Annotated in this window: 51 protein-coding genes, 1 pseudogene and 1 riboswitch (2 of these 53 running past the window's edge); of the genes and pseudogenes, 24 read left to right on the top strand and 28 right to left on the bottom strand. The window is 66.6% G+C overall.

The window, feature by feature from the left end; genetic code table 11:
* From CXZ05_RS04185 to CXZ05_RS04200, 4 genes are all read right to left on the bottom strand, one after another.
* On the bottom strand, positions 1 to 689 hold the 5' portion of the coding sequence (locus CXZ05_RS04185) for an NAD(P)-dependent oxidoreductase (protein ID WP_102971364.1). It extends 238 nt beyond the left edge of the window; the window shows 689 of its 927 coding nt (coding positions 1-689); its start codon is at positions 687 to 689; its stop codon lies beyond the left edge, outside the window.
* A gap of 13 nt (positions 690 to 702) precedes the next feature.
* Positions 703 to 2622: a TRAP transporter large permease subunit gene (locus CXZ05_RS04190; protein ID WP_102971365.1), complete on the bottom strand. Its 1920-nt coding sequence runs from the start codon at positions 2620 to 2622 to the stop codon at positions 703 to 705.
* Positions 2623 to 2704: 82 nt separating this feature from the next.
* Positions 2705 to 3727: a DctP family TRAP transporter solute-binding subunit gene (locus CXZ05_RS04195; protein WP_102971366.1), complete on the bottom strand. Its 1023-nt coding sequence runs from the start codon at positions 3725 to 3727 to the stop codon at positions 2705 to 2707.
* 92 nt (positions 3728 to 3819) lie between these two features.
* Positions 3820 to 5172, bottom strand: coding sequence for an NAD(P)H-dependent oxidoreductase (locus CXZ05_RS04200; RefSeq protein ID WP_102971367.1), 1353 nt, complete (start codon positions 5170 to 5172; stop codon positions 3820 to 3822).
* A gap of 182 nt (positions 5173 to 5354) precedes the next feature.
* Between CXZ05_RS04200 and CXZ05_RS04205 the strand changes: the two genes are divergently transcribed.
* Positions 5355 to 6404, top strand: a complete 1050-nt coding sequence (locus CXZ05_RS04205) for a LacI family DNA-binding transcriptional regulator (protein ID WP_102971368.1) — start codon at positions 5355 to 5357, stop codon at positions 6402 to 6404.
* A 15-nt stretch (positions 6405 to 6419) separates the two neighbouring features.
* Positions 6420 to 6731: a putative quinol monooxygenase gene (locus CXZ05_RS04210; protein ID WP_102971369.1), complete on the top strand. Its 312-nt coding sequence runs from the start codon at positions 6420 to 6422 to the stop codon at positions 6729 to 6731.
* A 50-nt stretch (positions 6732 to 6781) separates the two neighbouring features.
* On the opposite strand, the gene CXZ05_RS04215 is transcribed toward CXZ05_RS04210, so the two are convergent.
* Entirely contained in the window at positions 6782 to 7786 is a 1005-nt protein-coding gene (locus CXZ05_RS04215; RefSeq protein WP_102971571.1) for a LacI family DNA-binding transcriptional regulator, read from the bottom strand.
* 143 nt (positions 7787 to 7929) lie between these two features.
* On the opposite strand from CXZ05_RS04215, the gene CXZ05_RS04220 reads away from it, so the two are divergent.
* The 3 genes from CXZ05_RS04220 (at position 7930) to CXZ05_RS04230 (ending at position 10631) form a co-directional block, all read left to right on the top strand.
* The gene (locus CXZ05_RS04220; protein ID WP_102971370.1) at positions 7930 to 9108 is read left to right on the top strand and encodes a Gfo/Idh/MocA family protein; all 1179 of its coding nucleotides are present in this window, start codon (positions 7930 to 7932) and stop codon (positions 9106 to 9108) included.
* Positions 9105 to 10121 carry a sugar phosphate isomerase/epimerase gene (locus tag CXZ05_RS04225; protein ID WP_102971371.1) on the top strand — a complete coding sequence of 339 codons (1017 nt, stop codon included), beginning with the start codon at positions 9105 to 9107 and terminating at the stop codon, positions 10119 to 10121. Before CXZ05_RS04220 ends, CXZ05_RS04225 begins: the two co-directional genes overlap by 4 nt.
* A gap of 162 nt (positions 10122 to 10283) precedes the next feature.
* Positions 10284 to 10631 carry an MFS transporter gene (locus CXZ05_RS04230; RefSeq protein WP_258006436.1) on the top strand — a complete coding sequence of 116 codons (348 nt, stop codon included), beginning with the start codon at positions 10284 to 10286 and terminating at the stop codon, positions 10629 to 10631.
* 294 nt (positions 10632 to 10925) lie between these two features.
* Here the strand turns inward: CXZ05_RS04230 and CXZ05_RS04235 are convergent, their stop codons facing one another.
* The 6 genes from CXZ05_RS04235 to CXZ05_RS04260 form a co-directional block, all read right to left on the bottom strand.
* Entirely contained in the window at positions 10926 to 11921 is a 996-nt protein-coding gene (locus tag CXZ05_RS04235) for a substrate-binding domain-containing protein (RefSeq protein WP_102971372.1), read from the bottom strand.
* Positions 11922 to 12107: 186 nt separating this feature from the next.
* The gene (locus CXZ05_RS04240) at positions 12108 to 12638 is read right to left on the bottom strand and encodes a YbhB/YbcL family Raf kinase inhibitor-like protein (protein ID WP_102971373.1); all 531 of its coding nucleotides are present in this window, start codon (positions 12636 to 12638) and stop codon (positions 12108 to 12110) included.
* Positions 12639 to 12647: 9 nt separating this feature from the next.
* On the bottom strand, positions 12648 to 13613 hold the full coding sequence (locus CXZ05_RS04245; RefSeq protein ID WP_102971572.1) for a carbohydrate kinase: 966 nt from the start codon (positions 13611 to 13613) through the stop codon (positions 12648 to 12650).
* Between the two features lie 64 nt (positions 13614 to 13677).
* Complete coding sequence (locus tag CXZ05_RS04250; RefSeq protein WP_102971374.1) at positions 13678 to 14871, bottom strand: acyl-CoA desaturase; 1194 nt, start codon at positions 14869 to 14871, stop codon at positions 13678 to 13680.
* A gap of 14 nt (positions 14872 to 14885) precedes the next feature.
* Positions 14886 to 16004 (bottom strand): ferredoxin reductase, encoded by a 1119-nt coding sequence (locus CXZ05_RS04255; RefSeq protein ID WP_102971375.1) that lies wholly within the window; start codon positions 16002 to 16004, stop codon positions 14886 to 14888.
* Positions 16005 to 16307: 303 nt separating this feature from the next.
* Complete coding sequence (locus CXZ05_RS04260; protein ID WP_102971376.1) at positions 16308 to 17129, bottom strand: alpha/beta hydrolase; 822 nt, start codon at positions 17127 to 17129, stop codon at positions 16308 to 16310.
* 204 nt (positions 17130 to 17333) lie between these two features.
* Between CXZ05_RS04260 and CXZ05_RS04265 the strand changes: the two genes are divergently transcribed.
* The 3 genes from CXZ05_RS04265 to CXZ05_RS04275 all read left to right on the top strand — a co-directional run bounded on the left by CXZ05_RS04265 (position 17334) and on the right by CXZ05_RS04275 (position 21036).
* Complete coding sequence (locus CXZ05_RS04265; protein WP_102971377.1) at positions 17334 to 18440, top strand: GTP pyrophosphokinase family protein; 1107 nt, start codon at positions 17334 to 17336, stop codon at positions 18438 to 18440.
* Between the two features lie 6 nt (positions 18441 to 18446).
* Positions 18447 to 19949 carry a SulP family inorganic anion transporter gene (locus CXZ05_RS04270; RefSeq protein ID WP_102971378.1) on the top strand — a complete coding sequence of 501 codons (1503 nt, stop codon included), beginning with the start codon at positions 18447 to 18449 and terminating at the stop codon, positions 19947 to 19949.
* A 144-nt stretch (positions 19950 to 20093) separates the two neighbouring features.
* Positions 20094 to 20295, top strand: a riboswitch (cyclic di-AMP (ydaO/yuaA leader).
* 3 nt (positions 20296 to 20298) lie between these two features.
* Positions 20299 to 21036, top strand: a complete 738-nt coding sequence (locus tag CXZ05_RS04275) for an NlpC/P60 family protein (RefSeq protein WP_102971379.1) — start codon at positions 20299 to 20301, stop codon at positions 21034 to 21036.
* Positions 21037 to 21260: 224 nt separating this feature from the next.
* Here the strand turns inward: CXZ05_RS04275 and CXZ05_RS04280 are convergent, their stop codons facing one another.
* Positions 21261 to 22400 carry a diguanylate cyclase gene (locus tag CXZ05_RS04280; protein ID WP_102971380.1) on the bottom strand — a complete coding sequence of 380 codons (1140 nt, stop codon included), beginning with the start codon at positions 22398 to 22400 and terminating at the stop codon, positions 21261 to 21263.
* 154 nt (positions 22401 to 22554) lie between these two features.
* Here CXZ05_RS04280 and CXZ05_RS04285 point away from each other — a divergent pair, with 154 nt between their 5' ends.
* Complete coding sequence (locus CXZ05_RS04285; RefSeq protein ID WP_102971381.1) at positions 22555 to 23592, top strand: bile acid:sodium symporter family protein; 1038 nt, start codon at positions 22555 to 22557, stop codon at positions 23590 to 23592.
* Here CXZ05_RS04285 and CXZ05_RS04290 read toward each other — a convergent pair.
* The 6 genes from CXZ05_RS04290 to CXZ05_RS04315 all read right to left on the bottom strand — a co-directional run bounded on the left by CXZ05_RS04290 (position 23589) and on the right by CXZ05_RS04315 (position 30536).
* On the bottom strand, positions 23589 to 24989 hold the full coding sequence (locus CXZ05_RS04290) for an LLM class flavin-dependent oxidoreductase (protein ID WP_102971382.1): 1401 nt from the start codon (positions 24987 to 24989) through the stop codon (positions 23589 to 23591). The genes CXZ05_RS04285 and CXZ05_RS04290 overlap by 4 nt on opposite strands.
* A gap of 36 nt (positions 24990 to 25025) precedes the next feature.
* Entirely contained in the window at positions 25026 to 25943 is a 918-nt protein-coding gene (locus tag CXZ05_RS04295; RefSeq protein WP_102971383.1) for an ABC transporter permease, read from the bottom strand.
* Positions 25943 to 26851, bottom strand: a complete 909-nt coding sequence (locus CXZ05_RS04300; protein ID WP_102971573.1) for an ABC transporter ATP-binding protein — start codon at positions 26849 to 26851, stop codon at positions 25943 to 25945. The genes CXZ05_RS04295 and CXZ05_RS04300 overlap by 1 nt, the downstream gene beginning before the upstream one ends.
* A 360-nt stretch (positions 26852 to 27211) precedes the next feature.
* The gene (locus CXZ05_RS04305) at positions 27212 to 27841 is read right to left on the bottom strand and encodes a LacI family DNA-binding transcriptional regulator (protein WP_258006456.1); all 630 of its coding nucleotides are present in this window, start codon (positions 27839 to 27841) and stop codon (positions 27212 to 27214) included.
* A gap of 60 nt (positions 27842 to 27901) precedes the next feature.
* A complete protein-coding gene (locus tag CXZ05_RS04310) occupies positions 27902 to 28726 on the bottom strand; it encodes a hypothetical protein (protein WP_102971385.1) in 825 nt (274 codons plus the stop codon).
* 1 nt (position 28727) lies between these two features.
* Entirely contained in the window at positions 28728 to 30536 is a 1809-nt protein-coding gene (locus tag CXZ05_RS04315) for a multicopper oxidase family protein (RefSeq protein WP_102971386.1), read from the bottom strand.
* 286 nt (positions 30537 to 30822) lie between these two features.
* Between CXZ05_RS04315 and CXZ05_RS04320 the strand changes: the two genes are divergently transcribed.
* Positions 30823 to 31035 (top strand): hypothetical protein, encoded by a 213-nt coding sequence (locus CXZ05_RS04320; protein ID WP_102971387.1) that lies wholly within the window; start codon positions 30823 to 30825, stop codon positions 31033 to 31035.
* A gap of 15 nt (positions 31036 to 31050) precedes the next feature.
* Here the strand turns inward: CXZ05_RS04320 and CXZ05_RS04325 are convergent, their stop codons facing one another.
* Entirely contained in the window at positions 31051 to 31797 is a 747-nt protein-coding gene (locus CXZ05_RS04325) for a substrate-binding domain-containing protein (RefSeq protein ID WP_180987269.1), read from the bottom strand.
* Positions 31798 to 31876: 79 nt separating this feature from the next.
* Here CXZ05_RS04325 and CXZ05_RS04330 point away from each other — a divergent pair, with 79 nt between their 5' ends.
* Complete coding sequence (locus CXZ05_RS04330; RefSeq protein WP_102971388.1) at positions 31877 to 32275, top strand: DUF5997 family protein; 399 nt, start codon at positions 31877 to 31879, stop codon at positions 32273 to 32275.
* Positions 32276 to 32622: 347 nt separating this feature from the next.
* The gene (locus tag CXZ05_RS04335; protein ID WP_102971389.1) at positions 32623 to 34911 is read left to right on the top strand and encodes a fibronectin type III domain-containing protein; all 2289 of its coding nucleotides are present in this window, start codon (positions 32623 to 32625) and stop codon (positions 34909 to 34911) included.
* Between the two features lie 81 nt (positions 34912 to 34992).
* Here CXZ05_RS04335 and CXZ05_RS04340 read toward each other — a convergent pair whose 3' ends face one another.
* Positions 34993 to 36036: a hemolysin family protein gene (locus CXZ05_RS04340; protein ID WP_102971390.1), complete on the bottom strand. Its 1044-nt coding sequence runs from the start codon at positions 36034 to 36036 to the stop codon at positions 34993 to 34995.
* A complete protein-coding gene (locus CXZ05_RS04345) occupies positions 36029 to 37390 on the bottom strand; it encodes a hemolysin family protein (protein ID WP_102971391.1) in 1362 nt (453 codons plus the stop codon). Before CXZ05_RS04345 ends, CXZ05_RS04340 begins: the two co-directional genes overlap by 8 nt.
* A 241-nt stretch (positions 37391 to 37631) precedes the next feature.
* Here CXZ05_RS04345 and CXZ05_RS04350 point away from each other — a divergent pair, with 241 nt between their 5' ends.
* Both CXZ05_RS04350 and CXZ05_RS04355 read left to right on the top strand, forming a co-directional pair.
* A complete protein-coding gene (locus tag CXZ05_RS04350; RefSeq protein WP_102971392.1) occupies positions 37632 to 38303 on the top strand; it encodes a DNA alkylation repair protein in 672 nt (223 codons plus the stop codon).
* Between the two features lie 292 nt (positions 38304 to 38595).
* Positions 38596 to 39984 carry an APC family permease gene (locus CXZ05_RS04355; RefSeq protein WP_102971393.1) on the top strand — a complete coding sequence of 463 codons (1389 nt, stop codon included), beginning with the start codon at positions 38596 to 38598 and terminating at the stop codon, positions 39982 to 39984.
* An 8-nt stretch (positions 39985 to 39992) separates the two neighbouring features.
* Here CXZ05_RS04355 and CXZ05_RS04360 read toward each other — a convergent pair whose 3' ends face one another.
* The 6 genes from CXZ05_RS04360 to glnT all read right to left on the bottom strand — a co-directional run bounded on the left by CXZ05_RS04360 (position 39993) and on the right by glnT (position 46350).
* Positions 39993 to 40613, bottom strand: coding sequence for an XRE family transcriptional regulator (locus CXZ05_RS04360; RefSeq protein ID WP_102971394.1), 621 nt, complete (start codon positions 40611 to 40613; stop codon positions 39993 to 39995).
* Positions 40613 to 41899 carry an allantoate amidohydrolase gene (locus CXZ05_RS04365; RefSeq protein ID WP_102971395.1) on the bottom strand — a complete coding sequence of 429 codons (1287 nt, stop codon included), beginning with the start codon at positions 41897 to 41899 and terminating at the stop codon, positions 40613 to 40615. The genes CXZ05_RS04360 and CXZ05_RS04365 overlap by 1 nt, the downstream gene beginning before the upstream one ends.
* Positions 41899 to 43263: an FMN-binding glutamate synthase family protein gene (locus CXZ05_RS04370; protein ID WP_102971396.1), complete on the bottom strand. Its 1365-nt coding sequence runs from the start codon at positions 43261 to 43263 to the stop codon at positions 41899 to 41901. Before CXZ05_RS04370 ends, CXZ05_RS04365 begins: the two co-directional genes overlap by 1 nt.
* Positions 43264 to 43275: 12 nt before the next feature.
* Positions 43276 to 44019, bottom strand: a complete 744-nt coding sequence (locus tag CXZ05_RS04375) for a protein glxC (protein WP_102971397.1) — start codon at positions 44017 to 44019, stop codon at positions 43276 to 43278.
* A complete protein-coding gene (locus tag CXZ05_RS04380; protein ID WP_102971398.1) occupies positions 44007 to 44915 on the bottom strand; it encodes a glutamine amidotransferase in 909 nt (302 codons plus the stop codon). The genes CXZ05_RS04375 and CXZ05_RS04380 overlap by 13 nt, the downstream gene beginning before the upstream one ends.
* Positions 44916 to 44976: 61 nt before the next feature.
* Complete coding sequence (gene glnT / locus CXZ05_RS04385; protein WP_102971399.1) at positions 44977 to 46350, bottom strand: type III glutamate--ammonia ligase; 1374 nt, start codon at positions 46348 to 46350, stop codon at positions 44977 to 44979.
* A gap of 216 nt (positions 46351 to 46566) precedes the next feature.
* Here glnT and CXZ05_RS04390 point away from each other — a divergent pair, with 216 nt between their 5' ends.
* Genes CXZ05_RS04390 through CXZ05_RS04410 form a run of 5 tightly spaced genes read left to right on the top strand, consistent with a single transcriptional unit; the run spans position 46567 to position 50721 of the window.
* The gene (locus CXZ05_RS04390) at positions 46567 to 46947 is read left to right on the top strand and encodes a cupin domain-containing protein (RefSeq protein ID WP_102971400.1); all 381 of its coding nucleotides are present in this window, start codon (positions 46567 to 46569) and stop codon (positions 46945 to 46947) included.
* 18 nt (positions 46948 to 46965) lie between these two features.
* Positions 46966 to 47427, top strand: a complete 462-nt coding sequence (locus CXZ05_RS04395; RefSeq protein ID WP_102971401.1) for a dimethylamine monooxygenase subunit DmmA family protein — start codon at positions 46966 to 46968, stop codon at positions 47425 to 47427.
* The gene (locus CXZ05_RS04400; RefSeq protein WP_102971402.1) at positions 47424 to 48380 is read left to right on the top strand and encodes a PDR/VanB family oxidoreductase; all 957 of its coding nucleotides are present in this window, start codon (positions 47424 to 47426) and stop codon (positions 48378 to 48380) included. Before CXZ05_RS04395 ends, CXZ05_RS04400 begins: the two co-directional genes overlap by 4 nt.
* Positions 48377 to 49387, top strand: coding sequence for a DUF3445 domain-containing protein (locus CXZ05_RS04405; protein ID WP_258006437.1), 1011 nt, complete (start codon positions 48377 to 48379; stop codon positions 49385 to 49387). Before CXZ05_RS04400 ends, CXZ05_RS04405 begins: the two co-directional genes overlap by 4 nt.
* 44 nt (positions 49388 to 49431) lie before the next feature.
* Complete coding sequence (locus tag CXZ05_RS04410; RefSeq protein WP_102971403.1) at positions 49432 to 50721, top strand: ammonium transporter; 1290 nt, start codon at positions 49432 to 49434, stop codon at positions 50719 to 50721.
* A 68-nt stretch (positions 50722 to 50789) separates the two neighbouring features.
* Here the strand turns inward: CXZ05_RS04410 and CXZ05_RS04415 are convergent, their stop codons facing one another.
* On the bottom strand, positions 50790 to 51563 hold the full coding sequence (locus CXZ05_RS04415) for a lytic transglycosylase domain-containing protein (protein ID WP_102971404.1): 774 nt from the start codon (positions 51561 to 51563) through the stop codon (positions 50790 to 50792).
* A 164-nt stretch (positions 51564 to 51727) separates the two neighbouring features.
* Between CXZ05_RS04415 and CXZ05_RS04420 the strand changes: the two genes are divergently transcribed.
* The 5 genes and pseudogenes from CXZ05_RS04420 to CXZ05_RS04440 form a co-directional block, all read left to right on the top strand.
* Entirely contained in the window at positions 51728 to 52963 is a 1236-nt protein-coding gene (locus tag CXZ05_RS04420; RefSeq protein ID WP_102971405.1) for a CaiB/BaiF CoA-transferase family protein, read from the top strand.
* Positions 52964 to 52965: 2 nt separating this feature from the next.
* A complete protein-coding gene (locus CXZ05_RS04425; protein ID WP_102971406.1) occupies positions 52966 to 53841 on the top strand; it encodes a hydroxymethylglutaryl-CoA lyase in 876 nt (291 codons plus the stop codon).
* Positions 53842 to 53915: 74 nt separating this feature from the next.
* Positions 53916 to 55280, top strand: coding sequence for a 2-hydroxycarboxylate transporter family protein (locus CXZ05_RS04430; protein WP_102971407.1), 1365 nt, complete (start codon positions 53916 to 53918; stop codon positions 55278 to 55280).
* 12 nt (positions 55281 to 55292) lie between these two features.
* Complete coding sequence (locus tag CXZ05_RS04435; protein WP_102971408.1) at positions 55293 to 55829, top strand: gamma carbonic anhydrase family protein; 537 nt, start codon at positions 55293 to 55295, stop codon at positions 55827 to 55829.
* A 171-nt stretch (positions 55830 to 56000) separates the two neighbouring features.
* A pseudogene (locus tag CXZ05_RS04440) lies at positions 56001 to 56691 on the top strand (thiamine pyrophosphate-binding protein) (its annotated part continues 578 nt past the right edge of the window); the annotation flags it as partial.

Here is a 56691-nt window from a genome sequence, read left to right on the forward strand (position 1 = left end):
CTGAGCACCTCCGAATTCGCCAGCCCGCCGGCCAGAATGGACTGCACCTTCTCGGGGTCAAGCCCGGTGGCCGTCGCCACGGCCATGGCCTCGGCGAGGGCCGTGACCGTGGCGGAGACGACGATCTGGTTGCAGGCCTTGACCGTGGATCCTGCGCCGGCTTCGCCAAACCAGACGACAGTGGAACTGTAGAGCCCGAAGAGAGGGAGGAGGCGCCGCACGGTGTCACGCGGCCCTCCGGCCATGGTGCTCAGCCGGCCTTCCTCGGCTCCGATGGTTCCGCCGCTGAGCGGTGCGTCCACCACCGTCACCCCGTGCAGGTTCTTGCAGTCCTCGGCGAACCGGGCCACGGCAACCGGCGACACCGTTCCGTGAATCACCAGGACCGGTTCCTCGATGCCGGCCGCCTTCCACCCTGCCAGCAGTCCGTCCTCGCCGGGCAGCAGGCTGGCGACCTGCGGCAGGTCCGGCAGGACGGTGAGGACGACGCCGGCGGCAGCCTCCGCCGGTGTGCCGGCCACGCGTCCCCCGCCGATGGCCCTGGCCTTTTCCGCGGTGCGGTTCCAGAGCGTGAGCGGGACGCCGGCGGCCAGAATATTGCGGGCGATCGGGGCGCCCATCGGGCCGGTGCCCAGCAGGGCGATGGACTTCAGCTCATTCTGTATGTCTGTCACTGCTGTTTCTGTCACTATGCTCACGTTGTTAGAAGGGAATCAGGCCGGCCATGGCGGGCAGGAAGGTGCTGAACCATGGAACGGCGGCAAGCACCAGCAGCCCGATGAACACTGCGATGAGGTATGGCCAGAAATGCTTGAGGCTCTTTTCCACGGTCTCGAGGCCGGTTGCGCAGGCCACATAGAAGCCGACACCGGCCGGCGGCGCGAACGAACCGATGCCCATCGAGATGATCAGCACCATGGCGTACTGCACCGGGTTGACGCCGAATTCGGTGGCGATGGGCAGGAGCAGCGGTGCGAAAATCAGCACCGCTGGCAGGCCCTCAAGCAGCTGGCCCATGATGATCAGCAGCACCACAGTGAACAGCATGAAGAGAATGGGTGAGTCGCCCAGGCCGGACATGAGGTCGTGGATCTGCTGGGACACACCGGCGAGGGCAAGCGTCTGGGCCAGCGGCGACGCGGCAGCGATGATGAACAGAACCATGCCCGCTGTCGTCGTCGTTTCCCGCAGCGTATCGCCCAGCAGCCGCTTGCTGCCGCGCCGGTAGGCGGCGGCAAGGACAAAGGCATAAGCGACGGCGACCGAGGACACCTCGGTGGGAGTGGCGAAGCCGCTCAGGATGCCCACCACCATGCCCACCGGCAGCAGCAGCGTGGGGATGGCGAAGAACGTGGCGGAACCGCGCGCACGCCAGGTGGCCTTGGGGCTGGAGACGCCCCCCTGCTTCTTTGCGCGGAGGAAAACGAGCGCCATGACCACGAGGGCCAGGAAAGCAGCCGGAACGAAGCCTGCGAGGAACAGCGTGGTGGTGGAGATCGTGGTGATGGAGCCCATGATGAGCAGGACGATGCTCGGCGGGATGGTTTCGCCCATGATGGCCGAGGCGGACAGCACCGCGACCACCTCGCCGCGCGGGTACTTTCGTTCCTCGAGCATGCCGCGCATGGTGGTTCCCACGGCCGCGACGTCCGCAACCTTGGAGCCGGAGATGCCGGAGAAGATGTACATGGTCACGACGACCACCTGGAGAAGACCGCCCCGCAGGTGCCCGATGAGTGCGTCCACCAGCTTGGCGAGCGGCAGGGTCAGGCCGGCGGAGTTCATGACGGTGCCGGCAAGGATGAAGAACGGGATGGCCAGCAGCACGAAGCCCTTGGCGCCCGAGGCCATGCCGATCGGGATCGCACTGACCTCGGAGATCCCGCCGAGGTAGAGGTAGATGCCGGAGGCCAGGGCCAGGACGAACGCGATGGGCAGGCCCAGGAACAGCAGGGCGAACAGGGCAACCAGGACCACGCCGAGGAGGACGTTGGGCGAGGCGTAGTAGAACAGCGGCTGGGACAGGACAACGGCGGCGGCCAGGACGGCGGTGATCCCCGCGCCGACCAGGACGGCGCGGCGTGGCTGCCGCGTGAGTTTCAGGACGGCAAACCAGGCAATGAGCACCATGCCGATCGAGAAGGGCAGCGAAACCCAGAACACCGGCAGCTGGAGGATCGGCGTCTTTTCCTCGAGCTGCTGGACGAGGGTGGGGACGAAGAGCGCAAAGGCTCCGGCGCTCATGACGAAGACAAGGCAATCGACCAAGGCCGCCAGATAAGGCTTCCAGCTAGCCGGAAGCCGCATGATCAGGGCCTGGACGGCCATGTGCGCACCCTTGGGATAGGCGATGGCACCGCCGATGAAGGCGATGGTCAGCAGCGCGATTTCAGAGACTTCCTGCGTCCACAGCACGGAATCCCCGGTGACAACCCGGACCATGATGTTCAGCAGGATAACCACGAGCTCGGCAAGGATGGCCGCGCCGACGGTCCATTCCAGGGCCTTGTCCAGCCAGATGGCTCCGCTCCAGCGCGGTGCGACGTGCCCGTGGTGAAGGATCTCTTCCGCGTCGGAGGGAAGGACCTCTTCGAGTTCCTTCGGGGCGAGTGTATGTTCCATGTTTTTCCAGACTGTCATCGTTGAGAGCGGGATGCTTGGTGAGGGCCGGAGCGCCGGACTGCGCTCCGGCCCTCAAAGGGTTTTACTTGGCTGCGGCAATTGCCTGGTCGAAGAATTCCTTGCCGATCAGCTTCGAGAACTCCGGGTAGAGACTCTTGGAAACTGCCTTGAACTGCTCGAGACCCGCGGCGCTGGGCTCGTTGGCCTTCATGCCCTTGGCGGTGAGCTCGGCCAGCTGCTTCTCTGACTGCTCGGCGTCGTACTCGGTCTTGAAGGTGGCGGTTTCAACCGAGGCGTCCGTCAGGATCTTCTTCTGGTCCTCGTTCAGCGAGTCCCACTTCTTGGAGGACAGGGCCAGGACCCAGGCGTCGTTGATGTGGTGGGTCAGCGAGACGTACTTCTGGACTTCCGAGAACTTGTTGGTCCACGGCACCTCGATCGGGTTTTCCTGACCGTCGATCGTTCCCGTCTGCAGGCCGGTGAAGACTTCGGAGAACGCCATGGTGGTGGGGCTCGCGCCCAGCTTGCCGAAGAAGTCGGTCCACAGCGGGTTGCCCGGCACTCGGATCTTCAGGCCCTTCAGGTCCGACGGCTGCTCGATGGGGCGCTCGGAGTTGGTGATCTGGCGTCCGGTCCGGGTGAGGAAGGACAGCGCGACGGTGTTCTTCTCCTTGAGCTTTTCCTTCAGTACATCGCCGGGCTTGCCTGCCAGGAACGCTGCCTCTTCCTTCGTGTCATCGAAGAGGTAGGGGATGCTGATGGCATTCATCTCGGGCACCACGGACGCGTAAACCGACGTCGACAGGATCAGCGCGTCCAGCGAGCCGCCCTGAAGCCTCGTGACGGCGGCGTTCTGATCCCCGCTGAAGCTCGTTCCGTTCGGTACCACTGTGACAACCACGGAGCCGTTGGAGGTCTTCTTCACCTGGTCGGCGAAGTGCTGGGCGGAGACACCCACCGAGGAGGTCAGCGGGTCCGGGATGGACAGCTGGACCTTGGCCACCGGCGCGCCGCTGCCGGGGGCTCCGGAGGCGCAGCCGGCGAGGACGGAGGCGGCGAGGGTGCATGCCAGCACTCCAGTGAGGGCGCGGGTCTTGGTGTTCATGTGATGCCTTTCTTCATTGGAAGGAGTCTTTTCCGGCAGGCGCGGGATGACATTGTCTTCCCGCGCCTCGCCCGGAGGGGTAATGCGGATGACTAGGCGCTGACGGCGGCTTCGGCGACCAGCGCCTCAGTTTCGCGGCGCAGCTCGAGGGCCTGCGAGAGCGATTCGTCCATGATGACGTCTTCCCAGCGGACGGTGGCACCCTTGGCGACGTCGGCGCGCAGCTCGACGTGGTGCGCCAGGGCTACCGGCAGGGCACCGATTTCGACGGAGTGCTTGGCCGAGACGAGCTTGCCCCAGACCGTGAAGCCGCCTTCGCCGTCGAGGAACTCGCCGGCCTTCAGGTCCTTCTTGGCGGTGGCAACGACGTCACCGAAGAAGCCGACGGGCGATCCGGTTGCAATGCCGCGGAGGGCTGCGTTGGCGATGGACATGTTCAGTTCGAGACCCACGTAGTGGTAGGGGCGGTACAGGGCTGCGTACTGGCCGGTGGGGTCCGGGTGCCACGGGTATTCGTTGAAGCAGCCGGAGACGTAGCCGTTCGTTGCCTTGACGACGACGAAGACGCCTTCCTGGGTGTTGTGGCTGATCCAGCTGCCGTCGCGGTTGACGCTCGACATGACGTCCACGCTTCCCTCGTGCGCCAGGGCACCCCCGACGTCGGCCGGGCGGCAGATCGTGGCGATCTCCTCCACGTCGCCCGGCGTGAAGCTCAGGCCGTTGTCAGAAGGGGTGAGGCCGGCGCCGTTGGCGACGGCGGCCATCTCGATGGAGGCCTTGGTGCCGTCACGGAAGGAGGTGTGCATGTACGGGTTGAGCTGGCCGGAGTCGGTGAGTTCCTTGGAGAACTCCCAGTTTTCCCAGACGTTGTCCGGGTTCATCTCGTGGTAGTGCTCAAGGTACTTGGCGCCCTTGCCGGCGCAGACCACGTCAAAGCCGCTGGTCCGGGCCCAGTCCACCAGTTCCATGATGAGTGCCGGCTGGTCGCCGTACGCCATGGAATACACGACGCCGGCCTCTTCCGCGCGCTTGGCGAGGGCCGGTCCGGCCAGGGCATCGGCCTCGACCGTGACCATGATGATGTGCTTCTTGGTTTCGATCGCCCGCAGCGCGTGCTTCACGCCGACGATGGGATTGCCGGTGGCTTCAACGATGACGTCGATGTCGACGTCGAACAGTTCGTCAGCGTTTGCCACGATGGTGGTGGAGCGGTTCTCCAGAGCAGTGGCGATGTCCGGGGCGATCTGGTTCTGGGGCCATCCGACGAGCTCGAAGGCACCCTCAGCCCGCTTCACATTGATGTCAGCGATGGCAACAACATGGATGCCCGGGATGTTGTTCGCCTGGGCGAGGTACATGGTGCCGTACCGGCCGGCGCCGATGAGGCCCACGCGGATCGGGCGGCCCTGCTGCTCGCGGTCGCTGAGAAGTTTGTGGAGGTTCATGGGGATCTCTCTGATTGTTGTCTAAGCCGAAGGGGCCAGCCGTCCACCGTGGGGTGGAGCACCTCTTCGTCGCAGTTGCTGTGACTTGGGCTACCGAGTGGAACCGGTTCCACTTTTGTACCAGTCAGTGTTAAGCTGTGTCAACAGATGTCGGTGAAACCCACTGGCCGCAAGGAGGAGCATTGAAGAAGGCGCCCACTATCCGCGATGTGGCGGCAGCGGCGGGAGTCTCGGTGTCCGTGGTGTCGCGGGTATTGAACCCCGACTCCGGCCCGGTCGCGCCCGCCAAGCGCGAACAGGTACTGAATGTCATCGATGAACTTGGGTACCGCCCCCGCGCCGCGGCGCGCGAACTCAGCGCGGGCCATGCCCTCACCGTTGGCCTGGTTGTCACGGACCTCGCCAACCCGTTCTTCGCCCAACTGGCTGACCGCGTGGTGTGGGAGGCCCGCAGCCATGGCGTGCAGGTAGTGGTCATGACCACTCAGGAGGACCCGCACCTTGAGGCCGAATCCCTGGACACGCTCCTTGACCGTTCAGTGGGCGGCGTCATCGCAACGCCGACGGGCGGAAACGTCGAGAAATGGGAGCGCCTGCGGGATCTCGGTGTGAACGTGGTCTTCGTGGACCGCGCCATACCGGATCTCAGCGACGTCGACGTTGTCAGCATCGAAAATTCCGACTCGGCCCGGCGAGCAACCGATCACCTCATCGCCCTGGGCCACGAGCGGATCGGTCTTATTACCGGCCCTGCAAGCACCTCCACCGGACGTTCGCGGATCGGCGGCTACCGGGCCGCCCTCGAAAGCGCTTCGCTGAGCCTCGATCCCATGCTGGTCAGGGACGTTCCCTTCCGCGGAGACGGCGGGGGGGACGCCGTCGGGTCCCTCCTTGCGTCCCCGGACGCCCCCACTGGACTGATCGTCGCCAACACCGCCCAGGTGCAAAGCTCAGTCCGGCGCCTCGTCCAGATGGGTGTGCGGATACCGGGCGACCTGTCGGTTATCGTCTTTGACGACAATCCGTGGACCGAGCTGACCAGTCCCCCGCTCAGCGCGATCCGGCAACCGATCGGCATGCTCGCGCTGCATTCGCTTGAACTCGTCCTCGGACGAATGCAGGGCCGGCTCCCCGCGGGCGCCAGGACCATCGAAGTGATGGCGGATTTCGTGCCGCGAAGCAGTTGCGCGGCACCGGCCCGCCTCGCCACCAGCAAGTCCGCAACCAGATAAGGAAAAGGAAAACCCATGACCGTAGTTGTCACCGCCATGTTCACGCCCAAGGAAGGTGCCTTCGACGACGTCGTGGCCGCCCTCTCCCCCGCCATCGCGGAGGTCCACGAGGAGCCGGGCTGTGAACTGTACGCCATCCACGAAGCCCCGAACGGCCAGATCGTCATGATCGAAAAGTGGGAGAGCGCCGAGCTCCTCGATGCCCACGGCGCCGGCGACCCCGTCAAGCGCCTGAACGCCTCCCTTGAGGGACTCCTGGCGGAACCGGTGGAGGTGACGCGGCTGGCCGCAATCCCCGCCGGCACCGCCGCGCAAGGTGCGCTCTGAGTTAAGGCCTCAGGCCTGAAAAGACAACGGCGGCCCCTTGCCTGCGCAGATCAGGCGGGGGCCGCCGTCGAGCCCCTGACCACCAGTTCCGGGTCCACGAGCTTCGTCCGGACCGGCAGTTCCGGATCCTTCATGCGGTCCAGCAGGGCCTTCGCCGCTCCGGCACCCACCTCGCCGTTGCGGCCGTCAATGGTGGTCAGGCGCAGCAGGTTCGCCGACGCGAGCGGCGAATTGTCGTAGCCGATCAGGGAAAGATCCTCCGGGATGCGCCGCCCCCGGTCCCGCGCCGCGGCCGCCACCCCCATCGCCATCACGTCGTTGGCCGCAAAAATCGCCGTGATCGCAGGGTTCTGGTCCAGGAGCCTCAGCGCACCGTCGTAGCCGTCCGGCTCCATCGTCTGCCCGTGGCCCTGCACGGTGTGCGGCTGCAGCCCGTGTTCGCGCATCGCGGCCTCAAACCCCTGCGCCCGGAGACGGGCGGCACCGCCCCCGCCGGTCACATGCCCGATTTCCCGGTGCCCGAGCCCGATCAGGTGCCCGGTGGCCAGGCGGCCGCCGGCCTCGTCGTCGTTGGCCACGATATCCGCCCCGGGGACCACGACGTCCCGGTTGCCCGCCACCACCGCAGGAACGTCGACGGCGGCGAACATCTCCTCCGTAGGCTCGGTCGCGATCACTATGCCGTCCACCCGCAAAGACATGAGGCCGTCCACCGGCGTCCGGTCCAGGTGGGCATTGAACGACGGGTCGGCGACGGCTACACGGAAGCCGAGGGGAGCGAGTTCGTCGTGCAGCCCGCCAAGCAGGCCGACGAACCAGAGGTTCCGGTAGTCGTCCAGGACGACGCCGATGGTCCGGGACCGGTTACCGGCCAGGGTCGCTGCCGCCCGGCTCGGGCGGTAGTTCAGCCTTTCGATGGCCTCCTCGACGGCGGCGCGGCGGGCAGCGGAGACGCCGGGCGCACCGCGCAGGACCAGCGAGACCAGGGATTTCGATACCCCGGCCGCGGAGGCGACGTCGTAAATGTTCGGGCGTTTTCCGGTCTCCTGGGTCACCCTGCAATTGTCACCCATGCGCTGACCTTTTAGGGATATTGACAGGACAAAGTTCCGCCCCTATCGTGTTTATGGAGCGCTCCATTTGCGTCCCACGTCACAGCGGCCGAATCCCGCAAAGCCCGTTTCAAAGGAGAAAACCAATGCCCAAAGATCTCGGCGTAGCCGTCATCGGGGCGGGCATGGCCGGCAAGGCCCACGCCGCCGCCTTCCGCACCGCCTCCGCCCTGTACAACCCCGTCCTGCCGCCAATCCGGCTGGTTTCCATCGGCGACGTCAACCCGGAGTTCGGCTCCCTCGCCGCACGGCGCTTCGGCTACGAGCGCAACGACACCTCATGGCAGGCCATCGCCGAGGCCGATGACATCGACGTCGTCAGCGTTGTCATCGCCAACTCGCTGCATAGGGAAGTGGTGGAGGGCCTCCTTGCCGCCGGCAAGCATGTGCTGTGCGAGAAGCCGCTGAGCGACACCCTGGAAGACGCGCGGGCCATGGCCGACGCCGCCCGCAACGCCTCCTCAATCGCCCGCATCGGATTCACCTTCCGCCGCACCCCGGGCATCGCCTATATCCGCGACCTCATCCGGAACGGGACCCTGGGCAAGGTACTGCACTTCAGCGGCCGCTACTGGACGGACTACGGCTTCAGCCCGGATGCTCCCATGAGCTGGCGCTACAAGGGCGGCCCCGGCTCCGGTGCGCTGGCCGACGTCGGAAGCCACCTGGCGTACGTTTCAGAGTTCCTCTGCGGCGACGTCAAGTCCATCAGCGGCGGCCGCCTCAGCACGGCCATCGACAAGCGGCCCCTGCCGCTGGGCGCCGTCATGGGACACGACCACGCCGCCGTCAGCGACACCTATGAGGCCGTGGAGAACGACGACTACGCAGCCTTCTCAGCCGAGTTCGAAAACGGCGCCGGCAGCTTCGAAGTCTCCCGCGTCGCGGCCGGCCACGCAAACAGCCTCAACTTCGAGGTCTTCTGCGAGAACGGCTCCGCGAAGTTCGACCAGCGCCGCCCGGGCGAGGTCCAACTGTTCCTCAACGACGGCTCCGGCCACGAGAGCGGCTACCGCCAGGTCATCCTCGGCCCGGGCCACCCCTACATCGCCGGCGGCCTTGCCATGGACGCCCCCGAGGTCGGTTTCGGCCAGAACGACGCTTTCGCCTATCAGTCGCGTGCGTTCCTCGAAGAGGTCGCCGGCCTCAGCGAAGCGGAATCCCTGCCGCGCTGCGCCACCTTCGATGAAGGCGTCCGCAACATGGAACTGCTCGCCGCCGTCACCGAATCCGCCCTGAACAACGGAAAGAACATCACGCTATGAAGCTCGGCGTCTACAACGCAATCCTGCACGACCGCCCGCTGCCCGAGGCCCTGAAGGTCGTCGCCGACCTGGGCCTGACCGGCATCGAAATCAACTCCGGCGGGTTCCTGCCCGCGGTGCACGTCCCCACCTTCGACGACATCCTCGAAAGCGACGCCGCCCGCGATGACTACCTCGCGATCTTCGAAGGCACTGGCGTTTCCATCGCCGGGCTGAACTGCAACGGCAACCCGCTGCACCCCAACCGCGCCATCGGAGACAAGCACGCCGAGGACATCCGCCGCTCCATCCGCCTGGCCCACCGCCTCGGACAGAGCCGAGTGGTCACCATGTCCGGCCTGCCCGGCGGGGAACCCGGCGCCACCGTGCCGAACTGGATCGTCAACGCCTGGAACTCCGCGGCACTGGACGTCCTGGACTACCAGTGGGGCGTCGCCGCCAAATTCTGGAAGGAGACCGACCGGCTCGCCGCCGACCACGGCGTCAAGGTCGCCCTGGAACTGCACCCGCAGAACCTCGTCTTCAACCCCGCCGACGTGTACAAGCTCGTCGAACTGACCGGCGCCACCCACGTGGGCGTCGAACTCGACGCCTCCCACCTGTTCTGGCAGCAGATGGACCCGGTGGCCGTGGTCCGCGAACTCGGCCCGCTGGTCTTCCACGCGGCCGCCAAGGACGTACGCGTCAACAAGGACACCGCCGCGGTCTACGGTGTCCTCGACAACCGCTTCCGCCGGCTCTCCCCCGAAGAAAACCGCACCAACCTCGGCGGCGACGAGTGGGCCAACGAATGGCCTAAACCCGCCGCTTGGGACTTCGTCGCCCTCGGCAAGGGCCACGACACGGCCTACTGGACGGAGTTCCTGCGCGCCCTCCACGAGGTGGACCCGGACATGCTCGTCAACATCGAGCACGAAGACGTCGAGCTGGGCCGCATCGAAGGGCTCGAAGTAGCCGCTACGGTCCTGAAGGATGCGGACGCAGCTTTGGCCGCCTCGCTGGTCAACCACTAACCCGCACCCGCACCACACGCACCAGCACGGAAGCCTGCCGGCACCAGCCGGCAGGCTTCCTCCGTTGTTGAACGGAGCCAGAGGGCCTGCGGGTATCGTAGGGACTACCCGATTGCCAACTCCCTCCTGGCAGAGTGGCTCCCCTGGAAGCGGCGCGGGCAGATGCTTGGCGTCCTCCAGGTGGGCTTTGAAGCGGCTGATGACGCCCCTGCAGCCAAGAAGAAGATGGATCTCCGCGTCCTGCTGCGTCGGCCTTACCTTAAGCGCACCATCGTCTGCAGCTCCTTCTACGCCCTGCAGGTTGGCCCGCTGCTCGCCATCTTCACCTTTGGCCCCACGATCCTGTCGGCGTTTGGCATGGGCGAGGGCAATCTCTCCAACCTCGGTTCCGTGATTATCGACCTGGTTTTCCTGGCCGGCTGCATCCCGGCGCTGAAACTAATCAAATCCTGGGGCCGCCGGCCGCTCATCATCTGGTGCTTCGCCCTGATGGCCATCCCCCTGGAATAGGCCTATCCGAGCGAAAGAGGACGGCGGCAAGCCTGAAGCCGCAACCAGCAACGATGAGCCGGCGCTGCAGACAAAACTAGCCGGCGCAAACCAGTCACAACATAGGCGTGCCGCTCAGGTGGATTCCCACCTGGGCGGCACGCCTTAGTTTTTCGCGGCAGGCGGAGGATGGTCGAGGCTGCCGGCAGAAGTCGAAAGTCTAAAACTTATTCTTATCCGTTGAATTCGCACGATGCGGCACGCTTCGAAGCATCCCGCAGCGGCCCCGGGTCAGTTCCCGTGCCGGCGGACAGCCTAGCGGATGCCCTGGTCGGAGAACTTCACGACATCCGCCGCGTTGGCCTTGTCGACGATGGTGGGCCCGGTGAGCACGGGCTGCCCGCCGCCGAGCTTGAAGCCGCCCCGCTTGACCTGCCACAGAGCGTCCACGGAACCATAACCCTGGAGCCACGGCTGCTGGTCCACCGTGAACAGCACGGTGCCGTCCGCGATCTTCTGCGCGAGCTCCTTGTTCAGGTCAAAGGAGGCCACCTTCGCCGAGCTGCCCGCAGTTGCGACGGACTTTAGGAGGGTGAGCGTGATGGGTGCTCCCAGGCCGATGATGACGTCGGCGTCCTTGGCTGCCTGCAGCTTTGCCGTTGCCGTTGATTCCACGGACGTCATGTCGGCGCCATTCACGTACAGGATCTCAGTTCCGGGAACCTTGGACTTCACGCCTTCGCAGCGGGCTTCCAGCCCCACGTGCCCCTGGGCCTGGATCACGCAGATGGGGTGCTTGAAATTCTCGGCAGCCAGCTTCTCCCCCACGGCCTGGCCAGCGAGCTGCTCGTTGGAGCCGAAGTGCGTGAAGGCCCCGAGCTCCTTGGAGACGTCCTCACCGGCGTTCAGGCTCACGATGGGGATGCCGGCGTCAGAGGCCTTCTTGAGGGAATCCTTCAGTGCGCCGGGCGTGGCCAGAGTGACGGCGATGCCGTCCACCTTCTGGTCCACGGCCTGCTGGATTAGCTGCGCCTGGCGGCCCGCTTCGGGATCGTTCGTGTAGAGGAGCTCCACGTTGTCCTTTGCGGCGGCCTCCTCGGCACCCTTGCGCACGGTGTCCCAGAAGGTGTCGCCCGCCGGAGCGTGCGTGATCATGGCAATCTTCATGCGCGGAGTGGAGGCGGCCTGGCCCCCGCCGCCTCCACTGCTGGCTTCCGGCGCCCTTCCGCCCTGGCTGGAGCAGGCCGTCAGGGCCAGCATCGGGATCGCAACTGCGGCGACCGCGGCGCGGCGCCAAAAAAACTTCTTCACTGGTGATCTCCTTCGATCGTGTCCAGATGATCAGGGAAGCCACACCGCCGTATCTTTCCGGCTGGAAAAGGATGATGTGACCGAGCGGACTTGGAGCGCTCCATAAATCGAGAGTACGAGCAGGACTTTGTCCTGTCAATAGTTCTAGTTGTCGCGGCCAGCTGACCGCCGCCTGCCGCTGACGGCTTAACGCTCGTAGACGCCGGTCAGCGTTGCCGTGCCCAGCAGATGACGGGCGAGCTCGGAACCCAGCTCCGCAGGCTTCGCCCCTGCCCCGCCCGGCAGCTCTTCCACATCCAGCGCATAGACCGTGACGACATAGCGGTGCCGGCCGTGACCCGGCGGCGGGGCCGCCCCCAGATAGCCGCTGAAGCCGCCGTCGTTCGTCAGCTGCACCGCTCCGGGCGGGAGCTGCGGGCCGCCCTCAGCCCCGGCGCCCTCCGCCAGGGAGGTGGTGTCCGCAGGGATATTGAGGACCGCCCAGTGCCAGAATCCACCGGCGCCCGGCGCATCCGGATCAAACACGGTGACGGCGTAGCTTCTGGTTCCGTCCGGCGCCCCGCTCCAGCTCAGCTGCGGGGACTCGTCGGCGCCGCCGGCATGCATCCTGCCGCTGCGCTGCGGCGGCGGCAGGGTCGCGCCATCCTCGAAGGACCGGCTGGTGAGCCCGAACGTGGGGACGTCCGGCAGGTTTGAAAACGGGCCCGGCGATGTCATGGCTGCCTCTCAGGTGGTGGGAACTTCGGCTTCCTCTGCTGCTGCTTCAATGTGGTTGAGCTCCGCCCGCGTGGGTGGATTGGCGCCTGCACGGGACACGGTCACTGCTGCCGCGCGGGACGCGTGGGCCAGGAGGGCGGTGAGCCCCTCGGCCGGCAGCGCCCGCAGGTCAGCCCGGTTCTGGGCGCCGGCCAGGCCGCGGTCCACCACCCCGGAAAGCAGCGCCGCCATGAAGGAATCCCCGGCGCCCACGGTGTCCGCCACCTCCACGCGGGGTGCGGCAAACTCGGCCTCGCCCGCGGCGGTGATCCCCCACGGCCCGGCCGCGCCGCGCGTCACCACCACCACGGCCGGCCCTTCGGCACCGCCAAGCTTCAACCAGCGTCGTGCGGACTCCAACGGATCCACGCCGGGGTAGAGCCAGGCGAGGTCCTCGTCGGAGGCCTTGACAATGTCCGCGAGAGTCACGAACTTTTCCGCCTGCCGGCGGGCGTAATTGGCGTCCGCGATGATGCTGGGGCGGCAGTTGGGGTCAAAACTGATGGTCGACGCCGGGTGGGCATGTTCGACGGCGGCCAACACCTCCGCGGCGCCCGGCGCCAGCATGGTGGCGATGGAGCCCGTGTGCAGCAGCGTGGTCCCCTGCAGCATGAACGGCAGCCGTTCCACCAGCCCGGGGAGCTCCCAGGCGAGGTCGAACGTGTAGGTGGCGGCGCCGTCGTCGTCCACCAGTGCGGTGGCCACACTGGTGGGCAGCCCGTCCGGGGCCTGCGGGAGCATGACGGAACTCGCCCGCAGGTGGGCGGCCACCGACTCACCGTAGGCGTCCCGGCCGTACCGGCCCACGAACTGCACGGGGTGCCCGAGGCGGGCGAGCCCGACGGCGACGTTGAGCGGGCTGCCACCCACATGGGCTTCGATTCCGGAACTGCGCTGGACCACGTCAACGAGGCCCTCGCCGATAACAGTGAGCATGGTCATACTCTGCCAGAGAACGCCGCCCGGCGCCCGGGTCCTTCCAAAGGAAGTTGCCCGAAAACTAGGCCTTCTTCCCCGGCAGCGCGAGCTTGAAGACCTTCGCCCACGAGGAACCCACCTGCTTCAGCAGCGGCCCGGTGGTGTACGGCAGGCCGTAGCGCTTGCAGATTTCCTGCACCTTCGGGGCCACTTCCCCGTACCGGTTGGACGGCAGGTCCGGGAACAGGTGGTGTTCGATCTGGTGGGACAGGTTCCCGGTCATGATGTGCATGAACTTGGAGCCGGAGATGTTGGCCGAGCCGATCATCTGGCGGACGTACCAGTCACCGCGGGTTTCACCCTCGACCATTTCCTCGGTGAAGGTGTCCGTCCCTTCCGGGAAGTGTCCGCAGAAGATCACGGCATGGGCCCACACGTTGCGCACGGCGTTGGCGGTGAGCGTCCCCATAAGCGCCTGCTTGCCCGAGCCGGTGAGCATGGCAACGGCCGGCGTGGCGGCGTAGTCCTTGGTGAACTGCTTGAGGGCTTTGATGCCGAGGGCCTTGAGGTCGCGGGTCATGGCCTCCTTGCTCTTCCTGCCCTCCTTGTAGTCGACGAGCTCCAGGTCGTAGACCGCGATGCCCCATTCGAAAATCGGGGCCAGGATCGCGTTGTAGAGCGGGTTGCCGAGGGCGCGGGGGGTCCAGGGCTGGTCCTCGTCCATGCGCAGCAGGTTGTATCCGACGTCGTTGTCCTTGCCCACCACGTTGGTCCAGCGGTGGTGGAGGTCGTTGTGGGTGTGCTGCCACGAACGGGCCGGGGTCACGAAGTCCCATTCCCACGTGGTGGAGTGGATGTCCGGATCGCGCATCCAGTCCCACTGGCCGTGGAGGATGTTGTGGCCGATCTCCATGTTTTCCAGGATCTTGGCGAGGCTGAGCAGGCTGGTGCCGGTGACCCAGGCGGCCTTGTTCCGGCTCGCCAGCAGCGTCGCGCGTCCCGCGATCTCCAGCCCGCGCTGGATCTTGATCACCCGCCGAATGTAGGCGGCGTCTGAAGCTCCGCGCTTGGCGAGGATCTCATCCTTGATGGCGTCCAGCTCGCGGCCGAGCTCTGCCACCTGTTCGTCGGAAAGGTGTGCGGCGGCTGGCGGGCGGACGGTGGGCCGGCCGGAGGCGGCCAGTGCCCCCGGCCGCGGTTTGGTAACCGGCTTGTCCGTGGAGACGCCGGTGGTGGACTTCGTAGTCGCGGCTGTGCGATCGGATATTGCAGTCATGCTTGTGATGCTCCTCAAATCTCGAGGTTAACGGGCCCGGCAGCTGCCGAAACGCACGTCTGGATTAGTTGGCCCGGTTCACCGTGGACTTCGCCGGTGCGGAGGTCCCGGACCTGCCCTGCACGCAGGGGCAGCAGGCAGCTGTGGCAGATGCCCATGCGGCAGCCGCTGGGCATGAGGACCCCGGCGTCTTCGCCGACGTCGAGCAGGGGGGTGTCGCCGTCGGCCTCCACCTCACGGTCGGAGGCCTCAAAGGTGACCAGCCCGCCGTCGTGCCCTTCACCGCCGAGCAAGCTGGTGTTGAAGCGCTCGATGATGAGGTTGACGGGGTCCGCTGCGAAGGGGCCGGTGGCCCCTTCTGCGCGGGCTGACTTGGGGTTCTTGGGGTGGGCGGCCGCTTCGGCGGCCCACAGGGCTTCTGCGTCATCCAGGAACCCTTCCGGGCCGCAGGCGTAGGCAGCGCGGCGGCGCCAGTCGGGGCACAGGCTGTCCAGTCCGGCGGCCGAGCCGAAGTCCATCCGGCCACGCTCCCCGGTAAACCAGTGGGTGACGCGGAAGTTGGGGAACTGGTCCGCGAGCTCGGAAAGTTCCTCACGGAAGATGCTGTCCTCCGGCCTGCGGGCGGAATGGATCAGCACCACATCGGCGTCGGGACGGTGCGGCACCAGCGTGCGGACCATGGACATCACGGGGGTGATGCCGCTGCCGGCGGTGAGCATCAGGAGAGGCCGCGGATGTTCGGGGAGGACGAAGTCGCCCTGCGGGGGCGCCAGGAACAGGACGTCCCCGGGCCGGGTGTTGCGGACCAGGACGCCGGATACGGCACCCACGTCGCTCACGGTGATGGCGGGATCCTCCCCCGCCGGGGCGCTGAGCGAATAGGAGCGCCAGTGCCGGACGCCGTCGAGTTCGACGCCGATCCGCGCCCACTGGCCGGCTTTATGGGCCTTCCAGCCGCGGCCGGGCCGGAAATGGATGGTGGCTGAATCCGCTGTTTCAGGGACAACTTTGGTGACCACCCCGCGCAGCTGCCGGGCGGAGAACACCGGGTCAAAGAGCGCGAGTATGTCCTCCGGGGCTAGAGGAGTTGTCAGGACAGACGCCGCGCGCGCCAATTTGCGGAGCCGGATCATGCTGTCCGCTTCCTGCCGGGCTCACCCATGTGTATCTCCTAGTGAAACCCATGATCGAAATATGTTGACTATCCCCCAACTACAAGAGTCCCCCATGCCGGTGCCACTAGCAACCGGCGTCCGCATCGCGGGGCGCTGGACCACGCGGGACAGGCGTGGCGCGTTGCGGGCCATGTTCAATATTCCTCCGTTGTTACGCCTGCGGGCTTTTGCGGTAGATGATAAGCATACTTACCGCCGGAGTGCACGCACTCCCTTAGCCCACGTCAATGCAACGAACGGACGCCGGCGTAGTTCCCGCCCCTAAAGCAGCAGCAGCTCCTGGACCAGCTCGCGGCACTTTCGGTACGACGGGGCCTTCGGGTCGATCAGCGCGAAGTGGTCGCCCGGAACCTTGACCACCTGGACCGGGGCTCCGGCTGCGCGGGCGGCCGTGGCGTAGGCCTCGGACTGGCTCACCGGCACGGTGTCGTCCTCAATCCCGTGGACCGCATAGACCGGGATGGTGAGCGGCACGGCGCTCATCGGATCGGCGTACTTGTGGCGCTTGGGGTACCTCTCGGCAGAGCCGCCCAGAAAGTTGCTGACGGCACCGTTGCTGAGGTCGTGCCACTCCGCCTGCGCCAGGTTGAGCAGCCCGGACTGGCTGACGACGCCGGTCAGGTGGACGGCCTCGCCGTTGAGGTTCCTGGCGACCTGCCGGTCGGCGTCGGCCGCGCCCAGTCCCGCAAGCCGGTCCCGGCCGGCCGCCCAGACGGCCAGGTGCCCGCCGGCGGAGTGCCCCAGCGCCACCACGCGATTCAGGTCGAGGTCGTGCTCGCCGGCCACCTCACGGAGCTTATCGATCCCGGCGAGGACATCCTCGAACGTCCGCGGCCACCCGCCGCCGTTGCCCGCCCGGCGGTACTCCAGGTTCCAGGCGACGATGCCGTGCGCGGCGAGGTCTTTCGCCAGCGGCTCGCCCAGTTCAGCGCCGTACTGCGAGCGCCAGTAGCCGCCGTGGATCACCACAACGATGCCGCGCGGCGATGGCGGCTTGCCGTTGCGTGCGGAGGGTGCTTCCGGCAGGAAGAGCTCGCCCCACTGGCTGGGGTGGTCACCGTAGTGGTACTTCTGCCGCTTCACTGCATCCTCCCAGGATCCTTCGAACGGGGCGCCGGCCCCTCCTTGCCGCCTCCCCCGCGCCCGGGGTCCGGGATTGCAGGGCACAGCGGCGCACAACAGCCATGCTCCGAGCCTACATGGACGCCGCTTCCGTGGGGCACAAGGGGCTGCAGTGGCGGGGGTGTCACCCGCGCCGCTGTCGCACGGCCTTGATAGTTTGTAACCATGGCAAGCAACTGGGATCGCCTGGACGTCACTCAGCGCGACTCCGTGCAGGAAAACGTGGAACTCTATGAGCGCGTCCGGCCTGCCCTGAAGCTTGTCACCCGGGAAGTACTGCAGATACTGCGGACCATGCTCAAGGACACCGAGGTCACGCCGCTCTTCGTCACGGGCCGGACCAAATCAGTGGACTCCTTCCGGGAAAAGATCTCCCGGACGGAGGAACCGCTGGAGCCGGGCGAGCAGCGACTGCTGAAGTTCCCCGACCCGTTCCGCACCCTCAACGACATGGTGGGCGTCCGCGTCATCACCAAACTGCCGGCTGAAAACGCTCTGGTGGCCAACCTGATCAAGCGACAGCGGCACCTCTTCGACTGCCGGGGGGACCGCGAAAAGGACATCGGTTCCATCGAATCCGGAACCTACGGCTACTCCAGCCGGCACCTGATCCTGCGCACCATCCAGAACGACGTCGTGAAGAACTACCAGCAGGTCTTCAACCCAGACGCGCAGCCCAACGGCAGCTACTTCTTCGAATGCCAGATCCGCACCGTGTTCGCGCACGCGTGGAGCGAGATCGAGCACGACATCCGGTTCAAGGCCGAGGACCCGCGGGCCTGGACGCCGCACTTCGACCGCCAGTTCACCGCCACCGCCGCCATGCTGGAGACGGTGGAGACCGCTTTCGCCGACCTGCATGAACGCTACGAGGAGGTCCGCAGCTACTGGGACGTAGACGGAGAGGGAGCAGCGCAGCTCACCCCCAACCGCATCCGCGACGTCTGGCGCACCCTGCTTCCCCACGTAGACCGTAAAGTAGATGACGACTGGGGATGGGCGGCCGAACTCCTGGCGGCCCACGGACTCAAGCAGACCGTCCAGCTTGCCGGACTGCTCAGCGCCAACCGGATCACCGAGGTCCGCAGGGCCCTGGACCACCGCTACTCCCCCGGCCCGGACCGCCTGCTGGATGACCTCCTGCTGTGGCAGTACGGCACCAAACACATCGACCTCACCGCCGAGGCGCCCGACGCCGTCCCCCACCCCCGGCGCGACAGCCTCCTGCGGCGGCTGAAGCAGATCGAGCGCTACCGCCAGACCAAGAAATAGAGTTTCATGAAGCCCGAACAGCTCCAGTCCGTCCGGGCCACGCTCCGTTCCCCGCGGCGCCTCAAGACCGAGGCCCTGGCCGGACTGGTGGTGGCCCTCGCCCTCATTCCGGAAGCCATCGCGTTCTCTGTGATCGCCGGCGTGGATCCCCGGATCGGACTGTTCGCCTCCTTCACCATGGCGGTCACCATCTCCTTCGTAGGCGGCCGGCCCGCCATGATCTCGGCCGCAACAGGCGCCGTCGCCCTGGTGATCGCGCCGCTGATGCGCAGCCACGGACTGGACCACCTGATCGCCGCGGTAATCCTCGCCGGGGTCTTCCAGATCCTGCTCGCCATCCTGGGCGTCACCAGGCTCATGCGCTTCATCCCGCGCTCGGTGATGGTGGGCTTCGTGAACGCCCTGGCCATCCTCGTTTTCATGGCCCAGCTACCTGAACTGATCGGGGTTCCCTGGCCCGTGTATCCGCTGGTCGCCGGGGGCCTGCTGATCGTCATCGGCTTCCGCCGGATTACGACGGCGGTGCCGTCACCCTTGGTGGCCATCGTCCTCCTGACGGCCCTCGCCGTGCTCGCCCGGATCGACGTCCCCACCGTCCAGGACAAGGGCCAACTGCCGGAAAGCCTGCCCACACTGTTCATCCCTCAGGTGCCTCTGACGTGGGAAACCTTTCAGATCATCGCACCGTTCTCGCTGTCCATGGCGCTCGTGGGACTGCTGGAATCCCTGATGACTTCCAAGCTGGTGGACGACATCACCGATACGCGCTCCAACAAGACCCGCGAATCCTGGGGCCAGGGCGTGGCCAACATCATCACCGGCTTCTTGGGCGGCATGGGCGGCTGCGCCGTGATCGGGCAGACCATGATCAACGTCAAGGGCTCCGGCGCCCGGAGCCGGGTGTCGACGTTCCTTGCGGGTGTCTTCCTGCTCGTGTTGGTAGTCACCCTGGGCGACATCGTGGGCCTCATCCCCATGGCCGCCCTCGTGGCGGTGATGATCTTCATCTCAGCCATTACCTTCGAATGGCACTCGGTTGCGCCCGCCACCCTGAAGCGGATGCCCAAGTCGGAAACCGCCGTCATGCTGATCACTGTGGTCACGGTGGTGGTCACTCACAACCTGGCGATCGGCGTCGGCGTCGGCGTGCTGGCGGCGATGGCGATGTTCGCCCGGCGGGTGGCCCATTTCGCCACCGTGGAGCGGACAGAAGTGGAGCTCAACGGGCGGACTGCAGCCACCTACACGGTGGACGGCGAACTGTTCTTCGCCTCCTCCAACGACCTCTACATGCAGTTCAACTACGCCCGCGACGCCGAGCCTGACATCGACAAGGTGGTGATCGATCTGCACGCCTCGCACTTGTGGGATGCCTCCACCATTGCCGTGCTGGACGCCGTCACGGAAAAGTACCGCAGGCACGGCCGTGAGGTGGAACTGATCGGCCTCAACTCGGCCAGCATCCAGATGCGGGAACGTCTGGCCGGGAAGCTCAACGCCGCAGAGTGAGCATTATCACTTCATGACGCGTACAGCCCTTACCTGACGCGGTTCGGCGCGGCGGGAAGCGACACGGTCCCGTTACCTTAATGTGACATTCCAAAAAGCCTCCCGTACGGTGGAAAACGTGCCTTCTTCACCGACGAGGCACTCCCGCGCTGATTGCCTAACTCTGCCGCAGCCCGAGGAACCATTCGAAGACCCATGTCCGGCAGAGACGGGGAAACCACTTTTCGGCCCGCTTGAAGCGGGCCTTGGGGTGAAGCCGCACAGTTCCTGACCACGCTCAGGACCGCGGCCGGGTGCCTCCCATCCGAATCCGACAGCTCACCTCGCAGGCATCGGGAGAGGCTTCTTCATGTCGTTCCGCTTTATTTCTGGCCGCCGTGCTGCGGTCATCCTTGCAGCATCCGGCCTGGCCTTCACCGGCAGCGTCGCAGCCAACGCCGCCAACGCTCCGGCCCAGCAGGCCAAGGCTCCGGCCGCCGCCCCCGCGACGGCCGGCCAGGTCCAGGCTCCCCTGAGCGCCGCCTCCAGCGTCAAGATCGAGTTTGAGCGCCCCGCGGTCAAGTCCGCTCCCGCTCCGGTGGTGGCAGCGCCCGTCGTCGAAAAGCCGGCCGTGAAGGAGGCTGCGGCACCTGCCGCCGCCCCCGTCGCCGCCGCCCCGGCTGCTGCGCCCGCCAAGGCTGCAGCTGCCCCGGCCGCACCCGCTCCCGCACCGAAGGTCACCGTCAAGGCTGCGGCTCCCGCGCCGAAGGCGCCCCTCAAGGCCGCGGCAGGCATCAATGCCACGATGCTGGCGTCCGCCTATGCCCAGATCGGCATCACGCAGGACTGCACCGCCATGGTGGAAAAGGCCCTCGGTGCCGCCGGCATCCGTGTGGGTGACCTCGCGCCGATGCAGTTCCTGAGCCACGGCCGGGTCGTTTCCACCCCCCAGCCCGGAGACATGATCGTGCAGTCCGGCCACGTGGCCATCTACGCCGGCGGCGGCAAGGTCATCAGCGGCGGCATGAACGGCATCAACGCCACCATGGCCCACCCGCTGTCCTGGCTCACGGCCACCGGCCCCGTCACGTTCGTGCGCGCGGCCTAGCAGAGCTGAGAAACCGCCGTGTTCCGCTGCCTTGGGGGCGGCGGAACACGGCCATCCCCAAGGTGCTCCCACCTTTCTCCAAGGAGGGTGGAACACACTGGCTATGCCTGATGAAAGACCGCAGTTCCGGCTGCGAGTCAGGATCGCCGGGTCCGGATTGTCCCCCATGCATTCCGGATCCGGTGCCTGCTTTAAGGGGGCAGAAGCTCCGCGGCATCTTCGCTTCAGCCCCTGACCGTGCGGTTCCGCCCCTGTGATTTGGCTTCATAGAGGGCGACGTCCGCGGCCGCGATCACCTCGTCGAGGTCAACGGTTGTCGCGGTGTAGGTGGAAATGCCGTAACTGACGGTCGGCATCCGCAGCAGTTCAGGGATGTGCTGCTCTGCCAGCCTCCTGCTGATTTCACTCGCAATGATTTCCGCAGTCTTGGGGCCCGCACCGGGAAGCAGGAGAATGAACTCCTCGCCGCCGTAGCGCCCGGCAACGTCCGTGGACCGGACCGATGCGCTGCACGCCTGGGCAAAGGCCCGCAGTGCAAGGTCGCCCGCCGCGTGCCCGAAGGTGTCGTTTACTGACTTGAAGTGGTCCAGGTCTGCTAGGATCAGCGAGCCGCCGCTGTTGGCGGCCTTGCTGCGTTCCAACTCCTCGGCCGCCGCCTCCAGGAAGGCCCCGCGGTTCAGGAGGCCCGTCAGCCCGTCTTGGGTGGCGACCGTTCGCAACGCCCGGGTCTGCTGCTCGGTGCTCAGCCCCGCCATGCTGAAGGAGACCACCACCAGCAGCACCATCGTGACCATCGTGGTCACCGCAGACCCGAAGTAGGTCGCAAAGACGGGACCGTTTGGCCCTTCGATGAGGAACACCACCAGACGGCATAGGTAGAAAAATGCCACTCCGCCTGCCGCGATGGCCATGGGGATCCTGACCCGGGAGTACCCGGGTTCCAGCCGCCACAGCTCGTGCGAAGCCAAGCCAATCAGCACAGCCATGGACGCCAGGAAGACGGCACCGCCGGCCCACGTATTGGATCCCGGATTGTCGACCGCGGCGGTGGCGCCCACGATCACCGGCAGCGCGACGGACAGCCAGATGTTGGGCCTCAGGTTCCGGAGGGAACGCGCGCCGGCCCAGACGCCCGCCGCGCCGGACACGAGCAGGACATCCCCCAGCGGATTGGCCCAGACCTGCTGGGGCGTGCCGTTGAGGAGGAAGGCCGCCGAGCCGGAAAGGAACAGGAGCAGGGCGGCGCACCACCAGGCGCTATAGGGCGAGCGGGTGCTGCGGAAGGTTGAAAAGTAGAACAGCAGCGCCAGAATCAGGGCCATCGCCGCGAAGGCAACCCGCAGTGTTGCCGTGTCTAGGATCATTCCGTCCCCTTGAATCCGATCCAGTGCAATCCAGTATCGCACCGGGATCGCCCGGGGTCCCGCTGTGCCGCAGAGAATTTTCTCAGTACGACACATTTGTCTGACATCAGTCACGAATTGGGCCGCCGCGGCGCTCCGGTGTCAGCATTATTGAATGCTTGAGGCAACAAAAGATCCCGTATCCGCTCCCTCGGCCACGGAGGCCGACGCCGCACCCCTGAACCCGGCCCTCGCCGCGGAAGCCAGGATTGCGCGCGTCGCGGTGACCGTCTTCCCCCTCCTGGTGCTCGCAGCCGGCGTTGCCGGGTTCCTGCTTCCCGGCGCCTTCAAACCCCTCGGCCCGGCGGTCCCGTACCTTCTGGGAATCATCATGTTCTGCATGGGCCTGACACTGACGCCGCCGGACTTCGCGGCCGTTGCGCGCAGGCCGTGGGCCGTGGTGCTGGGCATCGTGGCCCACTACGTGATCATGCCCGGGGCCGGCTGGGCGATCGCCACCCTCCTCCATCTGGAGCCCGCACTCGCCGTGGGCCTGATCCTCGTGGGCTGCGCACCCTCCGGCACCGCCTCCAACGTGATGGCGTTCCTGGCCAAGGGCGATGTGGCCCTGTCCGTCGCCGTCGCCAGCGTATCCACTCTCCTCGCCCCGGTGGTCACGCCCGTCCTGGTGCTGTTCCTGGCCGGTTCCTTCCTCACCATCGACGCCGGCGGCATGGTGCTGGACATCGTCAAGACCGTGCTGCTGCCGGTGATCGCGGGCCTGCTGGCCCGGCTGTTCCTCAAGAAGCTCGTCGCGAAGGCGCTGCCGGCGCTCCCCTGGGCATCCGCCGTCGTTATTTCCCTTATCGTGGCTGTGGTGGTGGCCGGAAGCGCCAGCAAGATCCTGGCTGCCGGCGGCATTGTGTTCGTGGCCGTGGTGCTGCACAACGGATTCGGCCTCGGGCTCGGCTACCTGGCCGGCAAGCTGGGCCGCCTGGACGCCAAGGCGCGCAGGGCCCTCGCGTTCGAGGTCGGCATGCAGAACTCCGGCCTCGCGGCAACGCTCGCCACCGCCCACTTCACCCCGCTGGCGGCCCTGCCCTCAGCAGTCTTCTCGCTCTGGCACAACATCTCCGGTGCCATCGTCGCTGCCTGGCTGGCCCGGAAGCCCCTGCCGGAACACAAGCCATCGCAGGAACAGCGGAAAGCCTAAACAGCAGCATTAACCGCGAGTTCCCTGTCGGCCGGTTCACCGGAGTCAGCAGGGGCAAATCCGCTCACGGGCCGCGGCAGCCCGTAGTGCTCACGGAGCGTGTGCCCCGTGTACTGCTGGCGGAACAGCCCGCGCGACCGCAGGATTGGGATGACGTGGTCCACGAAGGCGTCCAGGCCCGAGGGCAGCACCGGCGGCATAATGTTGAAGCCGTCGGCCGCGCCCTTCTCGAACCACTCCTGAATGGCATCCGCCACCTGCTCGGGCGTCCCGGAGAAGGTGCGGTGCCCTCGGCCGCCGCCGAGCCTGCCGATGAGCTGCCGGACGGTAAGCCGCTCGCGCCGGGCGAGTTCCACGATCAAGGTGTACCGGCTCTTGGCCCCCTCAATCGCATCCTCCGAGGGGAGGTCCTCGGGCAGTTGCGCATCAAGCGGCAGGGATTCGGGCGAGACCCGGAGGACGCCGGCCAGCTGCTTTCGTGCGTGCTCAGGATGGATGAGCTCATCGAGTTGCTTCTCCAGCCGCCGCGCCTCGTGCTCGGTGGAGCCGATGACCGGAACAATGCCGGGCAGGATCTTGATGTGTTCCGGGTTGCGGCCCACGGCGGCCGTCTTCCGCTTCAGGTCGGCATAGAAGCGCTGCGCCTCGGCCAGTGTCTGCTGCGCGGTGAACACCGCCTCGGCGTAGCGGGCGGCGAAGTCCTTGCCGTCTTCGGAAGAGCCGGCCTGCACGATCACCGGGTGGCCCTGGGGTGAACGCGGCACGTCCAGGGGACCCTGGATCCGGAAGTAGCGGCCGGCGTGGTTGACGGCGTGGACGCGTGAGCTGTCACCCCAGACCCCGGCCGCCTTGTCCCCCACCGCGGCGTCGTCTTCCCAGCTGTCCCAGAGCTTCCTGGCGGCATCCAGGAACTCGGCGGCTCGCTCGTAACGGCGCCAGTGTGCGGGCTGGTCCTCCAGCGAGAAGTTCCGCGCCGCGGCCTCGCCGGCCGTTGTCACCACGTTCCAGCCGGCCCGGCCGCCGCTGATGTGGTCCAGCGAGGCGAACCTGCGTGCCAGGTTGTAGGGATCGTTGTAGGTGGTGGAGGCGGTGCCGATCAGCCCGATCCGTTTGGTCACGGCGGCGATGGCACTGAGCAGGACCGTCGGCTCGAGGGTCCCGTAGGGGCGCTGCCGCACGTCGCCGTGCAGCACGGGCGAGTCGGCGAAAAAGATCGAGTCGAAGGTGCCGCGTTCGGCGGTCCGGGCGAGCTGCTGGAAGTGTGCCACCTGCGTTCCGGCGAAACTGTCGCTCTCGGGCAGCCGCCAGGACGCCTCATGGTGTCCGGTGCTCATCAGGAAGGCATTCAGGTGGAGCTGGCGTGCGCCGCCGGCTTTGGCAGTGGTGCGTTCAGGCATGATCTGGTTCCTTGGGTTGGGAGGGGGCGTTGCAGGTCAGGCGGTCCGGGATCCGACGGCGGTCCGCCAGCGGGAGAAGTGGCGTTCGACGCCGACCAGCAGGTAGTTGACCAGCAGGCCGAGCAGGGACACCGTCAGGATGCCCGCGTACATGTCCGGGATAAGGAAGCTCATCTGGGAATTGACGATCAGGTAGCCCAAGCCCGCCTTGGCACCTACCATCTCGGCGGCGATCAGGACGAGGATGGAGGATGTGCCGGCCATCCGGATGCCCGTGAAGATGGTGGGCACGGCGGACGGAAGGATCACTTTCTGGAACAGCTGGAAGTTGGACAGCCCCAGTGAGCGGGCGGCCCGGACCAGCAGCGGGTCAACGGTCCGGACGCCGGCGATGGTGTTCAGCAGCACGGGGAAGAATGCCGCGTAGGCCACGATGCTGATCTTCGAGGTCTCCCCGATGCCCAGCAGCAGCGTGAACACGGGTAGCAGGGCCAGCGCGGCCGTGTTCCTGAAGACTTCCAGCAGCGGGTTGAGGAAACGGTCGAGGGCGCCATACCAGGCCACGAGCAAGCCGAGGGCTACAGCCGTTACGACGGCGATGCCGAAGCCGCTGGCGGACCGGCTCAGGCTGGCTGCGAGGTGGTTTTGCAGCTGGCCGTTTCCGATGAGTGTGCCCAGTGCCTCGAGCACTTCGTGTAGGGGTGGAAGGAAAACTCTCGTCGATGCCGGAGCGAGGTAGGTGGGTCCCAGTTCCCAGAGCAGCAGGAACAGGATGATCGCACCGGCACCCCACACGGCTTTTCCGCCCTGCCGGACGTACCGGCGCAGCGTGGCCGCCGGTGTCTTGCCGAAACTCGGACTCAGCACCGGATTTCGCTCCGTCGTTGCCTTCCCGGCCGCCGCCGCGGGATCTGTCTGCGTTTCCGTTTCCTTGGTCAGTGTTGGCGTGCTCATCAGGCTGCCTTTCCGGTGGTGATGGTCCTGGTTTCGTCCGGGGCCGTTCCGTCGGGCTGGATCTTCGCGTGGCCGGCTTCCTGGGCACGGCGTACCTCGTCATGCAGCAGCGACCAAACCTTGTGCCGGTGTTCCACGAAGGCAGGGTTGGAGCGGACATCCTCGTCGCCGGAGCGGGCTCCCAGGTCGATGTCCACGATTTCCTTGAGCCGTCCCGGCCGGGAGCTGAGCACGGCCACCCGCTGGCCGAGGTACACGGCCTCGTCGATGCCGTGGGTGATGAAGATGATGGTCTTGCCCGTGGTGGCCCAGATCCGGAGCAGCTCGGTCTGGAGTTGCTCGCGAGTTTGGGCGTCCAGTGCGGCGAACGGTTCATCCATCAGCAGGATGTCCGGCTCGTAGGCCAGGCTGCGGGCGATGGCCACGCGCTGTTTCATGCCGCCGGACAGCTCGTGGGGGTAACGGTCTTCAAATCCGCCGAGGCCCACCAGCTCAAGGTATTCGCGTGCCTTCTCGGCACGTTCCTTGCGACTGTAGCGCTTCCCGTCGCTGCCCACGCCTTCCAGTCCAAAGGACACGTTGGCGGCGGCCGTTCGCCAGGGGAACAGCGCATACTGCTGGAAAACGACGGCGCGGTCCCGGCCCGGGCCTGCCACTTCCCGGCCGTCCACCAGCACCTGGCCGGTGTCCGGCTTGGTGAGTCCTGCCAGGAGGTCCAGGAGTGTGGTCTTGCCGGAGCCGCTGGGGCCCACCAGGGTGATGAATTCACCTGCGGAGACGTCAAGGGAGATCCCGTCCAGGGCGGTCAGGACCGCCCCGTCCGGGTTGCCCTTGCTGGGCCGCACCGTGAACTTCTTGGTGATGTTTTGAAGGCTGATTTTCGGTATCGGCCCGGTTCCGGAGGTCATGGTGTGCTTCCCTTCAGCAGGTCGTTCAAGGCGTTTGGTGTCCACCATGAGAGCAGAGATGGACCACCGCCTGAAGGGCGCGGTCACGAGGGGAAACGGGGCGTAACCTGCCGGCCGGGGCCGCGCCTGGCGGCTCCGGGACGCGCAGGGACTCGCAAGGAAACAGTGCGTAACGGCGGGCGTCTTCCGATGACATCCGATGACGCATGAAGGCAGGAACGAACCGCGACGGCGGCTGATGTTGCGGCTGGCTACGGACCATGACGTGCGGGCGCCGTCCGTACCCAGCACGGGAGGCGGGCAGGGGCCAAGGCTGATTGTTACGCGGCTGCCGGTAGCCGGTTCTGGATCCCCTGGTTCCTAGAAGACGGGGATCTGCTCGGCAAAAACACCGGCGGCGGACAACACCTCGTTCAGCAGCAGCGCACCGTAGCCAAACAGGGTATTCCCGCTGAGTCGCTTCCACGGGGTCGTCTGCCCGGCCGCCTGGGCGTACGCGGCGATCCGGTCGATGAGCAACGCGACGGCCTGTTCGGCCTTCACCGATTCGGAGATGACCACCTGCGCGATGCCCCGCCTGGCCAGTTCCGCGATGGCTTGGTCCTCTTCTTCAGAGACGGGGAGGACGCCCACGATGACGCCGTCGGCACCGCCAGCCAGCATGAACTGCCGCCACGACGGGCCGAGCAGGATGACCGGCTGGTAGCCGTGCCGCGGAAGTATCGCGGCGGCGGCTGCGGCGAGCGCACGGTCCGGCGGCCATTCCAGGTCCTCAATGGCGATGGCCACCAGATCCGTCCGGCCGCGGCGCATGCCCCGCGCTGCCTGATTGGGCACGTACCCAAGATCGTCGACGGCGGCCATGACGCGCTCCTGCGTGGACGGGCTGATCCGGGTGGTGCCGCCGCTCCTGCCGGACAGCACGTAGGACACCGTCGTCAGTGAGACCCCGGCCCGTTCGGCAACGTCCCGGATGGTGGGGCCGGACATGCTTCTCACTGTCTTCTCCTATCGTTGCGCTCCGCACAGCTCCTGTTTGGAGGTGGTACATCACTCCGTGTGCGGATGTATTGCCTGGTCGTCGAGCTGCTCTGGGTCCCACGGCGGTTCGGCGGCCATGTCCACGCCTGTACCGGACGCGGACCTGGGCCCGACGCTCACATCGGTGGCGGGAAGGTGCGCCTGCCTGCTGATGCCCTCGCGGACACTCTCGACGGTTTCGTCGCCGAGCAGCGGGCCCGTGTAGCTGACGCTGAGCTGCCCGCCACGTGCCAAGGTGCTGTAGTTACCAAGCGCGTCCGACACGATGCCCTCCCGGTCCACAGCGGCCGACACTGCGCCGGGGTCGGCCGTGGCAACACTGAAGCGCAGGTCATGCACCAGGACGGGCAGGACATAGAAGTTTTTCACGCCCAGTTTTCCGGTGTCCTCCCCGGTGACTGCCCGCACAATGGTGCGTCCGTCGTCGGGAGTGGCAGTTGACGGAAGAGCCACGATGACCTCGGGGACCATCTGCTGCAGCACAGCGGGTTCGAGCACATCCGGAGAGACGTCGGACAGTGCGGTGCCCCGTGCCGCGGCGGCGGCGTCCAGCCGCTTGCGGATGCCGGCGACATCGGCATCCAATGAGGTGTGCACGGCGATGACAACCCTGCGCCGGACCATGGGGCCGTCATAGCTGACAACGGGCCGGCCGTTGCCCAGGTCCTGCCCTTCCTCGGCCTGCGCGAGGACCCGGTCCGCGGCGATGCCGGGGCTGCTTGCGGGCGGGGCGGGTGCCGGGTTGGCTGCCGGACTGGCCTGGCCACCGCCGGTGCAGCCAGCCAGGGAGAAGGCCAGCAGCACTGCCGGTGCGATCAGTAGCGTCCGTTTCATGTCACGTCCCCGCGGGGTAGGGCAGCTTGTACTTCGAGGCGAAGTACCCCTCGGGACGGGTTTCCAGCACGGGCTTGTCGGCGTTGATGGGGTCGTTATTCCGCAGATCACCCACGGAGAACTGGACCATCATGTCGTGGTCCTCGTGGACGAGGTTGTGGCAGTGGACCATGTACCGGCCGCCGACGTGCTTGCCGGTGTCGAACTGCATGAGGACCGTCACCGACTCGTTCTCGCCCGCGTAGAAGACGTCCTTCGGCCCGCCTTCCCAGGCGAACGGCTTGCCGCCGTTGGTGTTGCGGCCGATGATCTTGCCGTCGATCAGGTGAATGTGGACTGGATGGAACCAGCCGCCGGACTCGTTGACGATGGTCCACTGCTCCACCTGGTTGCGCTGCGGATTGGCGAAGCACCGGGTGAAGTTGGATTTTTCCACGGTGTCCCAGGTTTCACCGTTGATGGTCCATTCCCCGCCCTGCCGCTGGACACGGAGGATCCTCTTGGCCACGGCCATGTCCGGGGTCAGCGCCATGGTATCCAGCCCGCCGGTGGCCCTGGTGGGGTGCGGGCCGGGGTCCAGGGTGGTGGGGATGGAGGAGATTGAGTGGGAACCGGGCTGGGCTGCGGAATCAGCCACCACCTGGAACTTCATGACCTTGCCGGTGTTGGCGAAGTTCACGTTGTTCTTGTTGCTCAGGTTCCGCAGTTCCACGGACTGGCCCGGCTTGTACTTCCGGAAGTCGATCAGCACCTCGTAGCGTTCGGCCGTGCCCTGCCGCCAGGAGGACACCGCCTGCACCTTGGGGGTCATCCCGGCGTCGGTGCCCACCACGTGGAACGGGTCGCCGTTGGACAGGGCAAAGCGGTAGGAGCGGGTGATCGAGCCAACCAGGAACCGGAACCGGTAAATCCGCGGTTTGACCTTCATGGTGGGCCACGGCACCCCGTTGACCATGATGATGTCGCCCCACAGCCCGGCGTGGCCGTTGTCGTTGTAGCCGAGGGACCCGTCGGCGTTCAGCATCACGTCGGAGACCAGGATGGGCACGTCGAACTCGCCCTGTGGCAACTGCGCCTGCTCACCCGCGCTGGTAATGGCGTAGGTGGAGGCGAGGCCCGAGTACACGCCCTGCGCCGTCAGCATGTGGTTGTGGTCGTGGTACCAGAGCGTCCGCGCCGCCTGCCAGTTTGGATAGTGGTAGTTCTTCACCCTGCCCGGCGCGGTGCGGTCATTCGCGTACCCGTCGTACTGGGGCAGCGACGCCGAGCCGTGCAGGTGGGTAACCGTGTTGAAGGTGTTCGGGTAGAGCAGGCCAGTCGCGGGCAGTCGGTTGCTGATCCTCAGCTCCGTCCGGGTGCCCTGCTGCACCCGGATGGTGGGGCCCGGGAAAACGCCGTTGTACCCCGCAAGGGTGGTGCTGAGCCCCCGTGCGATCTGGGCCTTGCCCAGTTTCTGGTTCAGTGCATATTTCGCAAACGGCGTGCCGTCGCCGTCCCGGCCCGTGGCGTAGGGAAGCAGTTCCGGCGGCCGCCGGAAGACGGTGGTGAACGGAACCGGCATGTTCGCCGGGGCGAGCCTGCTTGGCGTGACAACCGTTGCCTCATTGTCGTCCGCACCCCGCCGGCCGGGCACACTGCCCGGGACACCCGCGATGGCTGGCCCTGCGGTTGATGCTGTGGCGGCGACAGCGCCGCCCAACAGGCTTAGTTTCAACACGTCCCTCCGTGTTGCTGCCATGACGTCCTCCCAGCTGGTTGTGATGGCTTCAGCGACGGCGTTGGCGCTGGCCATGTGTGGAAACACAGTCATGGTGCGCCGTGTGACTCCAGAAAACCTTGGGAAGAAGCGTCCGCGGGGTCCTGTCCCACCTGAATAGGTGGGAGGACCGCCGTCGGTACCCATCACGTTGCCGGGGCGTCCCTGTGGAAAGCACGGGCTACCCGGTGGCCCCACCCTCAAATCGGTTCCCGCGGCCACCCGCAGGGCCGGGACCCCCTAAGTATGGCCGCCGCAGACGCCGCGAATCCGGCCGGTCCCCGGCTATTCCCAACGGCCCCGCGGCAGACTGGCACGAGAAGTAAAGGAGCGTGGTCGCATGCAGGAGGAAGGTCTTAGGCGCCAGATCATGGGTGTGATCAGCCACGTCCTCAGTGACGAGGGCACGGACATGGACGTCCGGATGGCGCTGCTGCGGCATCTTGGCGAGAACCCCGGAAGCCCGGAACGGGCCCTGCTGGCACACCTTCGTGACCGCAAGCGACCGGGCACGGGCCCTGATCAAGGATCAGCCGTTGCAGGTCCCGTTTGACGTCGGCAGCAGCAGTTACCGCTTGCCCTTTTTCCGCGAACCGCGGCCCCGCCCCTTGTCCGGGTTGGGTGCGTAACGCTGGGCTACTTTCGGCTTCTTGCCGCCGGCCCCGGTGCCGCTGCCGCGAAGGTCCGGCTTGGGTGCCTTCTTCGGTTTCTCCTGCTGGGCCGACGGCTGCCGCGAGCTTTGCGCCGTGCGGCCGCGGACAATGCCGATGAACTCTTCAATGACCTCGTCGGTGGCGTCGCTGGGCCAGGCGAGCGCGATCTCTGTTGCCGGCGCCCCCGTGAGGCGGCGGGCCACAGTGTCCTCGGTGTTGAAATGCCGCGCCACGGACATGGGAAGTACCAGCAGGCCCGCGCCGGACGCCACCACCTGCAGGGCCATTTCCGGCCCGCCCAGTTCATCGGCGTCGAGGAAGTTTTCCTCCGCGAGGTCCTCCAGCGCCACGTCCTCGAACACGGTGATTTCGTGGCCCTTGGGCGCCACCACCACGGGCTGCTCCTCATAAAGGGGGATTACGTTCAACCCTTCGCGCTCCACCGGCAGGCGGACAAAGCTCAGGTCCGCCGAACCGTCACGCAGCACGGAAAGCTGCGTGCCGCCGTCGGACATGAACGAGTGCAGCGGAACGTGCGGCATCCGTTCCTCCCAGCGCCGGATCCACTTCCCCGGCGTCACGCCGGGGACGTAGGCAAAGCGGAGCTCTCGCGGGGACTCCGGCGGAGCCGGGACCAGGGTGGGTTCATCTTCAGCGGGCACACCTTCACAGTACTGCGGTCATCCTTGACTGCAGGCATCCTTGGTCAGGGGAGGCGGCGCAGCCGGATACCCTTAATACATGACCTCCGTTAACTCCCAGTCCATGAAGCCGGCCACCGTTGCCAAGAAGCTTGGCATCTACCTGCCGGCGACGCCCCAGGAGTTCCAGGATTCAACCATCACGCACGCGGAGTTCGCCGAGCTGCAGTCCAACCCGCCGGAGTGGCTGACTGAACTGCGCCGCAACGGCCCGCACCCCCGCCCGGTGGTGGCACAGAAACTTAACATTTCCATCAGCGGCCTTGCCCGCGGCGGGGTTGAAGAGGCGCTGACGACGGCGGAAATCACCGCACTGCTGCAGGCTCCCCCCGCGTGGCTGGTCGCCGAGCGCGCCACGCAGGCCGCCGTCCGCACCGAGGCGCAGCGGGTCAAGGACGATGCTGCCAAGAAGGCAGCAAAGAAGGCCCGCCAGGGCTGAGCCTGCCGGCCCTGCCCCCCGGCCGACGCCGCCCGGAGCCCGTTTTCCGGCCGCACCCTTGGGGAAAACCGGAATTCTGAACCCCCTGCTGTGGGGGCAGGTGGGGGTCCCACCCCTCCGCGGGGGGCACGTCTCGTGAAATTGCCGGACGCCGGGAATGCCAGCCCTGGCATGGGCAAATCACCCGCTTCCCCTCACGCCCCCCTCCATGTGGGGGCCCAAAAGGTGCGGCCAAGCTGGTGCCGCAGGCCGTTTGTGCCAGCCAAAATGCACAGCGTTTCCCCAAGGGGACTTATTGATTCTGTGATTGTGCGTGAAGGTCACGCACTCGGATCGATGAGGTCATCATGAAATCAGCACAAAGCGAGCCGGGAGCGCACACTTCTCGCCGTCCCGGCGCCCGCAGGGCCGGAGTCTTCGCCACCGTCTCGGCCGTTATCTGCTCAACCTCCATGTTCGCCATTCCCGCCGCCAGCGCGGCCGTACCCGCTTTCCCGGACAACATCGTGGTCTTCCCCGACCGGGACTTCGTCTCCATCGAGGGATACGAGGGACACGCAGGCGAAACCGCCACCCTCGAAGTCAAGCGTGCAGGAAAGATCATCGGTTCCGCCCAGGCAGCAGTCGACGCCGGCGGCGTCGCCTTCGAGGTCAACCACCCCGGCGGCGTCTGCTGGGGCGCCGGCACCGGCCTGAACGTCACCCCCGACATCCGTCCGGGCGACATCGTCTCCATGAGATTCGGCACGACGGCTGCCGGCGAAACGACAGTCCAGGACACCTACGTCACGGGCGACGCCGTACTCAGCGGCAGCACCGTCACCGTCAAGGGACACATCGGCGCCAACGTCAACCCCGCCCAGCTGGAACAGCGCATCATTGAACCGGCACTGAGAGACACGACTGTCGCCCGGCGGGACATTCGCACTGTCCCCGGTCCGATGACTCCCGCTCCCAAGGGCGGCTACTCTTCCAGCCTTCTGGTCACCGGCGATACCTTCACCGCCACCTACAACTTTGACTCCGCCGCCAACGCCGAAATCGCCGCGAACGCCGGGCTCGGCGAGCGCGCCATGGCCTGGGAACTCGAAGACGCCGACGCCAACCGGCAGGGCCTGACCATCGCCGAGTACGGCGAGCCCGGCGGCCCCGGCATGGGCGGCTGCCCCAACGGCCCCTTGCAGTCCGGCCCTCCTGCACCGACCAGCATCACGGCCGCAAAGGTTGCGGGCGGATTGAAGCTGAACTGGACGCCGGCGGAAGCCATCCCCGGCACCCCTGCCATCACCGGCTACCGCGCCGTGGCAGTGGGCAAGACCGAAACGAACGGCGAGTGGGTGGAGATGGGCAAGCGGATCTCCGGCCAGGCCGCCAGCGGCACGACGATTAGGGGCATGACTGCCACGGAAGAATACGACGTCTACGTGGTCGCCGTGAGCAGCGTCGGCGAGACCTTTCCGGCCGCCCACGCCATCCCGGTGACGGACACAACGGCTCCGACGGTATCCGCGACCCCGAACGGAGGCACCTCGCCGGTAGCCCAGCGGGTGACGCTTACCGCCAGTGAGGCGGGCAGCGACATCTACTACACCACCGACGGCACCGAACCTGTACAGTCCGGCGGAATGCTTGCGACTAACGTGGCCCACTACACCGGGCCGATGGACATCGCGGCCACCAGCACGCTGAAATTCGTCGCCTTCGACCCCTCCGGCAACGTCTCCGAGGTCGGTACCAGCGTCTTCACGGTCACCAACGATCCGGTGCCTTCGGCTCCGACGTTCGCCAGCGCACCCGTCGTAGGCCAGGGCACGGCAACCCTGTCCTGGACCGCCCCGAACCCTGGCGCTGCGGGCCTGACCATCACCGGCTACTCCGTTCAGGCCTACACCACTGACGGCACACCATTCGGTGCACCCAAGACGACTACCGGCGACGTCACGAGCCTCGTCTACGGCGGGCTCAACGGCGACACCGCCTACCAGTTCACCGTGCGGGCCTCCAACACCAACGGCATGGGTCCTGAGTCCACAAAGACGGCAGTCGCCACCGCCCAGGGCGCCGTCGTTGCCATTGCCGGACCCGACCAAAACGTTGTCCGTCGCACCACGGCCACGCCGGTGACCTTGGACGGCACCGGGTCCACGACCACCGGTGCTACCTATCAGTGGGAACAGGTCCTGAGCGGCACGGCCGATCCGAACGCGGTCACCCTGACCGGGGCCACTACGCTGAAGCCGACGTTCAGCCTTCCGGTCTTCCAGTCGCCGATGACCAACAACCCGCTCACCTTCAAGCTGACGGTCACGGCCGGCGGCGTTTCGAAGACGGACGAGGTCAAGGTTGTACCGGTTACGGACCGGGTAACCATCGGCGTCGCCCAGTGGAGGACCGGCGACCTCAGGATCGACGGCACCAGTTCCGTAGTCGGCGGCACCGTCACCATCCGCGTCGGCAGCGCCACCGGCAGGATCCTCGGCCAGGCAGCCGTCACCGCGGCTGCGGCACCGGCAACCGGCGGCGTCTACACCCTGCGGTTCCGCAACGCGGCAGCCGGCACCACCAACCCGGGCACCGTATGGATTGAATCCACGCTCGGCGGCACCGCAGGTCCCAAGGCGGTAGCCAACAAGTAAACAACCAGCATTAACCACCGGGTCCGGTGGCTGGCGGCATCAGCCGCCGGCCACCGGACCCGGTTGTGTTCCTGTCTACCTTTAAGAGCTGCTGGTGGCGTCCTGCACCTCGCCCACCAGTTCCTCGATGATGTCCTCGAGGAACAGCACACCGGTGGTGTTGCCGCGTGCGTCGAAGACCCTTGCCACGTGGGCACCGGTGCGGCGCATGGTCGCGAGGGCGTCTTCAAGCTCGCTGCCCCGGAACGTCGAGGCCAGCCGGCGGATCCGTTTCTCCGGCACGGGCCGGGTGAACTTCTCCGCCGTTGTCAGGTCCATGACGTCCTTCAGGTGCAGGTAACCGGAGGGGTCGCCGTCGTCGTCCGTCAGGATGTACCGGGAGTAACCGTGCTCGGCGACCGCCCGCTGGATGTCTGCCGGCGTCGCAGACGCCGGCAGCAGCACGATCTCGGCGATGGGCACCTCGACGTCGGCCACGGTCTTTTCGGTGAATTCGAAGGCTGCAGTGAGGGCACCGGTGTTGTCGGTCAGGACGCCTTCCCTGGTGGACTGCTCCACGATGTTTGCCACCTCGTCCAGGGTGTAGGCGCTGGTGGCCTCGTCCTTGGGCTGCACCCGGAACAGGCGAAGGATCGAGTTGGCGATACCGTTCAGGCTCCAAATGACCGGTTTGAAAACGCGCGCCACCATCACCAGCGGCGGGGCAAGGATGAGCGCAGCGCGGGTGGGGACGGAGAACGAGATGTTCTTGGGGACCATCTCGCCGAGGACCACGTGCAGGAAGGTCACCAGCAGCAGCGCCGCCACGAAGGCGATGATTCCGATGGCTTCCCCGGACAGGGCGGTCAGGCCCAGCGGGATCTCCAGCAGGTGGTGGATGGCCGGCTCGGAGACGTTAAGGATCACCAGCGAGCAGACGGTGATGCCCAACTGGCTGGTGGCCAGCATGAGCGTGGCATGTTCCATCGCCCAAAGGGTGGTCTTCGCGGCCTTGCTGCCGGCCTCCGCCTTCGGCTCGATCTGTGACCGGCGGGCGGAGATGACGGCGAACTCGGCGCCGACAAAGAAGCCGTTGACCACCAGCAGGACAACGAGCCAGATGATGCCCGGAAGGTACTCACTCATGGGTCGGCTCCTGCGTAAGGTTGTCGATGATCCTGTCGTGCGCGCTCTTGGGTGGCTCTGCCGATTCCTCCGGCGTGAATTTCAGGCGCCCGACGTGGGTGCCGGCCACCCGCTCCACGCGGAGCGTCCCGCCGTCGATGGCCACCTCGTCGCCGAGTTCCGGGATGCGGTCCAGCCGGTCTGCGACGTAACCGGCCACGGTGTCATAGTCCTCGCCGTCGGGCACGGCGATGCCGGTCCGGTCGAGGAGCTCATCGGGGCGCAGCGAGGCATCGAAGGTGATGGACCGTCCGGTCCGGACCACGCCCACGCGGGCCCGGTCGTGCTCATCCTCCAGCTCGCCGACGATCTCCTCCACCAGGTCCTCCAGGGTGACGATGCCGGCCGTTCCGCCGTGCTCGTCGGAGACGATGGCCACCTGGAGGCCCTGCTTGCGGAGCAGCACCAGGAGGGAGTCGACGCCCATGGACTCGGGGACCATGAGCGGTTCGATCATGAGGTCCGCCGCGAGGACGCTGGCGCGCTCCTCGAGGGGCACGGCAAAGGCCTGCTTGACGTGGAGCACGCCGAGCACGTCGTCCCGGTCCCGGCCGATGACCGGAAACCGCGAATAGCCGGTGGAGCTGGCCAGAGCGATGGTCTGCTCGGCCGTGTCATCGGTGTTCACGGCGGTCATCCGCACGCGCGGGGTCAGAACGTCCGCTGCGCTGTGCTCGGAGAAGCGCAGCGTCCGGTGCAGCAGGGCCGCGTGGTCCAGGTCGAGGACACCTTCCAGCGCGGAGCGGCGCACCAGCGAACTCAGTTCCTCGGCGCTGCGGGCCCCTGACAGTTCCTCTTTGGGCTCGATCCCAAAGGACCTGATGATGGCGTTCGCCGTGTTGTTGAACAGCAGGATGACGGGCTTGAACACCGCAGTGAAGAGGGCCTGGAACGGCACCACCACCTTCGCGGTGGCCAGCGGCAGGGCCAGGGCGAAGTTCTTGGGAACCAGCTCGCCGATCACCATCGAGAAGATGGTGGCGATGAAAATCGCAACGACGGCACCCACCCCGGGCACCAGTCCTTCCGGGAACCCGGCCGCCGTCAGCGGACCGCCCAGCAGCTTGCTGATGGCAGGTTCGAAGGTGTAACCGGTCAGGAGGGTGGTGAGGGTGATGCCCAGCTGCGCACCGGAAAGGTGCGTCGAGGTGATCTTCAGGGCGTTGATGGTGGGGGCAAGGCGTTTCTCACCCCGGGCCTGGCGCGATTCCAGGTCGTTGCGGTCAAGGTTGACCAGGGCAAACTCGGATGCGACGAAGAATCCGGTGCCGACTGTCAGGATCAGGCCGATCCCGATCATGATCCATTCATTCATTGGGGGCGCCCCTCTCCCGTGCCAACCGGCATGCCGGTCAAATGAGGGAGGGGCCAGGGCATATGTGAAGGAGGGTCGTCCATAGTGCCCTCCACTATATCGGGTGTTTCTTAGCGGCCCATTTCGACTCCATTCCCGCCCGGCGGGGACGCCGGTCGTTCCCGATGGCCGCCGAACAACGAAACGATCCAGTCCGCGGCCTTACAATACGAGCGAAGGCAGCCAGCGAACAGGAACAGTGATGGCCGAGGCAACAATAGACTCCGCGATGGCCGAAGTGGCCGCGCTCCAGGATCCAAAGGTGCGCGAGGCGAACCAGAAGCGCGGCGATGACCACGGAGTGAACCTGTCCGCGTTGCGCGCGGTCGCGAAGCGGCTGAAGACTCAGCACGAGCTCGCCCGTGAATTGTGGGCTACGGATGACACCGCCGCCCGCTTACTGTCACTGTTGATCTGCCGGCCGAAGGCATTCGAGCTGCAGGAACTGGACGTCATGCTGCGCCAGGCCCGCGCCCCCAAGGTGCATGACTGGCTGGTGAACTATGTGGTGAAGAGGAGCCCGCATGCTGAACAACTCCGCGTCGCCTGGACTGACGACTCGGACCCGGTGGTCGCTAGCGCCGGCTGGGCCCTGACCACGGAGCGGGTCGCGAAAAAACCAGAGGGCCTCGACCTGTCCGGGCTTCTGGACACGATCGAAGCCGAAATGAAAGGCGCCCCCGAGCGCCTGCAGTGGGCCATGAACCACACCCTGGCACAGATCGGCATCGAGCACCCAGACCACCGGACCCGGGCCATCAACATCGGCGAACGGCTGGAAGTGCTGAAGGACTACCCGACCCCACCGAACTGCACGTCGCCCTTCGCGCCGATCTGGATCAACGAGATGGCAGGCCGGCGGGGCGAAGCCTGACGACGCTCTTCGCCTGCGCCGCTTGCCGTCCTGCCGCACCGGTTGAGCCCGGCACGTAATCTGGCCGCACCCCTTGACCGTGATTCCCGTCACTGCTTTACTAAATGAACTTCATTCATTTACATCCGGCACCACGGACCGGGACTCGGGTAAGCCCTGACGTCCCGGCGGGGCTGTGGCACTGACGGCGTTGCCACCGCTTCCCTCCACCTGCGGTGTCCATGAGCGGGCTTTTGCTTGTTCTCGTGCCCTTCATGCCGCCGCTGCGGCGGCCTCAACGCTTAGGAATCCCATGAGCTCAGCCTCTGACACGCAGACCCCTACGGACGGGAGGCGGCCCGCCAGCGAGACCGGAAGGGCGGGCAACGGCTGGCGCCGGGTGCTTGGCGTGCCCTCCCTGGTTCTGCTGGGTCTGGTCTACATGGTGCCCCTCACCATATTCAGCACCTACGGCATCGTCGTCGAGCTGACAGGCGGGCGCCTCTCCGCGGCCTACGCCGCCGCCCTGGTGGTCATGCTCTTCACCGCCCGGTCCTACGGCCGGATGGCCCAGGCCTTTCCGTTCGCTGGATCCGCCTACACCTACGCCACAAGGTCATTCGGCGCCGGCCTGGGCTTCATGTCCGGCTGGTCCCTGCTGCTGGACTATCTGCTCCTGCCGATGATCAACTATCTGCTCATCGGCATCTACCTGAATGCCGCCTTCCCGGCCGTCCCCGCATGGCTGTTCATGGTCGTATCCATCGCAGCCGTGACCGCACTGAACATCCTCGGGATCACAGCGGTGGCCAGGGCAAACTTCGTGGTGGTGGGGCTCCAGGCTCTCTTCATTGTGCTGTTCGTCGGACTCGCCTGGGCCTCCGTCTCGGGGGCGGGAAAGCTGGACCTCCTTGCGCCGTTCACCGGAGTCGACGGCGCCGAAGGCTTCTCACCGATCCTTGCGGGGTCCGCGATCCTGTGCCTGTCCTACCTGGGATTTGATGCCGTCTCAACCTTTGCGGAGGAGGCAAAGAACCCGCGGCGGAGCATTCCAAAGGCCATCATGCTGACCACCATCCTGGCTGGGCTCATCTTCCTGGGGCTGGCTTACATCAGTCACCTCCTGCTTCCCGTCGGCGCCTTCTCCAACACGGACGCCGCGGCTATCGAAGTGGTAGGCGCCGCCGGCGGCAACCTCCTGGTCGCATTTTTCACCGCCGCGTACATTGCGGGAAGCCTCGGGTCGGCGCTGACTTCGCAGGCCTCGGTTTCGCGAATCATCTACTCGATGGGCCGGGGCCGCGTACTGCCTGCGGTCTTCGGCCGCCTCCATCCGCGGTGGGGCACCCCCGTGGTTCCGATCATCGTCACGTCGGGAATATCTCTACTGGCCCTGATCCTCGACCTGACGACCGTGTCCTCTCTGATCAGTTTCGGGGCCCTTGTCGCCTTCTCGGTGGTCAACCTGTCCGTCATCAAGCACTACTTCATCGACCAGAAGAACCGCGGAGCCAAGGGCCTGCTGCACAACCTCCTGCTCCCGGGAGCCGGCTTCGTGCTGACACTGTGGCTCTGGACCAGCCTGAGCGGGCTCTCGTTCTCGCTTGGCCTCTCGTGGGCAGCGCTGGGTCTTGTCTACTTGGCCTGCCTCACCGGGGGGTTCCGCCGCCCAACGCCGCATCTCAAGCTCGAGGAGGCCTGACCGGGGACCTATTTCGCGGCGACAGCCAGGAACCGGATGGGCAGGTCCATCAGCTCCAGTGGACCGTGCGGGCCTTCGCCGTCCAGGAGCAGGGAGTCGCCGGGCTCCATCGTGTATTCGTACGCGCCGTGCCCGTAGATCATTTTTCCCGCAAGCATGTAGATGAACTCGGTGCCGGGGTGCTGGAACAGCGGGAAGACATCGGATGCATCAGTGAGCGTCACCAGGGTCGGTTCGAGGGCGTCGGTCCGGCCCTTAAGAGTCCCCAGCACCCGGTATTCGTGCCCGTGCTGGGTTCCGCTGCGAACTGTCAGGCTGCCTTGCCCGTTCTTGGTGAAGGTGGCGTCCCGGTCCGTGTCCGCGCCGCGGAACAGTGCGGTGACCGGAATTTTCAGCCCGTCGGCCAGGCGCTGCAGTGTGGTGAGGGAACACGATGTGCTGGCGGTTTCAATCTTGGAGATCATCGCCTTGGACATGCCGGTCCGTGAAGCCAGTTCCGACGCGGAGAGCCCGTTGGCCGTCCGGTAATGGCGGACCTGGCCGGCGATGATCCGTTCCAGCTTGCCCGCCACGCCGTCGTCGCTGTTCTCCGCGGCCATGTCCCTCGCTTCGCCAGCCTGATCCGTCATCAAGCCATCATAGGCGGAGCCTGCAGGTCGGATCCGAGCACCCGGGCCGCTCCCAGCAGGCCTGCGAGGGTTTCCGCCAGCGCCGCCGCACCCGCCTCGGCGTCGGTATCCTCCACGAGTTCCTCGGGCGAATGCGAGATCCCGGTCGGGTTCCGCACGAACAGCATGGCAGTGGGGATGTGCCCTGCCAGCACGCCGGCGTCGTGGCCCGCCCCGGTGTCCAGCACCGGTGCTTCCGGGAGCATCGCCTGGAGATGGTCCCGCAGGCCGGCGTCGAAGTGCACGGTGGGACTCAGGGATTCGACGCCGAACGTCACGCTGCAGTTTTCCTCCGCCGCCAAGACCTGGGCATTCAGGTGGATGGACTCCACCAGGGCAGCGGTCACCTCGTCACGCGGATGACGGACGTCGATCCACATGTCGGCGCGGGAGGCGATGACATTGGTCCCGCCGGGCACGGGCTGGAGCCGGCCCACGGTGGCCCGTGCGTCCCGGTACTTGGCGGCAGTGTCGCGGATGCCGATCATGATCTTCGCCGCTGCAATCATGGGATCCCTGCGGTCCTTCATGAGGGTGGTCCCGGCGTGGTTGCCCTGGCCGTGTACCGACAGTTTCCACCGGCCGTGGCCCAGGATCGAGGAGCCGATGGCCACAGGCTGGCCGAGATCGGCCAGCCCCCTCCCCTGCTCGACGTGCAGCTCCACGAACATGCCCAGCTGGCTGAGCGTCTTGTGGTCGGCACCGATGAAGCGTGGGTCCTGTCCGTTCGCGGCGGCGACATCTGCATACGTGTTGCCGTCCGCGTCCTTCAGGTTGCGGGCCTTGTTCGGGTCCAAAGCGCCGGTGAGCAGCCGTGACCCCATGCAGGCGACCCCAAAGCGCGAGCCCTCCTCCTCCGGGAAGACGGCAATGGCCAGCGGCCGCCGCGGACGGAACCCGCGGTTTTTCAGGATGTCGACGGCGACGAGTGCGGACGCAACGCCCAGCGGCCCGTCGTACTCGCCGCCCCCGGGCACCGAGTCCAGGTGGCTGCCGGTAACGACGGCGTCCCGGCGGGTTCCGGTTGCCGTGTCCCACCAGGCCCAGATGATGCCGTTCCCGTCCGTGTGGACATCCAGTCCGCGCCGTTCAGCCTGCTCGGTGAACCAGCTCCGGAGCTCGGCTTCGGCGGAGGAGAACACCGGCCTGGAGTAGCCGCCGCGGGCGGCGTCAGCGCCGACGTCGGAAATGTCGCGCAGAAGACCGGCTACGGTAGCGGTTGCAGGTTTGGTCGCAGAGGAGGTCATTACTTCGCTCCGGGGATCCAGCTGGTGCCGGCGAGCGGAACCCGGGCCATGGCCGACGCCTCGATGGTGAGGGCCACCAGGTCCTCCGGCTCGAGGTGGCGCAGGTGCGACTTTCCGCAGGCCCGGGCGATGGTCTGGGCCTCCATGGTCAGGACGCGCAGGTAGTTGGCCAGGCGCCGGCCGCCCGCGATGGGGTCGAGCCGGGACGAGAGTTCCGGGTCCTGGGTGGTGATGCCGGCGGGATCCCGGCCGTCCTGGAAGTCGTCGTAGAAACCGGCCGCCGATCCCATGGCCGCGTATTCTGCGGCGTACCGGGGGTCATTGTCGCCCAGCGCAATCAGCGCTGCCGTGCCGATGGCCACCGCGTCGGCCCCGAGGGCCATGGCCTTGGCGACGTCGGCGCCGGTGCGGATGCCGCCGGAGACGATGAGCTGGACCTTGCGGTGCAGGCCGAGTTCCTGGAGCGCCTGCACCGCCTGCGGGATGGCCGCCAGCGTGGGGATTCCCACGTTTTCGATGAAGACCTGCTGCGTTGCGGCGGTGCCGCCCTGCATGCCATCGACGACCACGACGTCAGCTCCGGCCTTCACGGCCAGGGCGGTGTCGTAGTAGGGCCGGGACGCGCCGATCTTGACGTAGATGGGCGTCTTCCAGTCGGTGATCTCGCGGAGCTCGCCGATCTTGATCTCCAGGTCGTCAGGCCCGGTCCAGTCCGGGTGGCGGCTGGCGGAACGCTGGTCGATGCCGACCGGCAAGGTACGCATGCCGGCCACGCGCTCGGTGATCTTCTGGCCGAGCAGCATGCCGCCGCCGCCGGGCTTGGCGCCCTGGCCGAGGACCACTTCGATCGCGTCGGCCTTCCGGAGGTCGTCAGGGTTCATGCCGTAGCGGGAGGGCAGGTACTGGTACACGAGGTGCTTGGACTGGCCGCGCTCCTCGGGGGTCATGCCGCCGTCGCCCGTGGTGGTGGAGGTGCCCACCTCGCTGGCTCCGCGGCCCAGGGCCTCCTTGGCGTTGGCGGACAGGGCGCCGAAGCTCATGCCGGCGATGGTCACCGGCGTCTCCAGGTGCAGGGGCTTGGAGGCGTAGCGGTCGCCGAGAACGACGTCGGTATCGCACTTTTCGCGGTAGCCCTCCAGCGGGTAGCGGGACATGGAGGCGCCGAGGAACAGCAGGTCATCGAAGTGCGGGACCTTGCGCTTGGCTCCCCAGCCGCGGATGTCGTAGACGCCGGTGGCGGCGGCGCGCTGGATATCGGCAATGGTGGCGCGGTCAAAGGTGGCCGATTCGCGCAGGCCCAGTTCTTCGACCTGCCGTGCGGGGGAGGCGGCCGGAGCGCCCTGGGTCAGGGAGGTGGTGGTCATGGCGTTGTCCTTTTAGTAAGACGTCGAGTTGTGGACGCTGAAGTGGTATAGGTTCCGCGCCGAGCCGTAGCGCTTGAAGTCTGCGGGGTTGTCGGGGCGGCCGGCGGCGGCGAGCAGCCCGGCGAGTTCTTCCAGGTGCTCGGCCTTCATCGGCTTCTCGATGCAGTCCGCGCCGAGGGAAGCAACGGTTCCCTTCACGTAGATGCGGGCCTCATAGATGGAGTCACCGAGTGCGTCCCCCGCGTCGCCGCAGACCACGAGCCGGCCGGCCTGCGCCATGAAGGCGGACATGTGGCCAATGTTGCCGCCCACCACAATGTCCACGCCCTTCATGGAGATTCCGCAGCGGGCTCCGGCATTGCCGTCGATCACCACGAGTCCGCCATGGCCGGTGGCCGCGGCCGACTGGGAGGCGTCACCTTTTACATGGACCTTTCCGGACATGATGTTCTCGGCGAGTCCGACGCCGGCATTGCCGTTGATGGTCACCTCGCCTTTTTGGTGCATCCCGGCAGCGTAATAGCCGACGTGGCCGTTGATGGTGACAGTCGCCTCGGCGTTGATGCCGACGGCGAGGCTGTGCTTGCCGCCCGGGTTTTCGACGATCCATGACTGCCCGTCGACTGCGCTGTGCAGTGCCTGGTTTAGGTCGCGGACCGGGCTGTCGGCCAGGTCAACGCTGAAAGAGTCAACCGCAGCGCTTTCCTGCGCTGCTGCTGTCGGGGCCTGTGTTTTGGGGGCTGTCAGAGTGACCATGTGTAGACCTTTCCGGGTTCCGGTTCAAAGATGTGGGCAGTTTCGATGCCGGGCAGGGCCGCCAGGGCACGGTATTCGGAGGCCATGGCCACGTAGTCGTCCGTTTCGGCGATGATGGCCGGCTTGCAGGCGATGGGGTCGCGGACCACTGCCATGCTGTCGGCGGTGGTGACGACGAGCGTGTAGAAGCCGTCGAAGACCTTGCCGAGATTGGTCAGGGCCTCCTCCAGGGTGTCGCCCTGCTTCAGGCGGGAGGCGATGTAGCGGGCGCCGACTTCGGTGTCGTTGTCGGAGTCGAACACCACGCCTTCGCGCAGCAGGTCCCGCCGGATGGTGGCGTGATTGGAGAACGAGCCGTTGTGGACGAGGCACAGGTCGTCGGCCACGGAGAACGGGTGGGAACCGCCGGCGGTGACGGCCGACTCCGTGGCCATCCGCGTGTGGGACAAGCCCTGGCTGCCGGACATGGCCTCCAGCCCGTGCTCGGCGGCGATATCCATCGGATGGCCCACGCTCTTCATGACGGCTACGTGTTCACCGCGGCCGATGATGGTGGAGTCCGGGAGGGTTTCGCGCACTGCCTTTGCGAGTAGCTCGGTGTCGACGGCGGAGCTCACGAAGGTGGTATCGCCCACCACCTTGACTGCCGTTCCGGCAGAGGCGGGCAGCAGATTTTCCAGCGCCGCGGCGATCCCCGACGTCGGCAAGCCCTGATCCTTGCCCAGCAGGCTCAGTGTGGAGGTATTGCCGGAAACGAGGCCCGGGGTGTCGTAGACGGCGAGGCCGGCGGAGTCCGGGCCGCGGTCCACGATCTGGCACATCATCGAGGACAGGAGGCTGCCCATCCGGGGGTGCAGCAGGGGGTTGCGCAGCTGCAGCGCGGCGATTCCGCACATTTCAGGGTCCTTTGCTAGGTGGGCTGGTTCTTGGTTGAGGCCAGTTCTTGGCAGGTGCCGGTCAGATCGAGGTCAGATAGGTACGGATTTCCCAGTCGCTCACCTGGTTGTGCCAGGTCAGGAACTCCTCTTCCTTGGCGTCGGCGTAGTAGTTGCCGATCGCCTCGTTCCCGCTGAGGCTCGACAGGATCACAGGATCCCGACGCAGGGCCTCCACTGCGTGGAGCAGAGTTGCCGGCAACAGGTGGGCATCGGGCCGTGCTTCGCCCGGACCGGAGGGTGCACCTGGGTCCACATCCCTTCCGATGCCGTCCAGCCCGGCCTCGATGGCGGTGGCGATGGCGAGGTAGGGGTTGGCCGAGCCGTCCCCGGACCGCAGCTCGATCCGCTTTTCGTCCGGCACACGGACCATGTGGGTCCGGTCGTTGCCTCCGAAGGAGGCCTTCCGCGGTGACCACGTTGCCCCGGAGGAGCTGGTGGTGGCACCGCTGCGCTTGTAGGAATTAACCGTCGGCGCCAGGAAGGCCTGCAGCGCCGGGGCGTGCTCGAGGAGGCCGCCGATGAAGGAGTATGCGAGCTCTGACAACCCAAGGCCGCGGTCGCCGTCGTCCCCGGGGAAAAGGGCATCCGCCCCTGACCACAGGGACAGGTGGAAGTGCAGGCCCGTGCCGGTGCGGTCGGTGAAAGGCTTGGGCATGAAGGTTGCCGTCATGCCGCGCTGTTCGGCGAGGATGTTCAGGATGTAGCGCAGGGAGACCACACGATCGGCAGTGGTCAGGGCGTCGGCGTAGTTAAAGTTCTGTTCGAACTGGCCGGCGGCGTCCTCGTGGTCGCTGGCGTAGTTGCCCCAGCCCAGGCTGTTCATGGCCGTGGAGATGGAGGTGAGGTGCTCGTACATGCGGGTGACGCCGCGTGCGTCATAGCAGGGACGGGGCGAGTCGTCGCGGGTATCGGCGGTGCTGAGGGTGCCGTCCGGGTTCTTGTTGACGAGGAAGTATTCCACCTCGGCGCCGATCTTTGCCTGCATTCCCTTCTCAGCCAGGCGGGCGAGGGTGTTCTTGAGGATGACGCGGGGCGCGTAGGGCCAGGGCTTGCCGTCGACGTAGGGGTCACAGTGGATCAGCGCCAGACCTTCTTTGATGAACGGCACCGGGGTGAAGGACGCGAGGTCGGGAATGGCAATGAGGTCTGAGTCCTGCGGCTTCTGGCCAATGAGGCCGGCGGCGTAGCCGGCGAATCCCATGGCTCCGGCCTCGAGCTCGTCGGCGGCTTCGACGGGCACCAGCTTGGCGCACGGCTTGCCGGTCATGTCCACGAAGGTGGCCAGCAGGAAGCGGACATCGTGGGCCTTGGCGATGTCCGCCAGGGCGATCCGCCCGGCTTCCAGCGAAGCGGCGGGCTCCGTTGCTACTTCAGGTGTTGCGAGGCTTGTCATCGGAACTGTCCTGTTCGGTTCGGTGTTACCTGCGGTGAAACGTTGTTGAACCACAGTAGCCAACCCGATGTTACAAAAGAGCGCTCCGATTGTTAAATCTGAAAGACGGGCGGAGTCGGTGATGGCAACGGGAAATTAACTCAGGCGAAACCCGCCGCGGTTCACTACGGTGAATCATGGTTTCACGTCACTACTCGATCAATCCAGGAGGATAACGTGGAAATCACCACCACAGGCACACTCAGCAAGGCGGGCTCAATCCATAAAGTGGAGGGCGGTTACCTTGGCCTGCCGGCGATGAACGAGCCGGGCTGCGAGGCAGCCATCGGGGACTCCCTGTCCAACCCGGAGGGCGCGGCCATCAGCGCCGGCTTCTTCGAACTCAAGGCCTCCGAGCCGCTGGTCTACGAATACACCTACGACGAAATGAAGGTGGTGGTGCAGGGGGAGTTCATCCTGACGGACCAGGCCACGGGGGACGTCACGCGCGCCAAGGAACGGGACGTCCTGTTTTTCCCCAAGGGCACCACGGTCAAGTTCGAAACCCCGGACTACGCCCTGGGGTTTTACACCGGCCACCGTTCCTTCGCCCCCTAGCCCGCGGCCATGGGACCCATGTCCACACCCCCGTCCAGAACCATTTACGCAACGTTCGGTGCCGAAGCGCACTCCGGCGCCGGTCCGGAGACCGGACACCAATCCGGCACAGAATTCCGCCCGGACCTGGCTGTCGGGCAGGCATCGCCGGACTCGCTGAAACGTCTGAAGGATGTCCTCAACCAGGCCTACGTGGGGGTACGCCTTGTGATCGCCGGCCCGTCGGCTGACATCCTTGCCGCACGCGCCGCTGCGGCGGAATGCGGCATGGTGGAGGAAGAAATGACCCTGCTGCACCGGGTCGACGGACACCGGCGCGTATTCTGCGCCCACTGCCGGGCCACAACCTCCATGCCTGAGGCGTCTGCCCATGAGATCGGCTGCAGTGGCTGCGCCACTGTCCTGTCCGTATCGGAGCACTTCTCGCGGCGTCTTGCTGCGCACCTCGGCTACGCCGCCCACGCGGAGGAGGCGGCGTGACGGCCACAGCGCTCCTGGCGGGCGGCCTCAAGCTGCAGGTTGCTGAAGTCACCGCCCAAACGCCCTCCATCACCAGCATCACATTCACGGATCCGGCCGGCGGTCCGCTGCCAGCCTATGTTCCGGGAAGCCACCTGCTCGTCCAGTGCGGCGACGGCGTCAATGCCTACTCGCTGACCGGTTCAGGCAGGTCGCCGTCGGACTACAGCGTCTCGGTCCTCCGCGTTGCGAGCGGCGCGGGCGGATCAGCCGCCATGCACCGCCTCCGTGCTGGTGATCGGGTTCTGGTTTCCCGTCCCCGCAGCGCCTTCACCCCCATGGCCACGGCCAGGCACCACCTGCTCATCGCAGGAGGGATCGGCGTCACGCCCATGCTCTCCCACGCGCGGGCCGCCGCGGAGTGGGGCATGGCAGCAACCATGATCTACATGTATCGGCCCGCGGAAGGGGCACATGTTCCGGAACTCAGGGAGCTGCTCGACACCCGCCTCGTGGAATGCACGGACCGGGGCAGCTTCCGGCAGGCACTGGCGGAGAAACTCAGCAGTCAGCGGCTGGGCACGCACCTTTACGTCTGCGGACCCGCAGCCTTCATGGAGTCCGTGCTCGCCAGCGCCCGGGAGTTGGGCTGGCCGGAAACACGCCTGCACTCAGAGCCGTTTGGCACACCGGAACTCGACGCCGGTCAACCGTTCCGGGCGAAGCTCACCCGGAGCGGAATACAGGTTGAAATCCCTGCCGGCGTATCGCTGCTGGAGGCCCTGGAGGGCGCCGACGTCGGAGTTCCGAACATGTGCCGGAAGGGCGTTTGCGGTGAATGCTCCGTCGCCGTTCTCCGTGGCACCCCGCAGCACCGCGACCTGTACCTGAGCGAGGACCAGAAAGCTTCCGGCCGGACCATGATGTGCTGCGTCTCCCGCAGCCTGGACCAAGAATTGGAGCTTGACCTTTGAGCACGAACCTCATCGACCACGCAATTCCCCAGGAGGCGGCGACCATCCTCCCGGAACGCATCACGCGCTTTCCGTTCCCGTTCTCCGCCGACAGCTACCGCTACAGCACCAACATCGAGCCCGCCCTCAAGCCTGTAAGCACCGAGGCAGGCGGCTGGGGCACCCGTCTACTGGACATCGACGAACACTATCTGCAGGAACTCGGGGAGCGCGCCGCGGTGCTGCAGCGGGACCCCTCCCGGCTGCAGGTTCTGCCCCACATGCGCCCCGCCGTCTGGGATGCCATCACCACCCTGCTGCCGATCATGGCCGACGAACACCCGGAAACGATGTCCTTCGAACGGAAGGGTGACTCCTGCCGGTGGCAGAACCGGCTGCACAACCTGGACCTGGAGTTCACGGCCGGCGTAGATGCGTCCCTGCCCGCCGAACCCCTCCTGTTCCTGGGCAGCCAGATCCAGGACGACATCGCCCTCCTAGACCAGCGCGAGAACGCGCTCTGGCTCGACGCCGGGCTGGTGACCTTCGCCGCCGACTGGTCCCTCGGGTTCGACGTCGGCATGAAATTCCTGGAAGTCCACGGCCCCGTCCCCCGGGTGCACGACGAGCAGATCATCACCCGTGCCCAGCAGTTCCTGATGAATCTCCAGCCCGGGGAGAAATACCGGCGGACCAACTGGACCATGACCGTCGGTCGGCGCCTGGACACCTCCACCGAGACCTATCCCGAATGGGCACAGGACCGCAGCGCCGTCGTGACCGATCCTGCCCTGCCCGACAGGCTGCACCTGCGGGTGGAAGTCCAGCACCTCATCCGCCTTCCCCACTCAGGAGCAATCCTGTTCCTGGTCCGCACCCACCTGCTGTCCCTGGCCGACATTGCCCGCGTTCCGGCCTGGCGGGAACGCCTCGGCCGGGTCCTGGCCGAACTTCCGCCTGACATGGCCGGCTACAAGGGCATCAGCCGCTACCGCGAGGCCGCGTCCGCCTGGCTTCTGGCCGGCTGAATACCCAACTGAAAATCCCCTTTCCGTCCCTGATTGGAGTTTCCATGAATTCTGGAGATGTTGCCTGGATTCTCGCCGCCAGTGCCCTGGTGTGCATGATGATCCCCGCACTGGCCCTGTTCTACGGGGGCATGGTGGGTTCCCGCAGGATCCTGAACATGATGATGATGTGCTTCGGCGGGGTGAGCGTCGTCGCTGTCCTCTGGGCGGTGTTCGGCTACTCGATGGTCTTCGGCAATTCCCTCGGCGGGGCCGGCCTCATCGGTGACGTCACCGAGTACCTCGGCCTGGGCCAGCTGCTGGCCGAGGATCCCGATGCCGCCATACCGCCTGCACTTTTCGCCGCCTTCCAGCTGTTCTTCGCCGGAATCACCACCGCCATCATCGCCGGAGCCGCGGCTGGCCGGATGAAGTTCGGTGCGTGGATGACCTTCGCCGCGCTGTGGGCAACCCTGGTCTACTTCCCGGTGGCCCACTGGGTTTTCGCCTTCAGCTCGGCGGACGGTTCAGTAACCGGCGGCTGGATCGTCAACAACCTCAAGGCGGTCGACTTCGCCGGCGGAACGGCCGTGCACATGAACGCCGGAATCGCAGCCCTCGCCCTCGCGCTGGTCCTGGGACGCAGCGCGGGCTGGCCCAAGAGCGAGCACGTCAAGCCGCACAGCCGCCCGCTGGTGCTGGTCGGAGCGGGACTGCTGTGGGCCGGCTGGTTCGGCTTCAACGCCGGTTCCGCCCTTACCGCCGGGCACTCGGCGTCGGTGGTCTTCCTGAACACGGCCGTGGCTGGAGCCGCCGGCCTGCTCGCCTGGGCCCTTGTGGAACGCATCAGGCTGGGTAGCGCCAGCAGCATGGGCGCCGCTTCCGGACTGATTTCGGCCCTCGTGGCCATCACCCCTGCGTGCGGTGCCGTGAGCCCGCTTGGCGCGCTGGCCATCGGACTCATCGCCGGGGCCGTCTGCTCGCTTGCCATCGAGCTGAAGTTCCGGCTCGGGTTTGACGACTCCCTCGACGTCGTCGGCGTGCACCTCATCGGCGGCATCATCGGAACCCTGCTAATTGGGCTCTTCGCCACGGACGCCGCCCCGAACAAGGTTAACGGACTCTTCTACGGCGGAGGGTTTGACCTGCTCGGCATCCAGACCGTCGCAACCGTGGCCGTGCTGGCCTACTCCTTTGCCGTCACGTGGGTCATCGCCAAGGTCCTCAACATCACCGTAGGCCTCCGCATCGACGAGGCAGCCGAACTCCGCGGCATCGACATTGCTGCCCACTCCGAATCCGCCTACCTGATGGATGAGGAGCCCGTGGAACTGGGCTCCCCGCACCGGGTCTGAAATTACGCACACGTAGGGCCTGGCACGGACAGTGCCAGGCCCTACGTGTGCGCCGGCCCCGTGTCGGGCTACCCCGCCAGCTCCGCATACCCAACAGCCTGCTCGCCCACTTGCGCCAGGTAGGCCTCGGACTGGTTATAGGACCAGATGGCATCGGTCCAGCCCTGGTCCGTGGTGAGATCGCGGCCGCCGGCACACAGGTAGCCGGCAGCGCTGAGGGCGGCGTCGTCGATGTTGTGCGGATCGGCCACGCCGTCACCGTTTGCGTCCTTTCCTTCCATCTTCCAGGTGGAGGGAATGAACTGCATGGGTCCGACGGCGCGGTCCCAGCGGGCGTCGCCGTCGAGCGCGCCGGCGTCGGTGTCGGCAATGGCGGCGAAGCCATCGCCATTGAGGCCGGGGCCGACGATCGGACCGCTCACGTCTCCCGAAGCCGCGAGGTGGCCTCCGCCGAGGGCGCCATGATGCGATTCGACGAACCCGACGGCAGCCACCGTGTTCCAGCCGATCCCGCACGCCGGTGCTGCGGCATTCGCCATGCCGGCCGCGGCAACGTACGCCCTAAGAGCCCGTGCAGGAATCCCAGTCTGCACAGCGGTCCGGGCCAGCCAGCCTGGCTCAACAGTCCTGGTGATGTTTACGGCATGCGCACTGCCGCTTGCCAGCGGCACGAACTTTCCTGCCGTCTGCGGCGGAGCCGACTGGGCCGCACGCACACCCGCTCCGGAATTCCCCGCGCCGGGCAAGCCTGCATCGGTCACACCCAGAAGCCAGAACGCGCCCGCGGTAATGGCGCAGAACGCGAAAAGGCTGAGAACCGCAAGGCGTTTCAGACGGAGCACGGAACAGCCTAACCCGGCGGCGGCGCGCCATGTGCCCACCGGCATGAAGTGGCGTCACGAGCTTGTTGCGCACATCACATTGTCCTGTTATCGTTTCTCCGCCTAATGACAAGCACCTCCCACACAATGGGAGATTCGGCGCCAAGAGCGCAGGCAGGGATGACATGACTGACGAACTACACATCGAGGGCAACGCCCTCCCACTCCGCGGCATCCGCGTGCTCGAGCTGGGCAGCTTCATCGCGGCCCCGTTCGCCGCCCGCCTCTTCGGTGACTTCGGCGCGGAGGTTATCAAGATCGAAAAGCCACAGGGCGGCGACGAACTGCGCGACTGGCGCAAGACCCGCGGCACCACCTCCATGCTGTTCCGCACCATCGGCCGCAACAAGAAGTCCGTGGCCCTGGACCTCCGATCCGAGGCGGGCCGCGAGGCAGTCAAGAAGATTGCTGCCCAGTGCGACGTGGTCATCGAGAACTTCCGCCCCGGCACCCTCGAGAAGTGGGGCCTCGGCCCGGACGTGCTGCAGGAACTCAACCCCGAAGTAGTCATGGTCCGGATCTCCGGCTATGGCCAGACCGGACCGTACAAAAACCGAGCCGGATTCGGCAGCTCCGCAGAGTCGTTTGCCGGCCTGCGCTACATCACGGGCGAACCGGACCGCCCAGCCGGCCGTGCGGCGGCCAGCATGGGCGACACCGTCGCCGGACTCTACGGCGTCATCGGTGCCCTGATGCTCATGCTCCAGAAGGCCCGCGGGCTGGAGGCGGGAACTTCCCAGGTTGTCGACGTCGCCCTCTATGAAGGGGTCTTCAGCCTGCTCGAATCGCTGGTCCCGGATTATGACGCCTACGGCATGATCCGGCAGCGCACCGGCGGCGCGCTGCCCGGCGTCGTACCTACTGGCTCCTATCTCTGCCAGGACGAACTCGAAGTGGTCATCGGCGGCAACTCCAACTCCGTCTTCGTCCGGCTCATGCGGGCCATCGGCCGCAACGACCTCGCCGAGGACGCCACCCTGCTCACCACGGAGGCACGCGGCGCCCGGGAGGAAGAGCTCAACGGCGCCATCTCTGCCTGGACCGGCAGCATGCCCCTCACCGAGGTCCTCGACAAGTTGGACGACGCCGGGGTGCCAGCCGGTCCCGTCTACGACGCCCCCAGCATCGCCGTTGACCGCCACTACCTGGCCCGCGACATGATCCAGACCCACGAGGTGGTCATCGAGGACGAGCCCGAACTGATCCGGTTCCCCGGCGTCGTGCCGAAGATCCCGGGTCACGAGGGCCGGGTCAAATGGGTCGGGCCCGAACTCGGCCAGCACACGGCCGAGGTCCTGCAGGAGCTCGCCGGCATGAATGCAGACGAGATCGCCGGCCTCGGACTGCAGGAGGCGCGCTGAACATGAAGGTCGAAATCACTGACGTGTTCTTGCGGGACGGACTCCAGGACGAGCCCGTCATCGTTTCCACTGCACACAAGCTGGAGATCGCCGGGGCCCTCGTCGACGCCGGGCTGAAGCGCATCGAGGTCGCCTCCTTCGTGAACCCGAAGCGGGTTCCGCAGATGGCCGACGCCGCCGAGGTGGTCGCGTCGCTGCCGGCGGTTCCGGAGGTCACGTACACCAGTCTGGCGCTCAACGGCCGCGGCATCCAGCGAGCTGTCGACGCCGGGGCCACGGACATTCAGGTGGTCACCTCGGCGAGCCAGGCGCACAGCAACGCCAACGCCGGCCAGAGCATCGAGGACGCACTGGCCAGCCTTGGCGCGGCCGTGGCCGGGTTCCCGGAAATCCGGTTCTTCGCAGGAATCTCCACCGCCTTCACCTGCCCGTTCGAGGGCGCGGTCGACCCCGCCTACCTGCTGCGCGTGGTGCGTGCCTTCGCGGACATGGGTATCACCGACGTCGGGCTCGCGGACACGCTGGGCACCACGCCCACCGAGCAGGTGATGGCCAGCCTGGTCCACGTCCGCGACGCCGAACCGGACCTCACGTACTACCTGCACCTGCACAATGCGCACAGCCAGGCGCTGGCCACCGCGAGCGCGGCGGTGGAGACCGGCGTCGTCCGTTTCGATGCCGCCCTCGGCGGCTACGGCGGCTGCCCGTTCGCCCCCGGGGCGCACGGCAACATCGCCACGGAGGAGCTTGTCCGGCACCTGCACGACGCCGGACACCAGACGGGCATCGACGAAGATCGCCTCGCCGATGCCGTACGGCTCGCCCGCGACGTCATCGCCCAATCCCCGGCAGCCGGCGTTCTCGATCCCGCCCGCTAAACCCTTTTTCCTGCTTCAACTCCCGTCCACAGGCCGCCGCGGCGGTCTTCCCACCAAACGTTTTGGGGACAATGATGTCTACAAATTCACGTACCACGGACCTCACCATCGAACCTACCGACCGGCCAATGCGGGAGAAGGGCCCAGATCGGCTGGGGCTCAATATCGCCAGCATTCCAGCCCCGCTCTACCTCGTCCTCGCCGGGCTGGTCCTGGCAGCGGCGATCACCGGCAACCTCCCGGACACCATGGTGGTCGGCTTCGCCACCACCATCCTGCTCGGCGGGCTCTTCATCTGGATTGGCAACCTGTTCCCGGTGGTCCGCGACTTCGGGCTGCCAACAATCCTGTGTACCTTCGCTCCCGCCACCCTGGCGTTCCTCGGTCTGATGCCCGAGAACCTCGTCACGGTGGTGCAGAACTTCATCGACGGACACGGATTCCTGGACTTCTTCGTCGTCGGCATCATCGCCGGCTCCATTCTCGGCATGCCCCGTGCGCTCCTGCTGAAGGCAGGACCGCGCTTTGCGGTGCCCGTCGTAGGTTGCCTCATCGCCACCTTCGTCCTGGTCGGGCTCATCGCGGCCCTCACGGGCTTCGGGTTCATCGAAGGCATCCTCTTTGTCGCCGCGCCCATCATGGCGGGCGGCCTGGGCGTCGGGGCCCTGCCCATGTCCGAGATGTACGCCTCGGCCACCGGCGGCGACTCCGCCACCTTTATGGGCGACCTGATGTCCGCCGTCGTCATGGCCAACGTTGTGTGCATCCTCATCGCCGGCATCTACAACGGCCTGGGCAAGCGCAAGAAGCAGCTTTTCATCGGCTTCAACGGCCACGGCCAGCTGCTGCGGATCAAGGGCCGCTCCGATGAGCTCACACTGCCGCCCAAGCGAGACGCTTCCTCGTTCATCGCCCTCGGCAAGGGCCTTCTCATCGCTGGCAGCCTCTTCGTCTTCGGCAACCTAATGGCCGCTTTCCTCCCCGGCCTGCACCCCTACGCCTGGGCCATCATCGCCGCAGCCGCCGTCAAAATCTTCGGGCTGCTCCCGCAGGATGTTGAGGACTCCACAGCGGACTGGGGCGACCTGATCGGCGCCGTCCTGGTCCCCGCCCTCCTGGTGGGCGTCAGCCTGACTTACATCGACATCACCGATGTCCTCGCCTCGCTGAGCAACCCCCTGTTCATCCTGCTCACCATCTGCACCGTCATCATCGCCACCCTGACCTCCGGCGTTCTCGGGTGGCTCGTAAAGTTCAACTTCGTCGAAGCCTCCATCACACCCGGGCTGGTCATGGCGGACACCGGCGGCAGCGGCGACGTCTCCGTGCTGAGCGCGGCGAACCGCATGCACCTGATGCCGTTCGCGGCCCTCACCAACCGCCTCGGCGGCGCGCTGGTGCTCTTCGTGACGTCACTGATCGTCCCGTTTCTCACCTAAGAAAGGTCCATCGTGACTCACAACATCCTGGCCGTCGGCGGCCGTTCTCCCCAGATCACGGGCGACGCGTGGGTTGCGCCCACCGCCACCGTCGTCGGATCCGCCACCATCGGGGCAGGGACCGGGATCTTCTACGGCGCCGTCATTCGTGCGGACATGGAGGACATCAGCGTCGGCGAGGGCAGCAACGTCCAGGACACCGCGGTCGTCCACGCCGACCCCGGCTACCCGGCACGCGTGGGCAACCACGTCAGCGTAGGGCACGGCGCGGTGCTGCATGGCTGCACGGTGGGCGACGGGGCACTCATCGGTATGAACGCCACGGTCCTGAACGGCGCCCTCATCGGCGCCGGCTCCCTGGTGGCCGCGAACGCGCTGGTCCTTGAGGGCACCGAGGTGCCGCCAGGCTCGCTCGTGGCGGGCGTGCCGGCCAAGGTACGCCGGCCACTAACCCCGGAGGAAATCGAACATTGCCGGCAAAACGCCCTAACGTACGCCACTCTTACCCTGGGGCACCGGGACGCCTCTGCCGTGGCGCTGCCGGCCTGACCAGTTCCCGCCCCACGAACACAAGGACAGCCAATGACCACCGCTTCCACCACTTCCCGTCCAGCCACTGCAGTTCCCGACGGGCAGGCCGCCGCCCTCCCCGACGAGGGCCACGTCTCTGCGGCCGTCGCGGACGTCCTGGCCGAGCGCGCAGGACACCTGTTCGGGCTGATGGGCAACGGCAACGCCCACCTCATCAGCCGGCTCACCCGCTGCGGCTTTCCCTTCACGTCGGCCCGCCACGAGGCCGCGACCGTCGCCATGGCCGACGCGTACCACCGGGCCACCGGGGGCATCGCGGCCGCCACCACCACCTACGGCGCAGGCTTCACCAACGCCTACACCACTCTCTCCGAAGCCCGGCTGGCGCGCATCCCGCTGGTATACGTCGTCGGAGACGCCCCGGCCTGCGGCCGCCGGCCGTTCGACATCGACCAGACCAAAGCGGCCGAAGCGGCCGGCGTCACCACGCTAGTGGCTCGCCCGGACAATGCCGCCGCAGTGACCCACCGAGCCTTCGATCTCGCGCTGCAGACCGTTCAGCCGGTGGTGCTCGCCATTCCCTACGATCTCGCCACCGCTCCCCTGCAGGCTCCGGTGCCGCTGGAACCCCTTCCGGCCAAGCCAGCGTGGCCTGCGGCAGCTGATGAGCTGGATCGGGTGGCGGAATTGCTCGCCTCGGCGCGGCGGCCGCTCATCCTGGCCGGGCGCGGCGTGCTGCTGGCCGGTGCAACCGCCCAGCTGCGGGAAGTGGGCGACCGGCTGGGCGCCCTCTTCATGACCTCGGTGATGGCCGCCAACGCCTTCGGCAGTGAGTGGGACCTGGGCATCGCCGGTGGCTTCACCCGCAACCACCGCCTTG

It is taken from the genome of Arthrobacter sp. AFG20, from assembly GCF_002892795.1.
Classification (GTDB): Bacteria; Actinomycetota; Actinomycetes; order Actinomycetales; family Micrococcaceae; genus Arthrobacter.

Bases quoted from the DNA above. Each gene is read 5' to 3' on its own strand.
- CXZ05_RS04290 (WP_102971382.1), bottom strand. From the start codon at position 24,989: ATGCCTGAACGCACCACTGCCAAAGCCGGCGGCGCACGCCAGCTCCAC.
- CXZ05_RS04350 (WP_102971392.1), top strand. From the start codon at position 37,632: ATGGCCGAGGCAACAATAGACTCCGCGATGGCCGAAGTGGCCGCGCTC.
- CXZ05_RS04340 (WP_102971390.1), bottom strand. From the start codon at position 36,036: ATGAGTGAGTACCTTCCGGGCATCATCTGGCTCGTTGTCCTGCTGGTG.
- CXZ05_RS04305 (WP_258006456.1), bottom strand. From the start codon at position 27,841: ATGTCCGGCCCCACCATCCGGGACGTTGCCGAACGGGCCGGGGTCTCA.
- CXZ05_RS04280 (WP_102971380.1), bottom strand. From the start codon at position 22,400: ATGATCCTAGACACGGCAACACTGCGGGTTGCCTTCGCGGCGATGGCC.
- CXZ05_RS04315 (WP_102971386.1), bottom strand. From the start codon at position 30,536: ATGACTGTGTTTCCACACATGGCCAGCGCCAACGCCGTCGCTGAAGCC.
- CXZ05_RS04430 (WP_102971407.1), top strand. From the start codon at position 53,916: ATGTCTACAAATTCACGTACCACGGACCTCACCATCGAACCTACCGAC.
- CXZ05_RS04300 (WP_102971573.1), bottom strand. From the start codon at position 26,851: ATGACCTCCGGAACCGGGCCGATACCGAAAATCAGCCTTCAAAACATC.
- CXZ05_RS04285 (WP_102971381.1), top strand. From the start codon at position 22,555: ATGCTTGAGGCAACAAAAGATCCCGTATCCGCTCCCTCGGCCACGGAG.
- CXZ05_RS04275 (WP_102971379.1), top strand. From the start codon at position 20,299: ATGTCGTTCCGCTTTATTTCTGGCCGCCGTGCTGCGGTCATCCTTGCA.
- CXZ05_RS04420 (WP_102971405.1), top strand. From the start codon at position 51,728: ATGACTGACGAACTACACATCGAGGGCAACGCCCTCCCACTCCGCGGC.
- glnT (WP_102971399.1), bottom strand. From the start codon at position 46,350: ATGACAAGCCTCGCAACACCTGAAGTAGCAACGGAGCCCGCCGCTTCG.
- CXZ05_RS04230 (WP_258006436.1), top strand. From the start codon at position 10,284: ATGCTTGGCGTCCTCCAGGTGGGCTTTGAAGCGGCTGATGACGCCCCT.
- CXZ05_RS04255 (WP_102971375.1), bottom strand. From the start codon at position 16,004: ATGATCCGGCTCCGCAAATTGGCGCGCGCGGCGTCTGTCCTGACAACT.
- CXZ05_RS04365 (WP_102971395.1), bottom strand. From the start codon at position 41,899: ATGACCTCCTCTGCGACCAAACCTGCAACCGCTACCGTAGCCGGTCTT.
- CXZ05_RS04355 (WP_102971393.1), top strand. From the start codon at position 38,596: ATGAGCTCAGCCTCTGACACGCAGACCCCTACGGACGGGAGGCGGCCC.
- CXZ05_RS04190 (WP_102971365.1), bottom strand. From the start codon at position 2,622: ATGGAACATACACTCGCCCCGAAGGAACTCGAAGAGGTCCTTCCCTCC.
- CXZ05_RS04380 (WP_102971398.1), bottom strand. From the start codon at position 44,915: ATGTGCGGAATCGCCGCGCTGCAGCTGCGCAACCCCCTGCTGCACCCC.
- CXZ05_RS04360 (WP_102971394.1), bottom strand. From the start codon at position 40,613: ATGACGGATCAGGCTGGCGAAGCGAGGGACATGGCCGCGGAGAACAGC.
- CXZ05_RS04295 (WP_102971383.1), bottom strand. From the start codon at position 25,943: ATGAGCACGCCAACACTGACCAAGGAAACGGAAACGCAGACAGATCCC.
- CXZ05_RS04425 (WP_102971406.1), top strand. From the start codon at position 52,966: ATGAAGGTCGAAATCACTGACGTGTTCTTGCGGGACGGACTCCAGGAC.
- CXZ05_RS04310 (WP_102971385.1), bottom strand. From the start codon at position 28,726: ATGAAACGGACGCTACTGATCGCACCGGCAGTGCTGCTGGCCTTCTCC.
- CXZ05_RS04335 (WP_102971389.1), top strand. From the start codon at position 32,623: ATGAAATCAGCACAAAGCGAGCCGGGAGCGCACACTTCTCGCCGTCCC.
- CXZ05_RS04330 (WP_102971388.1), top strand. From the start codon at position 31,877: ATGACCTCCGTTAACTCCCAGTCCATGAAGCCGGCCACCGTTGCCAAG.
- CXZ05_RS04265 (WP_102971377.1), top strand. From the start codon at position 17,334: ATGGCAAGCAACTGGGATCGCCTGGACGTCACTCAGCGCGACTCCGTG.
- CXZ05_RS04410 (WP_102971403.1), top strand. From the start codon at position 49,432: ATGAATTCTGGAGATGTTGCCTGGATTCTCGCCGCCAGTGCCCTGGTG.
- CXZ05_RS04225 (WP_102971371.1), top strand. From the start codon at position 9,105: ATGAAGCTCGGCGTCTACAACGCAATCCTGCACGACCGCCCGCTGCCC.
- CXZ05_RS04250 (WP_102971374.1), bottom strand. From the start codon at position 14,871: ATGACTGCAATATCCGATCGCACAGCCGCGACTACGAAGTCCACCACC.
- CXZ05_RS04375 (WP_102971397.1), bottom strand. From the start codon at position 44,019: ATGGTCACTCTGACAGCCCCCAAAACACAGGCCCCGACAGCAGCAGCG.
- CXZ05_RS04345 (WP_102971391.1), bottom strand. From the start codon at position 37,390: ATGAATGAATGGATCATGATCGGGATCGGCCTGATCCTGACAGTCGGC.
- CXZ05_RS04270 (WP_102971378.1), top strand. From the start codon at position 18,447: ATGAAGCCCGAACAGCTCCAGTCCGTCCGGGCCACGCTCCGTTCCCCG.
- CXZ05_RS04320 (WP_102971387.1), top strand. From the start codon at position 30,823: ATGCAGGAGGAAGGTCTTAGGCGCCAGATCATGGGTGTGATCAGCCAC.
- CXZ05_RS04210 (WP_102971369.1), top strand. From the start codon at position 6,420: ATGACCGTAGTTGTCACCGCCATGTTCACGCCCAAGGAAGGTGCCTTC.
- CXZ05_RS04240 (WP_102971373.1), bottom strand. From the start codon at position 12,638: ATGACATCGCCGGGCCCGTTTTCAAACCTGCCGGACGTCCCCACGTTC.
- CXZ05_RS04395 (WP_102971401.1), top strand. From the start codon at position 46,966: ATGTCCACACCCCCGTCCAGAACCATTTACGCAACGTTCGGTGCCGAA.
- CXZ05_RS04245 (WP_102971572.1), bottom strand. From the start codon at position 13,613: ATGCTCACTGTTATCGGCGAGGGCCTCGTTGACGTGGTCCAGCGCAGT.
- CXZ05_RS04200 (WP_102971367.1), bottom strand. From the start codon at position 5,172: ATGAACCTCCACAAACTTCTCAGCGACCGCGAGCAGCAGGGCCGCCCG.
- CXZ05_RS04220 (WP_102971370.1), top strand. From the start codon at position 7,930: ATGCCCAAAGATCTCGGCGTAGCCGTCATCGGGGCGGGCATGGCCGGC.
- CXZ05_RS04195 (WP_102971366.1), bottom strand. From the start codon at position 3,727: ATGAACACCAAGACCCGCGCCCTCACTGGAGTGCTGGCATGCACCCTC.
- CXZ05_RS04370 (WP_102971396.1), bottom strand. From the start codon at position 43,263: ATGACCACCACCTCCCTGACCCAGGGCGCTCCGGCCGCCTCCCCCGCA.